The sequence below is a fragment of the Dinoroseobacter sp. S124A genome (assembly GCF_049801015.1).
Taxonomy (GTDB): Bacteria; Pseudomonadota; Alphaproteobacteria; order Rhodobacterales; family Rhodobacteraceae; genus Dinoroseobacter.
The window spans coordinates 328,252-384,336 of sequence record NZ_JBNAGD010000002.1 but is presented as its reverse complement, the minus strand read 5'-3'; the positions used below and the strand labels follow the sequence as shown (position 1 = coordinate 384,336).

Annotated in this window: 53 protein-coding genes and 3 tRNA genes (2 of these 56 cut by a window edge); 23 read left to right on the top strand and 33 right to left on the bottom strand. The window is 64.9% G+C overall.

Annotation, left to right across the window (positions count from 1 at the left end; translation table 11 throughout):
* The 4 genes from gltX to ACP15I_RS06735 all read left to right on the top strand — a co-directional run.
* Positions 1-858, top strand: partial view of a glutamate--tRNA ligase gene (gene gltX, locus ACP15I_RS06750; RefSeq protein ID WP_424974459.1) — the 3' portion only. Its footprint begins 555 nt before the window's first position; only the last 858 of its 1,413 coding nucleotides appear in the window; its start codon lies beyond the left edge, outside the window; the stop codon is at positions 856-858.
* Positions 859-972: 114 nt separating this feature from the next.
* On the top strand, positions 973-2,265 hold the full coding sequence (gene gltA, locus ACP15I_RS06745) for a citrate synthase (protein ID WP_424967526.1): 1,293 nt from the start codon (positions 973-975) through the stop codon (positions 2,263-2,265).
* Between the two features lie 276 nt (positions 2,266-2,541).
* Positions 2,542-2,979, top strand: a complete 438-nt coding sequence (locus tag ACP15I_RS06740) for a universal stress protein (protein WP_424974458.1) — start codon at positions 2,542-2,544, stop codon at positions 2,977-2,979.
* A gap of 11 nt (positions 2,980-2,990) precedes the next feature.
* A complete protein-coding gene (locus tag ACP15I_RS06735) occupies positions 2,991-4,529 on the top strand; it encodes an alanine/glycine:cation symporter family protein (protein WP_424974457.1) in 1,539 nt (512 codons plus the stop codon).
* A 162-nt stretch (positions 4,530-4,691) separates the two neighbouring features.
* Here the strand turns inward: ACP15I_RS06735 and uvrA are convergent, their stop codons facing one another.
* From uvrA to ACP15I_RS06700, 7 genes are all read right to left on the bottom strand, one after another.
* Complete coding sequence (gene uvrA, locus ACP15I_RS06730; RefSeq protein WP_424974456.1) at positions 4,692-7,568, bottom strand: excinuclease ABC subunit UvrA; 2,877 nt, start codon at positions 7,566-7,568, stop codon at positions 4,692-4,694.
* 100 nt (positions 7,569-7,668) lie between these two features.
* Positions 7,669-8,847: an MFS transporter gene (locus tag ACP15I_RS06725; protein ID WP_424974455.1), complete on the bottom strand. Its 1,179-nt coding sequence runs from the start codon at positions 8,845-8,847 to the stop codon at positions 7,669-7,671.
* 118 nt (positions 8,848-8,965) lie between these two features.
* The gene (locus ACP15I_RS06720) at positions 8,966-9,595 is read right to left on the bottom strand and encodes a DUF642 domain-containing protein (protein WP_424967521.1); all 630 of its coding nucleotides are present in this window, start codon (positions 9,593-9,595) and stop codon (positions 8,966-8,968) included.
* Positions 9,596-9,742: 147 nt separating this feature from the next.
* Positions 9,743-11,140, bottom strand: a complete 1,398-nt coding sequence (gene lpdA / locus ACP15I_RS06715; protein ID WP_424974454.1) for a dihydrolipoyl dehydrogenase — start codon at positions 11,138-11,140, stop codon at positions 9,743-9,745.
* 81 nt (positions 11,141-11,221) lie between these two features.
* On the bottom strand, positions 11,222-11,818 hold the full coding sequence (locus ACP15I_RS06710) for a DUF924 family protein (protein ID WP_424974453.1): 597 nt from the start codon (positions 11,816-11,818) through the stop codon (positions 11,222-11,224).
* A gap of 94 nt (positions 11,819-11,912) precedes the next feature.
* Positions 11,913-13,196 (bottom strand): MFS transporter, encoded by a 1,284-nt coding sequence (locus ACP15I_RS06705; protein WP_424967518.1) that lies wholly within the window; start codon positions 13,194-13,196, stop codon positions 11,913-11,915.
* 171 nt (positions 13,197-13,367) lie between these two features.
* A tRNA-Asp gene (locus ACP15I_RS06700) sits at positions 13,368-13,444 on the bottom strand.
* A gap of 242 nt (positions 13,445-13,686) precedes the next feature.
* Here ACP15I_RS06700 and ACP15I_RS06695 point away from each other — a divergent pair.
* Positions 13,687-15,312: a leucine-rich repeat domain-containing protein gene (locus ACP15I_RS06695; RefSeq protein ID WP_424974452.1), complete on the top strand. Its 1,626-nt coding sequence runs from the start codon at positions 13,687-13,689 to the stop codon at positions 15,310-15,312.
* 61 nt (positions 15,313-15,373) lie between these two features.
* Here the strand turns inward: ACP15I_RS06695 and ACP15I_RS06690 are convergent.
* The 9 genes from ACP15I_RS06690 to ACP15I_RS06650 all read right to left on the bottom strand — a co-directional run bounded on the left by ACP15I_RS06690 (position 15,374) and on the right by ACP15I_RS06650 (position 25,594).
* Positions 15,374-15,450 (bottom strand) — tRNA-Asp (locus tag ACP15I_RS06690).
* 261 nt (positions 15,451-15,711) lie between these two features.
* Positions 15,712-19,302 carry a hydantoinase B/oxoprolinase family protein gene (locus ACP15I_RS06685; protein WP_424974451.1) on the bottom strand — a complete coding sequence of 1,197 codons (3,591 nt, stop codon included), beginning with the start codon at positions 19,300-19,302 and terminating at the stop codon, positions 15,712-15,714.
* Between the two features lie 72 nt (positions 19,303-19,374).
* Positions 19,375-20,658 carry a TRAP transporter large permease gene (locus ACP15I_RS06680; RefSeq protein WP_424974450.1) on the bottom strand — a complete coding sequence of 428 codons (1,284 nt, stop codon included), beginning with the start codon at positions 20,656-20,658 and terminating at the stop codon, positions 19,375-19,377.
* Between the two features lie 3 nt (positions 20,659-20,661).
* Positions 20,662-21,225 (bottom strand): TRAP transporter small permease subunit, encoded by a 564-nt coding sequence (locus ACP15I_RS06675; RefSeq protein ID WP_424967514.1) that lies wholly within the window; start codon positions 21,223-21,225, stop codon positions 20,662-20,664.
* A gap of 56 nt (positions 21,226-21,281) precedes the next feature.
* Complete coding sequence (locus ACP15I_RS06670) at positions 21,282-22,319, bottom strand: TRAP transporter substrate-binding protein (RefSeq protein ID WP_424974449.1); 1,038 nt, start codon at positions 22,317-22,319, stop codon at positions 21,282-21,284.
* A 37-nt stretch (positions 22,320-22,356) separates the two neighbouring features.
* Positions 22,357-23,169: a putative hydro-lyase gene (locus tag ACP15I_RS06665; RefSeq protein ID WP_424974448.1), complete on the bottom strand. Its 813-nt coding sequence runs from the start codon at positions 23,167-23,169 to the stop codon at positions 22,357-22,359.
* A gap of 87 nt (positions 23,170-23,256) precedes the next feature.
* A complete protein-coding gene (locus tag ACP15I_RS06660) occupies positions 23,257-24,144 on the bottom strand; it encodes a LysR family transcriptional regulator (protein WP_424974447.1) in 888 nt (295 codons plus the stop codon).
* 83 nt (positions 24,145-24,227) lie between these two features.
* Entirely contained in the window at positions 24,228-25,412 is a 1,185-nt protein-coding gene (locus ACP15I_RS06655) for a CynX/NimT family MFS transporter (RefSeq protein ID WP_424974446.1), read from the bottom strand.
* On the bottom strand, positions 25,412-25,594 hold the full coding sequence (locus tag ACP15I_RS06650; RefSeq protein ID WP_424967509.1) for a hypothetical protein: 183 nt from the start codon (positions 25,592-25,594) through the stop codon (positions 25,412-25,414). Before ACP15I_RS06650 ends, ACP15I_RS06655 begins: the two co-directional genes overlap by 1 nt.
* A 141-nt stretch (positions 25,595-25,735) precedes the next feature.
* On the opposite strand from ACP15I_RS06650, the gene ACP15I_RS06645 reads away from it, so the two are divergent.
* Positions 25,736-26,590 carry a LuxR C-terminal-related transcriptional regulator gene (locus ACP15I_RS06645; protein WP_424974445.1) on the top strand — a complete coding sequence of 285 codons (855 nt, stop codon included), beginning with the start codon at positions 25,736-25,738 and terminating at the stop codon, positions 26,588-26,590.
* Positions 26,591-26,630: 40 nt separating this feature from the next.
* Here the strand turns inward: ACP15I_RS06645 and ACP15I_RS06640 are convergent, their stop codons facing one another.
* From ACP15I_RS06640 to ACP15I_RS06615, 6 genes are all read right to left on the bottom strand, one after another.
* Positions 26,631-27,833, bottom strand: a complete 1,203-nt coding sequence (locus ACP15I_RS06640) for an oxidoreductase (protein ID WP_424974444.1) — start codon at positions 27,831-27,833, stop codon at positions 26,631-26,633.
* A gap of 68 nt (positions 27,834-27,901) precedes the next feature.
* Entirely contained in the window at positions 27,902-28,210 is a 309-nt protein-coding gene (locus tag ACP15I_RS06635) for an ArsR/SmtB family transcription factor (RefSeq protein ID WP_424974443.1), read from the bottom strand.
* Between the two features lie 170 nt (positions 28,211-28,380).
* On the bottom strand, positions 28,381-29,319 hold the full coding sequence (locus ACP15I_RS06630; protein ID WP_424974442.1) for a pirin family protein: 939 nt from the start codon (positions 29,317-29,319) through the stop codon (positions 28,381-28,383).
* A 181-nt stretch (positions 29,320-29,500) separates the two neighbouring features.
* The gene (locus ACP15I_RS06625) at positions 29,501-29,764 is read right to left on the bottom strand and encodes a hypothetical protein (protein WP_424967504.1); all 264 of its coding nucleotides are present in this window, start codon (positions 29,762-29,764) and stop codon (positions 29,501-29,503) included.
* A 132-nt stretch (positions 29,765-29,896) separates the two neighbouring features.
* Positions 29,897-30,625: a helix-turn-helix transcriptional regulator gene (locus ACP15I_RS06620; protein ID WP_424967503.1), complete on the bottom strand. Its 729-nt coding sequence runs from the start codon at positions 30,623-30,625 to the stop codon at positions 29,897-29,899.
* Positions 30,626-30,781: 156 nt separating this feature from the next.
* Positions 30,782-30,857: transfer RNA gene (locus tag ACP15I_RS06615), tRNA-Val, on the bottom strand.
* Between the two features lie 163 nt (positions 30,858-31,020).
* On the opposite strand from ACP15I_RS06615, the gene ACP15I_RS06610 reads away from it, so the two are divergent.
* The 3 genes from ACP15I_RS06610 to arsB are packed head-to-tail and all read left to right on the top strand — an operon-like array spanning position 31,021 to position 34,114.
* Positions 31,021-31,809, top strand: coding sequence for an HAD-IIB family hydrolase (locus ACP15I_RS06610; protein WP_424974441.1), 789 nt, complete (start codon positions 31,021-31,023; stop codon positions 31,807-31,809).
* Between the two features lie 26 nt (positions 31,810-31,835).
* Positions 31,836-33,062, top strand: coding sequence for a glycosyl transferase (locus tag ACP15I_RS06605; protein ID WP_424967501.1), 1,227 nt, complete (start codon positions 31,836-31,838; stop codon positions 33,060-33,062).
* 29 nt (positions 33,063-33,091) lie between these two features.
* Positions 33,092-34,114 (top strand): ACR3 family arsenite efflux transporter, encoded by a 1,023-nt coding sequence (gene arsB, locus ACP15I_RS06600; RefSeq protein WP_424974621.1) that lies wholly within the window; start codon positions 33,092-33,094, stop codon positions 34,112-34,114.
* Between the two features lie 71 nt (positions 34,115-34,185).
* On the opposite strand, the gene ACP15I_RS06595 is transcribed toward arsB, so the two are convergent.
* Both ACP15I_RS06595 and ACP15I_RS06590 read right to left on the bottom strand, forming a co-directional pair.
* Positions 34,186-34,881 carry a VPLPA-CTERM sorting domain-containing protein gene (locus ACP15I_RS06595; RefSeq protein ID WP_424974440.1) on the bottom strand — a complete coding sequence of 232 codons (696 nt, stop codon included), beginning with the start codon at positions 34,879-34,881 and terminating at the stop codon, positions 34,186-34,188.
* 99 nt (positions 34,882-34,980) lie between these two features.
* Positions 34,981-36,726, bottom strand: coding sequence for a sugar phosphorylase (locus ACP15I_RS06590; RefSeq protein ID WP_424974439.1), 1,746 nt, complete (start codon positions 36,724-36,726; stop codon positions 34,981-34,983).
* A gap of 481 nt (positions 36,727-37,207) precedes the next feature.
* Here ACP15I_RS06590 and ACP15I_RS06585 point away from each other — a divergent pair, with 481 nt between their 5' ends.
* Both ACP15I_RS06585 and ACP15I_RS06580 read left to right on the top strand, forming a co-directional pair.
* A complete protein-coding gene (locus ACP15I_RS06585; protein WP_424974438.1) occupies positions 37,208-37,837 on the top strand; it encodes a VPLPA-CTERM sorting domain-containing protein in 630 nt (209 codons plus the stop codon).
* A 415-nt stretch (positions 37,838-38,252) separates the two neighbouring features.
* On the top strand, positions 38,253-38,864 hold the full coding sequence (locus tag ACP15I_RS06580) for a VPLPA-CTERM sorting domain-containing protein (protein ID WP_424974437.1): 612 nt from the start codon (positions 38,253-38,255) through the stop codon (positions 38,862-38,864).
* 202 nt (positions 38,865-39,066) lie between these two features.
* Here the strand turns inward: ACP15I_RS06580 and ACP15I_RS06575 are convergent, their stop codons facing one another.
* The gene (locus ACP15I_RS06575) at positions 39,067-39,507 is read right to left on the bottom strand and encodes a RidA family protein (RefSeq protein WP_424974436.1); all 441 of its coding nucleotides are present in this window, start codon (positions 39,505-39,507) and stop codon (positions 39,067-39,069) included.
* Between the two features lie 230 nt (positions 39,508-39,737).
* Here ACP15I_RS06575 and ACP15I_RS06570 point away from each other — a divergent pair, with 230 nt between their 5' ends.
* The 3 genes from ACP15I_RS06570 to ACP15I_RS06560 all read left to right on the top strand — a co-directional run bounded on the left by ACP15I_RS06570 (position 39,738) and on the right by ACP15I_RS06560 (position 41,313).
* Positions 39,738-40,208 carry a YbaK/EbsC family protein gene (locus tag ACP15I_RS06570; RefSeq protein ID WP_424974435.1) on the top strand — a complete coding sequence of 157 codons (471 nt, stop codon included), beginning with the start codon at positions 39,738-39,740 and terminating at the stop codon, positions 40,206-40,208.
* A gap of 164 nt (positions 40,209-40,372) precedes the next feature.
* Complete coding sequence (locus ACP15I_RS06565; RefSeq protein ID WP_424974434.1) at positions 40,373-40,774, top strand: DUF2852 domain-containing protein; 402 nt, start codon at positions 40,373-40,375, stop codon at positions 40,772-40,774.
* Positions 40,775-40,869: 95 nt separating this feature from the next.
* A complete protein-coding gene (locus ACP15I_RS06560; RefSeq protein ID WP_424967906.1) occupies positions 40,870-41,313 on the top strand; it encodes an RDD family protein in 444 nt (147 codons plus the stop codon).
* A 17-nt stretch (positions 41,314-41,330) separates the two neighbouring features.
* Here ACP15I_RS06560 and ACP15I_RS06555 read toward each other — a convergent pair whose 3' ends face one another.
* The gene (locus ACP15I_RS06555) at positions 41,331-42,221 is read right to left on the bottom strand and encodes an autotransporter outer membrane beta-barrel domain-containing protein (RefSeq protein ID WP_424967905.1); all 891 of its coding nucleotides are present in this window, start codon (positions 42,219-42,221) and stop codon (positions 41,331-41,333) included.
* A gap of 247 nt (positions 42,222-42,468) precedes the next feature.
* Here ACP15I_RS06555 and ACP15I_RS06550 point away from each other — a divergent pair, with 247 nt between their 5' ends.
* Positions 42,469-43,326 carry an arginyltransferase gene (locus ACP15I_RS06550; RefSeq protein WP_424967904.1) on the top strand — a complete coding sequence of 286 codons (858 nt, stop codon included), beginning with the start codon at positions 42,469-42,471 and terminating at the stop codon, positions 43,324-43,326.
* 171 nt (positions 43,327-43,497) lie between these two features.
* Here the strand turns inward: ACP15I_RS06550 and ACP15I_RS06545 are convergent, their stop codons facing one another.
* From ACP15I_RS06545 to purC, 6 genes are all read right to left on the bottom strand, one after another.
* Positions 43,498-44,823 (bottom strand): sigma-54-dependent transcriptional regulator, encoded by a 1,326-nt coding sequence (locus tag ACP15I_RS06545; RefSeq protein WP_424967903.1) that lies wholly within the window; start codon positions 44,821-44,823, stop codon positions 43,498-43,500.
* Positions 44,824-44,846: 23 nt separating this feature from the next.
* Positions 44,847-46,604 carry a sensor histidine kinase gene (locus ACP15I_RS06540; protein WP_424967902.1) on the bottom strand — a complete coding sequence of 586 codons (1,758 nt, stop codon included), beginning with the start codon at positions 46,602-46,604 and terminating at the stop codon, positions 44,847-44,849.
* A gap of 103 nt (positions 46,605-46,707) precedes the next feature.
* A complete protein-coding gene (purQ, locus tag ACP15I_RS06535; protein ID WP_424974433.1) occupies positions 46,708-47,379 on the bottom strand; it encodes a phosphoribosylformylglycinamidine synthase subunit PurQ in 672 nt (223 codons plus the stop codon).
* Positions 47,380-47,392: 13 nt separating this feature from the next.
* Complete coding sequence (locus tag ACP15I_RS06530; protein WP_424974432.1) at positions 47,393-48,430, bottom strand: zinc-dependent alcohol dehydrogenase family protein; 1,038 nt, start codon at positions 48,428-48,430, stop codon at positions 47,393-47,395.
* Complete coding sequence (purS, locus tag ACP15I_RS06525) at positions 48,430-48,660, bottom strand: phosphoribosylformylglycinamidine synthase subunit PurS (protein ID WP_424967899.1); 231 nt, start codon at positions 48,658-48,660, stop codon at positions 48,430-48,432. The genes ACP15I_RS06530 and purS overlap by 1 nt, the downstream gene beginning before the upstream one ends.
* 170 nt (positions 48,661-48,830) lie before the next feature.
* A complete protein-coding gene (purC, locus tag ACP15I_RS06520; protein WP_424967898.1) occupies positions 48,831-49,592 on the bottom strand; it encodes a phosphoribosylaminoimidazolesuccinocarboxamide synthase in 762 nt (253 codons plus the stop codon).
* Positions 49,593-49,772: 180 nt separating this feature from the next.
* On the opposite strand from purC, the gene ACP15I_RS06515 reads away from it, so the two are divergent.
* The 7 genes from ACP15I_RS06515 to ACP15I_RS06485 all read left to right on the top strand — a co-directional run bounded on the left by ACP15I_RS06515 (position 49,773) and on the right by ACP15I_RS06485 (position 55,349).
* The gene (locus ACP15I_RS06515) at positions 49,773-50,087 is read left to right on the top strand and encodes a DUF1476 domain-containing protein (protein ID WP_424967897.1); all 315 of its coding nucleotides are present in this window, start codon (positions 49,773-49,775) and stop codon (positions 50,085-50,087) included.
* Between the two features lie 251 nt (positions 50,088-50,338).
* Entirely contained in the window at positions 50,339-52,168 is a 1,830-nt protein-coding gene (locus tag ACP15I_RS06510; protein ID WP_424974431.1) for a phosphatidylglycerol lysyltransferase domain-containing protein, read from the top strand.
* 115 nt (positions 52,169-52,283) lie between these two features.
* A complete protein-coding gene (gene bmt / locus ACP15I_RS06505; protein WP_424974430.1) occupies positions 52,284-53,306 on the top strand; it encodes a betaine--homocysteine S-methyltransferase in 1,023 nt (340 codons plus the stop codon).
* A 112-nt stretch (positions 53,307-53,418) separates the two neighbouring features.
* Positions 53,419-54,123 carry a corrinoid protein gene (locus tag ACP15I_RS06500; RefSeq protein ID WP_424967894.1) on the top strand — a complete coding sequence of 235 codons (705 nt, stop codon included), beginning with the start codon at positions 53,419-53,421 and terminating at the stop codon, positions 54,121-54,123.
* Positions 54,124-54,185: 62 nt separating this feature from the next.
* Positions 54,186-54,404: a hypothetical protein gene (locus ACP15I_RS06495; RefSeq protein WP_424967893.1), complete on the top strand. Its 219-nt coding sequence runs from the start codon at positions 54,186-54,188 to the stop codon at positions 54,402-54,404.
* Positions 54,385-54,720 carry a YbjQ family protein gene (locus ACP15I_RS06490; RefSeq protein ID WP_424967892.1) on the top strand — a complete coding sequence of 112 codons (336 nt, stop codon included), beginning with the start codon at positions 54,385-54,387 and terminating at the stop codon, positions 54,718-54,720. Before ACP15I_RS06495 ends, ACP15I_RS06490 begins: the two co-directional genes overlap by 20 nt.
* Positions 54,717-55,349 (top strand): DUF1638 domain-containing protein, encoded by a 633-nt coding sequence (locus ACP15I_RS06485; protein ID WP_424967891.1) that lies wholly within the window; start codon positions 54,717-54,719, stop codon positions 55,347-55,349. The genes ACP15I_RS06490 and ACP15I_RS06485 overlap by 4 nt, the downstream gene beginning before the upstream one ends.
* Before the next feature lie 65 nt (positions 55,350-55,414).
* Here ACP15I_RS06485 and ACP15I_RS06480 read toward each other — a convergent pair whose 3' ends face one another.
* Positions 55,415-55,843 carry a SufE family protein gene (locus ACP15I_RS06480; RefSeq protein ID WP_424967890.1) on the bottom strand — a complete coding sequence of 143 codons (429 nt, stop codon included), beginning with the start codon at positions 55,841-55,843 and terminating at the stop codon, positions 55,415-55,417.
* Between the two features lie 152 nt (positions 55,844-55,995).
* On the opposite strand from ACP15I_RS06480, the gene ACP15I_RS06475 reads away from it, so the two are divergent.
* Positions 55,996-56,085: the start of a hypothetical protein gene (locus ACP15I_RS06475; RefSeq protein ID WP_424974429.1), read on the top strand. It continues 345 nt past the right edge of the window; the window shows 90 of its 435 coding nt (coding positions 1-90); it begins with the start codon at positions 55,996-55,998; its stop codon lies off the right edge, out of view.

The window sequence follows — 56,085 nt, the reverse complement described above, 5'->3', positions numbered from 1 at the left end:
GTCTACATGCTCGCCGTGGTGGTGGATGACCATGATATGGGCGTGACCCATGTGATCCGCGGGGATGATCACCTCAACAACGCCGCGCGGCAGATGATGATTTACGAGGCGATGGGCTGGGACGTTCCGGTCTGGGCGCATATCCCGCTGATCCACGGGCCCGATGGCAAGAAGCTGAGCAAGCGCCATGGCGCGCTCGGGGTCGAGGAATACGAGGCCATGGGCTATCCGGCGGCGGCGATGCGGAACTATCTCGCCCGTCTGGGCTGGTCGCACGGGGATGACGAATTCTTCGACGATGCCCAGGCGCAGGCATGGTTCGACTTCGGCGGCATCGGCAAATCCCCGGCCCGTCTGGACCTGAAAAAGCTCGACAACCTATCCGGGCAGCACATCGCCGCAATGGCGGATGACGCGATTGTCGCAGGTGCACAAGGATACCGCAGTGCAACCGGGGCCGACCCCCTGTCCGAGGCGCAATCCGAGGGTTTGTCGCGTGCGATGTATTGCCTCAAGGACCGGGCCAAGAAATTCCCGGATCTTCTTGATAAAGCGCATTTTATTCTGACGTCGCGGCCGATTGTCCCGGATGAAAAGGCCGCGAAAAACCTCGATACGGTATCCCGTGGTATACTGGCTGAATTGACGCCGCAGCTGCAAAATGTTAGCTGGACCCGCGACATGCTGGAGGGCGCCGTGGGAGGCGTGGCAGAGGCTCATGGACTGGGTCTTGGCAAAATTGCCGCCCCCTTGCGAAGCGCGCTGGCCGGGCGATCTGCAACGCCCAGCGTTTTTGACATGATGCTCGTTCTGGGCCGTGAGGAAACCCTTGCGCGCCTGTCGGACGCAGCAGCGTGAGGGGGACCAAGCCGTAAGGTCGTTCTGCTCGCGCACCCGACACGCCGGTCGCAAGACCGACCATGCCACGACCGCGCCGGACCCCGGACACGGACGTTATAAAGAGGGACAGACATGGCTGAACAGAAAACCGCGACCCTGAGCTTTGATGACAAGACCATCGAGCTGCCGATCTACTCGCCGACGGCGGGCCCGGATGTGCTCGATATCCGCAAGCTCTATGCTCAGGGCGACGTGTTCACCTACGACCCGGGCTTCACGTCCACCGCTGCCTGTGACAGCACCATCACCTTCATCGACGGCGCCAAGGGCGAGTTGCTGCACCGGGGCTATCCCATCGACCAGCTGGCCTCCCAGTCCCACTATCTCGAAGTCTGCTACCTGCTGCTTTACGGGGAGCTGCCGACCGCGGCCCAGCTCGAGGATTTCGAAAGCCGTGTAACCAATCACACGATGCTGCACGAGCAGATGATGAACTTCTTCCGCGGCTTCCGCCGGGATGCGCATCCGATGGCGATCATGACCGGCGTGGTCGGCGCCATGTCCGCCTTCTACCATGACAGCACGGATATCTCGGACCCGTGGCAGCGCGAGGTGGCCTCTATCCGCCTGATCGCCAAGATGCCGACGATTGCCGCCTGGGCGTACAAGTATTCGATCGGCCAGCCCTTCGTGTATCCGCGTAACGATCTGGACTACGCGTCGAACTTCCTGCGCATGTGCTTTGCCGTGCCCACCGAGGATTACGTGGTCGACCCGGTGCTCAGCCGCGCCATGGACCGGATCTTTACCCTGCATGCGGATCACGAGCAGAACGCCTCGACCTCGACCGTGCGTCTGGCCTCGTCCTCGGGAGCCAACCCCTTCGCCTGTATCGCGGCCGGCATTGCCTGCCTCTGGGGTCCGGCCCATGGCGGTGCGAACCAGGCCTGCCTCGAGATGCTGCGCGAGATCGGCTCCGTCGACCGGATCCCCGAGTTTATCGCCCGCGCCAAGGACAAGGACGATCCCTTCCGCCTGATGGGCTTCGGCCACCGGGTCTACAAGAATTTCGACCCGCGCGCGAAGGTGATGAAGCAATCCGCCGACGAGGTGCTGGAACTGCTGGGCGTCGAGAACAACCCGGTTCTGCAGGTCGCCAAGGAGCTCGAGGCCGCCGCGCTGGCCGATCCGTATTTCGCCGACAAGAAGCTCTTCCCGAATGTGGACTTCTACTCCGGCATCATCCTCGAGGCGATGGGCTTCCCGACCTCGATGTTCACGCCGATCTTTGCCCTGTCGCGGACCGTGGGCTGGATCGCCCAGTGGAAAGAGATGATCACCGACCCGGCCTTCAAGATCGGCCGCCCGCGTCAGCTCTACAAAGGGGAAACGATGCGCGACTATGTGGATGTGGAAAACCGCTGATCCCTCCACAAATCGACTGTTTTCAGGGCCGTCCTTCGGGGCGGCCCTTGTTTTTTGTGACCTCAGCCCAGCGTCGGCGGCGGAAACGTAAAAAAACGGTTAAAAAATGGGCCACAGAGATCGAATTTGATGCTACGGCTTAGGGAGTCGGGATCAAAAGTCAACTCCAAACCCAAAGACTTGACCCGACGCAATTCCAAGGACGGGATTGCTCGTGGAGACAAGCGCGCTTGTTTTCGGCCCCCAATAACAAAAACGGAGTCACAGGGACTTACCATGACCAGTAAAATCGTCGTCGGATTGGACGGCAGCAGCTCTGGGGAGCGCGCACTCGCGTATGCCCAGAGTCTGGCGAGCCGTTTGGAAAGCTGCGAAATTATCGTCGCCTTCATCATCGAATGGTCACCTTACACCTTCCAAACCGCAGAAGAGAACGCACAGCGCCATAAGCGCCGCGAAGAAGAAATCACGACAGCACAGACCCGGGTCGTGGACCCGGCCGTCTCTACGCTCAGCGATGCGGGCTTTGCCGCACGGGGCATCGTGAAACACGGGGATGTCGCAGATCTTCTGGACAAGATCGCCAAGACCGAGGGCGCCGACCAGATCGTGGTCGCCCGCAGCTCCGAAGGCGGGTTCGTCAACCGGGTGTTCGGCACCTCGACCGTGAACCTTGTCCTGCATGCCTCCGTCCCTGTCACAGTCGTCCCGTGAGGAGCCCCATCATGAAGACACCCATTCTTGCCACTTTGGCCCTCGCGCTCGGCTCGACAGCCGCCCTTGCGCAAGAGGCAAAATCCATTGACCAGGCCGTGAACGAGACCTTCGCCGCCGTCACCGGTCCCTTTGTCAGCTTGATCTTCGCGCCCTTCCCGGGCACCAGTTTCCCCTGGATCGTGATGTGGCTGGTGGTCGCCGCCACCATCTTCACGGTCTATTTCGGCTTCATCCAGCTGCGCGGCTTCGTGCACTCGATCAAGCTGGTCAAAGGCGACTACTCGGACCCCGATGACGCGGGCGAGGTCAGCCACTTCCAGGCCCTGGCCACGGCCCTGTCGGGCACCGTGGGCCTCGGCAACATCGCCGGTGTGGCGGTCGCCGTGGGCATCGGTGGCCCGGGTGCCACCTTCTGGATGATCATGGCGGGCCTTTTGGGCATGGCCTCGAAATTCACCGAATGTACGCTCGGCGTGAAGTACCGGAACGAGTATCCGGATGGCACGGTCTCCGGCGGTCCGATGTACTACATCTCCAAGGGCTTTGCGGAAAAAGGCGTGCCGGGCGGCAAGTTCATGGCCGTGCTGTTCTCGATCTTCTGTATCCTCGGCGCCCTGGGCGGCGGCAACATGTTCCAGGCCAACCAGGCCCATGCGCAGATCTCCGGCATTGTCGGCGATTATCCGGGCTGGATCACCGGCATCATCTTCGCGGGCGTTGTCTTCGCGGTGATCGTGGGCGGGATCAAATCCATCGCCAAGGTGACCGAGAAGGTCGTGCCCTTCATGGGCATCATGTATGTGGCCGTGGCCCTGATCATCCTGCTGGTGAATTTCGACCAGATCGGCTGGGCCTTCGGCCAGATCTTCGAAGGTGCCTTTACCGGGCTCGGCGTGGCCGGCGGCATGGTCGGCGCTCTGATCCAGGGCTTCAAGCGCGCCGCCTTCTCGAACGAGGCGGGCGTGGGCTCCGCGGCGATCGCACACTCGGCGGTGAAAACCAAAGAGCCGATCACCGAGGGCTATGTCTCCCTGCTCGAGCCCTTCATCGACACGGTGGTGATCTGCACCATGACGGCGCTCGTCATCACCATCTCCGGTCAGCTGATGATCAACCCCGAGACCGGCCTCTACATGGTCGAGAACGGCACGATCATGACCGTGGACGGCAATTCCGGTGTCGCCCTGACCTCGGCGGCCTTCGCCACGGGCTTCTCCTGGTTCCCCTATATCCTCGCGATTGCGGTGATCCTCTTTGCCTTCTCGACCATGATCTCCTGGTCCTATTACGGCCTCAAGGCCTGGACCTACCTCTTCGGCGAGGGCGAAACCAAGGAACTGGTCTTCAAGATCATCTTCTGCGTCTTCGTGGTGATCGGTGCGGCCGCCAGCCTCGGCCCGGTGATCGACTTCTCCGACGCGGCGATCTTCGCCATGGCGGTGGTCAATATCGCGGCGCTCTATGTGCTGATGCCGATCGTGAAAGCGGAGCTGGCCTCCTACCTCGCGCGCCTCGCTTCCGGCGAGATCAAAGAGCACAAGGGCTGAGCCCAGAACAGATCAGAGGGTCGGTCTCCGGATCGGCCCCCTTCCCCCCTCATTGTTCCGACAATACTCCGGGGGAGTCGCCATGGGCGACGGGGGCAGAGCCCCCTTTTTCATGAAAATCGCATGCGCCGCAGGCGCGCAATCGGATCCCCGCGCGCCGGGTTACTCCGCCGCGACCCGTTTGGGGTTGAGCATCGGCTTGAGGTAATGACCCGTATGGCTCTCGGCCACCTCGGCCACCTTCTCGGGCGTGCCGGTGGCCACGACCGTCCCGCCGCCATCCCCACCTTCGGGACCGATATCGATGATCCAGTCGGCGGTCTTCACCACATCGAGATTGTGCTCGATCACCACCACGGTATTGCCCTGCTCCACCAGTTCGTGGAGCACTTCGAGCAGCTTGCGCACATCCTCGAAATGCAGACCCGTGGTCGGCTCATCCAGAATATAGAGCGTGCGACCCGTGGACCGCTTGGCCAGCTCCTTGCTGAGCTTGACCCGCTGCGCCTCCCCGCCCGAAAGCGTGGTCGCCTGCTGGCCCACCTTGATATAGCCGAGCCCGACCCGCATCAGGGCATCCATCTTCTCGCGAATGCTCGGCACCGCCTTGAAGAACTCCTGTGCGTCTTCGACCGTCATGTCGAGCACATCGGCGATGGACTTGCCCTTGAACAGCACCTCCAGCGTCTCGCGGTTGTACCGCGCGCCCTTGCAGGTCTCGCATTCCACATAGACATCCGGCAGGAAGTGCATCTCGATCTTGATGACCCCGTCGCCCTGACACGCCTCGCAGCGCCCGCCCTTGACGTTGAACGAGAACCGACCGGGCTTGTAGCCCCGGGTCTTGGCCTCGGGCAGGCCCGCGAACCAGTCGCGGATCGGGGTGAAGGCCCCGGTATAGGTCGCCGGGTTCGAGCGTGGCGTGCGCCCGATGGGCCTCTGGTCGATATCGATGACCTTGTCCAGATGCTCCAACCCCTTGATCGTCTCGCAAGGCGCCGGTGTCTGGCGCGCCCCGTTCAGGCGCATGGAGGCGGTCTTGAACAGGGTCTCGATGGTCAGGGTCGATTTGCCCCCGCCGGACACACCCGTCACACAGACAAACTTGCCCAACGGGAAGTCCACGGTGATGTTCTGCAGGTTGTTCCCCGTGGCCTTGCGGACGGTGACCTTTTTCTTGTTGCCCTTGCGCCGGGTCGCCGGGACGGCGATCTCGCGCCGCCCGGCGAGGTAGTCGCCGGTCACGGAATTGGGGTTCGCCATGATCTCGGCCGGGGTGCCATGGGCCACGACCTGCCCTCCGTGTACCCCTGCCCCGGGACCGATATCGAAGACGTAATCGGCCTCGCGCACGGCTTCCTCGTCATGCTCGACCACGATCACCGTGTTCCCCTGATCGCGCAGGTTCTTGAGCGTCGTCAGCAGCCGGTCATTGTCGCGTTGGTGCAGCCCGATGGAGGGCTCGTCGAGCACGTAGAGCACGCCTGTGAGGCCCGAGCCAATCTGGCTGGCCAGACGGATCCGCTGGCTTTCACCGCCCGACAGCGTGCCCGCATTGCGACTGAGAGTCAGGTATTCGAGCCCGACATTGTTCAGGAACCCAAGCCGCTCGCGGATCTCCTTGAGGATGGCGCGGGCGATCTCGTTCTTCTGATCCGTCAGGCTCTCGGGCACCGTCTGGCACCACTCATAGGCCTCGCGGATCGACATCTGCACCACCTGCCCCACATGGAGCCCGGCGATCTTGACCGCTAGAGCTTCGGGCCGCAGGCGGTAGCCGCCACAATCCCCGCAGGAGCGGTTGTTCTGATAGCGTTCGAATTCCTCGCGGATCCAGCTGGAATCCGTCTCGCGGTAGCGCCGCTCCATGTTGGGGATCACGCCCTCAAACGCGCGCGAGACCTGATAGACGCGCCCGCCCTCATCATAGCGGAACGCGATTTCCTCGTCCCCGGAGCCCCGCAGGAAGACCGACTGCACCTTGGCGGGCAGATCCTTCCACGGGGTTTTCGGGTCAAAGCCGTAATGCTTGGCGATGGAATCGATGGTCTGCAGGAAATAGGGTGACTTTCCCTTGCGCCAGGGCGCCAACGCCCCATCGGCGAGCTTGAGGGTGGCATCGGGCACCACGAGCCGTTCGTCAAAGAACAGCTCGACTCCGAGACCGTCACAGGACGGACAGGCCCCGAAGGGCGCGTTGAACGAGAACAGACGCGGCTCGATCTCGGGGATCGTGAAGCCCGAGACCGGACAGGCGAACTTTTCCGAGAAGGTATAGCGCTCGGGCTCAGGCGTGGCGCCGTCTGCCGCGGCAGACGGCGCGGTCTCGAGGATCGCGATGCCATCCGCCAGATCCAGTGCCGTGCGCAGGCTGTCGGCGAGACGGGTCTCCATCCCTTCGCGCACCACGATGCGGTCGACGACCACATCGATGTCATGGCGGAACTTCTTGTCCAATGTGGGCGGGGTGTCGAGCTCGTGGAATTCCCCGTCCACCTTCACGCGCTGAAACCCCTGCTTGCGCAGCTCGAGAAATTCCTTGCGGTACTCGCCCTTGCGGTCGCGCACGATGGGAGCCAGCAGATAGGCGCGCGTCCCCGCCTCCAGCGTCATGACCCGGTCGACCATATCCTGCACCTGCTGCGCCTCGATGGGCAGCCCGGTCGCGGGGCTATAGGGTGTGCCGACCCGGGCAAAGAGCAGGCGCATGTAGTCGTAGATCTCGGTCACGGTGCCGACGGTCGAACGCGGGTTCTTCGAGGTCGTCTTCTGCTCGATCGAGATCGCCGGGGAGAGCCCCGAGATATGATCCACATCCGGCTTTTCCATCATGTCGAGGAACTGGCGGGCATAGGCGCTCAGGCTCTCCACATAGCGGCGCTGCCCCTCGGCATAGATCGTGTCAAAGGCCAGGCTCGACTTGCCCGAGCCCGACAGGCCGGTGATCACCACCAGCTCATCCCGGGGGATATCCACATCGATGGATTTCAGATTGTGCTCGCGCGCGCCGCGCACCTCGATCTTCTTCAGCTCGGGCATGGGGGCCTCTTGTTAACCGCTCCGTAAGAGATAGGCGGTCGGGACCGAGTCTCCAACCGAAAAAAGCGAACGAAGCAGGAACAGGCAGATGCGCGGGCGATCAGCCCTCTGCGCGCCGTCGCAGAGCGAGCACCCCATGGGCCATTGCCCCGAGACAGAGCACGAAACCGAGCGTGATCAGCATCGCCGAATAGCCCAGCCCGACCGAGATCGCAAAGAGGACCGGCGTGCCCAGCGTGTTGCCGATATTGCCGGTCTGCGCCATGGCCCCGTTGGACAGGATCCGCCCTTCGGCGGTCGGGTTCAGGTCGGGCACCGAGGCGAAACTGGCCCCCTGCACCAGCCCAAGACAGGCCGCAAAGATCAGGCAGAGCACCGCGTGCCCGGGCCAGATGATCAGCGCGACCGCGCAGACCGCCGAGCTGAGAAACCCGATCTGGATCACGGTCACCGACGAGACCCTGCGCAGCAGCCAGACGCCGAGGGTCAGGGAGGCCGTGATGCTCACCAGGGGCATCGCGCCGATCAGGAAGGTGCGCTGCGCCGGGTCGAGATATGGCGGCAGCAAGGTCAGGAGGCTGACAAAGCAGAAGGTGTAGAAAAGCCAACCCGCCGCAGGGGCCCCGAGCCGGGGCGAGCGGTAGATCTGGACATGTTTCGCCCAGAGCGCGCCCAGATCCGGTTTTATCCAGAGCGGACCGGTCGGCGCGGGCTCCTTCGGCAGGGCAGCCCCGATGGCCAGGGCCGCAGCGGCCATGAAGACCCCGTGCGCCGCGAACAGGGCGGGCACCCCGAGCCAGGCTGCAAGGGGCAGACCGAGCCAAGTCAGGATCGCGAAGGCCACTCCGAAGAACGTGCCCCACAGGGTCAAGGTCACGCCCCGGTCCCGGGTCGCACTGAGGCTCGCGATCAGGGTTGGCGCCGCCACGACAATCGCCAGATGGGACAGACCTTCGAGTAGACGGGAGAGTAGGAACAGCCAGAGCGGCGGGGCCAGCCCCTGCAGGAGCGACACCGCCGCCCCCAGCCACAGCCCCCAGACCAGCGCGCGCCGCACGGTCAGCCGCGCGACCACGACCCCTGCGGTCACTCCGAGCAGGATACCGACCCCACCCACAAGTGAGACCACCCAGCCCAGAAGCGTGCCCGCCTCGGGAAAGAGCTGCGGCAGTTGGTCGAAGACCACGCTGACCTTGCCATATTGCGCCGCAGCGCCCAGCCCGGCGCCCCAGAGCAGAAAGACCAGTGGCCAGCGAGTATGTGAGGGGGCCTGTGTCATGCCTGCGCGCTACCGCGCGGTGACAGCCATCGCAAGCCTCAATGCCCCCTGGTTCGGGCGCGCCCAAAGAAAAGGGCGCGAGTGGTTCGCGCCCATTCCGATCCGAATTGCCGTCGGTTTACGACCTGCGCTTGAAACCAAGGGCGACGAGCCCTGTCAAAAGCAGCAGCCCCCCGGCCGGGAGCGGGATCGGTGTCATACCGCCCAGATCCACGATCCGGATATTGTCCAGCGCGGCCCCGGCGGCCCGGCCACCCGACGCGTCGGAAAACGACAGAAGCAGGCTTTCAGCCTCCGCCGTGAATGTCAGGGACTTTTCTTCCCACGTGAAATTGCTCGCTGTATCGCCGGGCACCGGAGTGTATCCGAAGGTCTCCGTGGTCTGACCGACAGAGACCACTGCCGTGGTGCTCGGGAGGCCAGAGAAGAAGTTGCCGCCCATATCGAAGAGCAGTTCGTAATCGCTGCCGATCGTGAACCCGCTCACGGTTTGCTGGATCGTGCCGGGCAGGACGCCATTAAGGTCGAGGCTCTGCTCCCCTTCCGACGGGGCCCAGGTCGGCAGGCGAATGATCTCGACATTCCCCGCTGCGACGGTCCATCCCGGCATTGGATTGGCGGGGACTGAATAGACATTGGTATTCGTCTTGGGGTCCTCAAACCCTCCATTTACGACCGTAATGGCCTGCGCCTGAAGCGCGGTGAGCGGCAAAAGCAGCGCAGCGAAAGCGTATTTGGAAAGGGACACGTGACAACCTCCATAATTCAAAAACTGATTAATTTTTGAACAAGTGTCGGGTTTCGTCAAGTAAAGCAGGCACGGCCCGCCGGGGCGCGCCCGCGTGAAAACAGTGTCCGTCTCCGCGCCCCAGCGATCACGCCGCGGAACCAATCCTCAGAAATGCACGGCGCGCCCATAGGCGTCGAGCACCGATTCGTGCATCATTTCGCTGAGCGTCGGGTGCGGAAAAACCGTCGCCATCAGGTCCGCCTCGGTCGTCTCCAGCTGTCGCCCGACCACGTAGCCCTGGATGAGCTCGGTCACCTCTGCCCCGACCATATGCGCCCCCAACAGCTCGCCGGTCTTGGCATCGAACACGGTCTTGATCATCCCCTCGGGTTCGCCAAGCGCGATGGCCTTGCCGTTGCCGATGAAGGGGAAGCGCCCGACCTTGATGTCGTGCCCGGCCTCGCGGGCCTTGGCCTCGGTCAGGCCGACACTGGCGATCTGCGGATGGCAATAGGTGCATCCGGCGATGCTCTCGGGGCTGACCGGATGGACGTCTGCCTGCCCCGCGATGAGCTCGGCCACCATCACGCCTTCATGGCTGGCCTTGTGGGCCAGCCAGGGCGCGCCCGCCAGATCGCCGATGGCATAGACGCCCTCGACCCCGGTCCGGCAATAGGCATCGGTCACCACATGGCTGCGGTCGATCTGCACGCCGAGCGCCTCGAGCCCCAGATCCTCGGTATTGCCGACGATGCCCACGGCAGAGATCACCGTGTCGAACTGGCTCTGGCTGGTCTTGCCGCCCTGCTCGATATGCGCGGTGACGCTGTCCTTGGCCCGGTCGAGCTTGGCGACCTTGGCCTTCTCGAGGATGGTCATGCCCTGGGCTTTGAACTGCTTCTTCGCAAAGGCGCTGATCTCGGCATCCTCCACGGGCAGGATGCGGTCCATCACCTCGACCACGGTCGTCTCGCAGCCGAGCGTGTTGTAAAAGCTGGCAAATTCGATCCCGATCGCGCCGGATCCGATCACCAACAGCTTCTTGGGCATGCGTGGCGGGGTGAGCGCGTGCTTGTAGGTCCAGACGAGATCGCCATCGGCCTCCAGCCCCGGCAGCTCGCGCGCTCGCGCTCCGGTCGCCAGCACGATGTTCGGGGCGTTCAGGATGCGGGAGCCGCCCTCGCCCGTCACCTCGACCCGGCCCTTCCCGGCCAGCTTGGCCGCGCCCATCACCACGGTGACCTTGTTCTTCTTCATCAGGTGGCTGACACCGGAATTGAGCTGTTTCGCGATGGCCCGGCTGCGCTTGACCACGGCGGCGAGGTCATAGCCGATCCCATCTGCCTTGAGCCCGAACTCCTTGGCGCGGTGCATCAGGTGAAAGACCTCGGAGGAGCGCAGCATGGCCTTGGTCGGGATGCAGCCCCAGTTGAGGCAGATCCCGCCCATATGCTCCCGCTCGACAATCGCCGTGCGCAGGCCAAGCTGGGCCGCGCGGATCGCGGCCACATAGCCGCCCGGTCCGGCGCCGATCACCACTAGGTCGAATGCGTCATCTGCCATTTGGTCCCCCCAAGCGCCGTCCCGCGGGGTCGCGGTGGCTCTGTATCATGGTCTCTGGTTTGGTCTGCGGTTCGGGTTGTGTCATTGGCCGCCGAGTGCCGCGCCCTCGGCCTGAATGGCGCGGACGGTGCTGCCATAGCCCCCGTCGCTCAGGTATTTCGCCTCCCGGGCGGTGGTGTCACGTCCCAGGGCATCATTGCGATAGGGAAAGCGGCCGAATTGCCGGATCACCCGGCGATGGGCCCGGGCATGGAGCAGGTTGGACGCGCCATGTTCCGGCATCCGCTCGGAGATCAGGCGCATGCAACGCTCCTGATCCGGCAGGCTTTCCGCGTGCATCATCGGCAGGTAGAAAAATTGCCGCTCGGGCTCCGGAATGCGCAGATCCCAAGAGCGCTCCACCGCCTTCTTGGCAGCCATGACCGCGATCTGGTCTGTCGCAAAGGCCCGCGCATCCTCACGAAACATGTTGCGCGGAAACTGGTCCGTCAGAAACAGGTAGGCCAGCGTGCCGCGCGGGGTGACACACCAATCCGTCAGACCGCCCGCGAGGGCCGCCTCCCAGGTCGTTTGGAACTTCGTTGCGATCTGCGCGTCCAGTTCCGGGTCGACCTTGTACCACCCCGCCTCGCCCACGGTTGTCAGCCAGAAATCCAATACCGCCTTCGGTGTCTGCATCGATCCCTCCCCCGACCGGACTGCGCCCCCTATTAGTGGGGGGAAACTCCAACGCATTCAATCCACATGCGCGGATCGGGGGTGAGTTTGCGCCCTAGGAGGCCGCGGCAGCCGCCTCCTCGGCGGCCTCCTCCGCTGCCTCTTCGGCCGCTTCGGCAGCGGCCTCCTGAAAGACGGCCACCGAAACCGGGGATGCCGCCGGGACCGCCGCCAGGTAGACCCCGGAATCCTCGACCGAGCCCGCCGGGCGCCGCGTCATGCGCCAGCCCGCATAGACCGCGAGCGCCGCCATGAGGCCAAAGATGAACAGGAAGAAGCCCTCGGGCCCCACCTGCCCCATGAGCCAGCCGGTAAAGAGCGGCCCGGCCACGGCCCCGAGCCCGTTGGCAAAGACCAGTCGCCCAGCCGCCGCGGGCATATCCGCCGCGTCGAGATAATCGTTCGTGTAAGCGATGAGCAGCGCATAGAGCGGGTTCGCCGTGCCTCCGATCACGAAGCTCGCCGCCAGCAGCCCGTAATAGCCGCCGATCCCCAGCACCGCGAGCACCGCCCCCCCGGCCCCGAAGCCCGAGACCAGCAGGATCAGAAGACGCCGATCCGCCCGGTCAGAGATCCAGCCGATCGGGAATTGCAGGATCATCCCGCCGAGATAGACAGCCGCCACGAAGGTCGAGATCTGCCCGATGCTCAACCCGGCCTCGGTGCCATAGACCGAGGCCATGCCGAACAGCGCCGAATAGATCCCGCCCATCATCACCATGCCCACCAGCCCCAGCGGCGAGGCCCGGAACACCTCGACGAAGCTCATGGGCTTGGCGGTCTCGAAGGCCGGCGCCGGCGTCACCGTCAGCAGGATCGGCGCGAAGGAGATCGAGACGAGGATCGAGGGCAGGATGAAGAGCAGGAAGCCCGAGGGATCGCCGATGCTCACGAACCATTGGGCCGCCACGATCCCCGCGGTCAGGATGACCCCGTAGATCGCCATGGCACTGCCCCGGTTCTCGTTGCTCGAGGCGTTGTTCAGCCAGCTCTCGGCGGTCACGTAGACGCCGGCAAAGCAGAACCCGACGAGCACCCGCAGCGCGGTCCAGATCCAAGGATCGGTGAAGACCGGAAACAGGATCAGCGCCGCCGAGATGAACGATCCAAGCGCCGCGAAGACCCGAACATGGCCCACCCGCCGGATCATCGCCGGGGTCATGTAGGACCCGCCCAGAAACCCGGCGAAATAGCCGGTCATGACCACGGACATCTGCAGGGCGGAAAACCCCTCCAGCGCGCCGCGCAGACCAAGCACGGTCGCAATGATCCCGTTGCCCCCCATCAGGAGGAAAATCCCGAACAAGAGCGCCCATGAAGAGCGGAAAACCTGTATCATAACTGAGCCTTAGAGCGTGTTTCTCATCACGTAGCGAATCCCCCGAAGCGACGCATGTCCGTCACCGACTTGGCCATGTCGCAGCCAGTCCTCGGCAAAAACCAGCGCGCAAAAAGATGGCCCAATCCAAGCGGATATCGGGGATCGAGGCAGACAGGGAAAGGGGAAAAGTGGCGCGGTTGACGGGGCTCGAACCCGCGACCCCCGGCGTGACAGGCCGGTACTCTAACCATCTGAGCTACAACCGCGCGTAGCGGCGGATCTAGGGGGTTTGGCGCGGGGCGTCAATGGCAAAAAACACCGATCTGCACCCGTCTTTCCCCGGTCTGCCCCCTGTCGGCATGTCGTCGGACATCTGTCGGGCAAGTGTCGGGCACCTGCGCACGGTCCGTTAAGGTTTGGCGCGCTCTGCACGGCCGGAAGACCCATGGCATCTCCGCGGATTTACGAGCACACTCCCCCCAAGCCGCGCCACGGAGCCACGTGCCACATGAGCGAGACCAACGACGCCGACCGCGCCTTCGCCGCCGCCAAGATCGAGATCGCGCGCGTCATTGCTGCCGAGGAAACAGAACTCGACTTCAACAGAGTCCAGTTCCGCGCTTTAAGGGCCATTCCCAAGCAGATAACCGAGGTCCTCGATCTTCAGACAGTCGATTTGAACAACACGGCGGTCGCGGACATCGCGCCTCTCGCCGACATTTCGAGGCTGCAGAACCTATACCTCACCAATACAAATGTCGCGGACATCGCGCCTCTCACCGGAACCTCCCAGTTACACCGCCTCTATCTCGACAATACACAAATTAAGGACATCACGCCCCTCGCAGGGCTGATAGGGCTGCGGACCCTCGGGCTCCGAAACACGCAGGTTTCGGACATCGCGCCGCTCGCCGGGATCACCGGGCTGCAGAGTGTCGACCTAGGCAAAACACAAGTCGCGGACATCGCTCCGCTGGCCGAGATCGCCGGGCTGCGGAGGGTCCATCTGAACAATACGCACGTTGCGGACATCGCGCCGCTCGCGCGGATAGTAGGGATGAAGAGCCTGTTCATAGACAATACGGAGGTCGCAGACATGCGCTGTATTGCAGACCTGTCGTCTTTGGTCCAAAGCGAACAGGCTTTGTTGACTTATGGCCTTCGCTTTTCAGGCACACCAGCAACTGAGATGGACCCGGAGCTGCGACGTCTTGCGGCCGTGGAAGATGCGCGGGACCGGACGGCGGAGACCTTGGCCTATCTGCGCAGCTTGCCGCCGCTGCCGGAGCCTCTGCCCTGGCGAGCGCCAGAGAAAGCTGCTCCGTCACCGCTGTCCGATCCGCCGGATGTGTCGGGCGTTCCCGAGGTCCGGGTCAGTCCGGAGGGTGTCGATGTCGCGCCGGGCTCGACGACTGAAGAGGACCTGTCGGATCCGATCAAGGCGCAGCTTTATGCGCAGTTGGGCGGCTATGCGGAGGCGTTGTTTCAAAGGGGCAACCGGTATCCAGAGCTCTCGCACCCAGCGCGGGCATTGCGGGAATTGACCTCTGGTCCTTTCGAGACGGCGAATATTCTCGGCATCCACCTGCAGCTCTCCGCGCTGGAGGATATTCGCGCAGAAGATGCCAACCGCCCCAAGGCGGAGCAGATGGATCCCGATTGCCGCTTGGCCATCGGACAGGTGCTGCGCCATGGGCCGGGGATCACCATGGGGCATCCGGAAGTCGTTTTGATGGAGGCCCGCAATGCCGAGTTTGCCGGCAAGCCTTTTCCGGAAACGGAGGCGGAAAGCGAGCGCCGTTTGGCGCGGACGGTTGCCGATGCGCAGGTTCCAGTGACAGAAGCTGCGAAACAGGTAGCTCAGGCTCTAGCGACCTCGCAGACAAAAGGGCGGCTGTCGCAGGCGCGGACAGTGTTTGTAACGGGATTGGTTTTGGGCGCCGGAGCTCTGGTGCAGGGAGGCCTGAACCAAGCGGGCGCGGATGGGTATCAATGGGCGGTTGATTGGATCAGCGCGAACAAAGATGCGATCTGGACCGCCGCGCAGGGCTGGGGCAGTGCGTTCACGTCCTGGGTTCGGGATCTTCTGACGACGGTGTTGGGGCCCAAAGGGCCGGGCGCGACGTTGCTTTAGCGAGGGCAAACAACCCATGGCGGTCGCGCCGCTTTGTCCGGTCATGGGTCGGAGGGGAAAGTGGCGCGGTTGACGGGGCTCGAACCCGCGACCCCCGGCGTGACAGGCCGGTACTCTAACCATCTGAGCTACAACCGCGCGTGGCGCTGTGTTTAGGCAGGCGCGTCGGGGACGTCAAGCGGATCTCGGGCGGATAATTGCAGATCACGCATTTTCCTGCGCCGGGTCTTGCCATGCCGCCTGCGCGCACCTGGCAGGCAGGGCCATGGGCCCTGCCCTTCGGGCTTCGCGGCGGGGTTGGCAGCGCCTCGCTGGCCTGCAGGGCTCCGGGGCATGGGCCTGAGGCGGTCCGATGGCCCGCCCGCGGAACAGGCGCCCCTCCCCGAGGGGCGCCACCGCTCAGCCGGGTGTGCCGAAGCCGCCGCCGCCCGGGGTGCACATGGTAAAGACGTCGCCGGGCTGCAGCACGGCCTGATCATTGCCCGCCAGGGGCTCGCGGGTGCCATCGCCGCGCAGGACCGCGTTGCGCCCCAGCTGCCCCGGTGACCCGCCCCCGGCCCCGTGGGGCGCGGTCTCGCGATGGGAGGAGAGGACGGTGACCGTCGCCTCCTCGAGAAACCGCAGCTGACGGCAGATCCCGTCCCCGCCCCGATGGGCCCCTGCCCCGCCGGAGCCGCGGCGGATCGAGAATTCCTCCAGCCGGACCGGGAAGCGGGTTTCGAGCACCTCCGGATCCGTCATCCGTGTGTTGGTCATGTGGCTGTGCACCGCACTCGTGCCGTCAAAGCCCGCCCCGGCGCCGGTGCCGCCGCAGATCGTCTCGTAATTCTGGAAGCGCGCATTGCCGTAGACGAAATTGTTCATCGTCCCCTGACTGCCTGCCACCACGCCCAGCGCGCCGTAGAGCGCGTCGGCAATGGCTTGGCTGACCTCGGTATTGCCGGAGATCACGGCGGCGGGGGCGCGCGGATTGATCATGGAGCCTTCTGGTACGATGAGCTTCAGCGGCTTGAGGCAGCCCTCGTTCATCGGGATGTCGCTGCCGACCAGTGTGCGGAAGACATAGAGCACCACGGCCGCGCAGATCGCGCGCGGGGCGTTGTAGTTGAGCGGCGATTGCCCGGAGGTGCCGGTGAAGTCGATCACCGCCGTGCGCACCGCCCGGTCCACCGAGATCGCCACCTCGATCCGGGCTCCGCCATCCAGCGGATAGGAGAAGCGGCAGTCATGGAGCACGTCGAGCACGCGCCGCACGCTTTCCTCGGCATTGTCCTGCACATGGCCCATATAGGCTTGCACGGTCTTCAGCCCGAACTGCCCGGTGATCTTGCGCAGCTCGGCCGCACCGGTCTCGTTCGCGGCGATTTGCGCGGCGAGGTCGGCCATGTTCTGATCCACGTTGCGGCAGGGATAGGGGCCCGAGGCCAGCAGGGTACGCACGGCGTCCTCCTGCAGCACGCCCTGATCCACGAGGCGCACATTGTCGATCAGCACGCCCTCTTCGGAGATATGGCGGCTGTCGGGCGGGGCGGAGCCCGGGGTCTTGCCACCGATATCCGCGTGGTGCCCGCGCGAGGCGACCGTATAGAGGATCTCGGCCCCGTCCGCGTCGAAGACCGGGGTGATCACGGTCACGTCCGGCAAATGCGTTCCGCCATTATAGGGGTTGTTCATCATGAACACGTCCCCGGGCCGGATCTGGCCGGCATTCTGGCGCAGGATCGTGCGGACGCTTTCGGACATGGAGCCGAGATGCACGGGCACATGGGGGGCGTTGGCCACGAGATCGCCGTTCTGATCGAAGATCGCACAGGAGAAGTCGAACCGCTCCTTGATGTTCACCGAATAGGCGGTGTTGGCGAGGGTCGCGCCCATCTGCTCGGCGATGGACATGAAGAGGTTGTTGAAGACCTCGAGCATCACCGGATCGACCGAGGTGCCGATCGCCTCGGCCCGCGCCAGCGGCACCTCGCGGGTCAGGACCAGATTGCCCCCGGCAAGACAGGTCGCGGTCCAGCCGGGCTCGACCATGTTGGTGCCCGTGGGCTCGGTGAGGATCGCGGGACCGGTCACGCTTTGCCCGGCCTGCAGGCGCGTGCGGTCCACCAGCGGCACCGACCGCTGCGCCCCGTCCGTATAGAGCGGCACCTGCGTCTCGTTCAGGGGCATGGGGGCGGCTTCGGGCAAGGTCACCTCCTCACCGGTCTTACCCACGGCCTCGGCCACCAGCATCTCGATGATCAGCGCCGAGACGTCCGGGGCAAAGCCGAACCGCTGCTGGTGGGCCGCAACAAAGCCCGCGCGCATCTCCTCCGGCGTGCCGAAGGGCACAGAAAGGCTCTGTTGCGCGTCGGCGGGGCGGATATGGGCCGTAGCGATCACCTCGATCTCGGCCTCGGAGACGCCCTGCGCCGCAACCTCGGCCCGCGCAGCCCGGGCCAGCGCGTCAAGCCGGGTCACCGCCTGGGGATCGCCCAGCGCGCCCTGAAACTGATGTTCGCGAATGGCGGAGATATCCGCCAGCCCCATCCCGAAGGCCGAGAGCACCCCGGCGTACGGATGAATGAAGATCCGCTCCATCCCCAGCGCGTCAGCCACGAGGCAGGCATGCTGCCCCCCGGCCCCGCCAAAGCAGTTCATCGTATAGGTGGTGACGTCATAGCCGCGCTGCACGCTGATTTTCTTGATCGCATTGGCCATGTTCTCAACCGCGATGCGCAGGAAGCCTTCGGCGAGCTCTTCGACGCTCTTGTCGGTGCCGATCTCGGCGGCGAGGGCCACGAATTTCTCGCGGACCACCTCCCGGTCCAGCGGCTGGTCGCCATTCGGGCCAAAGACCGGGGGGAAGTGATCGGGCTGCAGCTTGCCGAGCAGCACGTTGCAATCGGTCACGGTGAGCGGCCCGCCCCGGCGATAGGCGGCGGGTCCGGGATTGGCGCCCGCGCTTTCCGGGCCGACCTGCATCCTTCCGTCCCGGTAGCTGAGGATGGACCCGCCCCCGGCGGCGACTGTATGGATCGACATCATCGGCGCGCGCATCCGCACGCCCGCGACCTCGGTCTCGAACGAGCGTTCATAGGCCCCCGCATAATGGCAGACATCCGTGGACGTCCCGCCCATGTCGAACCCGATGAGCTTGTCATAGCCGCAGGCCGCCGCCGTGCGCACCATGCCGACGACACCCCCGGCAGGCCCGGACAGGATCGCGTCGCGCCCCTGAAAGAGCGCCGCATCGGTCAGGCCGCCATTGGATTGCATGAACATGAGCTGCGCCGCCCCGCCCTTGCCCGCGCCCAGTGCGCCTGCAACCTGATCCACATAGCGGCGCAGGATCGGCGAGAGATAGGCATCGACCACCGCCGTGTCGCCACGCCCGACAAGCTTGATCAGGGGGCTGACCTCGTGACTGAGGGAGACCTGCGGGAAGCCGATCTCGCGGGCGATCTCGCCGATGGCGCGCTCATGGTCCGGATGGCGATAGCTGTGCATGAGCGCCACCGCGACGGAGCGGTAGCCTTCCCCATGGGCGCGCGCCAGCGCGGCGCGGGTGGCGTCCGTATCCAGCGGGGTGATCACCTCCCCCTCGGCGCCAATGCGCTCCTCAACCTCGATCACGTCATCATAGAGCAGCTCGGGCAGCGTGATCTGCAGATCAAAGAGCCGGGGCCGGTTTTGATACCCGATCCGCAAGAGGTCGCGCAGACCCTTGGTGATCAGCAGCAGCGTGCGCTCGCCCTTGCGCTCCAGCAGGGCGTTGGTGGCCACGGTCGTGCCCATCTTCACCGCCTGGATCGCGCCCTCGGGGATCGCGCCCTCGGGGATCGGGGCGTCCCCCTCCAGCCCCATCAGTTCGCGCACCCCTTGGACGGCGGCATCCGCGTAGCGCTCCGGGTTCTCAGAGAGCAGCTTGTGCGTGCGCAGTGTCCCATCCGGGCGGCGCGCCACGATGTCGGTGAAGGTTCCCCCCCGGTCCACCCAAAACTGCCACATGGCAAAGCTCCTTTATGTGCCGGCAGCGCCGGCAGTCATTCCGTGTTGACGTGTGAAAAGGGTTGCCGCGCGTCAGTAGACGAGTGACGGCAACCACAGGGCCAGTTGCGGGAAGAGCAGCAAGAGGGCCAGCATGACGAACATGGTCACCACGAAGGGCAGCGCCCCCCGGATCACATCGATCATCGGCCCGGCCTTGCGGATGCCCTGCACCACATAGAGATTGATCCCGATGGGCGGCGTGATGAGTGCGGTCTCCAGCAGCACCATCAGCAGGATCCCGAACCAGACCGGATCAAAGCCCAGCGCCACCACGATGGGCGTGATCAGCGGCGCCATGGTCAGCAGCATGGACAGTGTTTCCATGAAGCAGCCGATCAGGATCAGCACCGCGACGATCATCAGCATGGTCTGCATGGGCGTCCAGCCGAGGCCGGTGACGAAATCCGTCAGCGCCTGTGTCAGCCCGATGATCGACAGCACGAAGTTGAGAAACACCGCCGCGATGATGATCAGCATGATCATGGCCGTGGTCCGCATGGTCCCTTCGATGGCCTGGCGCATCATGTCGATGCTGAGCTTGCGGTTGAAGGCCGCGAGCACCATGGCCGCCACCACGCCCAGCGCCGCCGCCTCGGTCGGGGTGGCGAGCCCGGCATAGATCGATCCCACGACCACCATGAAGATGCCCAGCGGCGGGATCAGCGACGGGAGCGCCCGGAGCCGCTCGGCCCATGTATGGCGCAGGGTTTCGCCGCCCCATTCGGGCTTGATCAGGCAGGCCACCACAACGGTCGCCATGAACAAAAGCGCCAGCAGGAAGCCCGGCAGGAACCCGGCAAGGTAGAGTTCGGGCACCGAGGTATTGGTCAAGAGGCCATAGAGGATCAGGTTGATCGAGGGCGGGATCAGGATGCCCAGTGTCCCCCCGGCGGCGACGGTGCCGAGAAAGAGGCTCTCGTTATAGCCGCGCTTCTTGATTTGCGGGACAGCGACCGTGCCGATCGTGGCCGCCGTGGCCACCGAGGAACCGGAGGTCGCGGCAAAGAGTGCGGAGCTCCCGATATTGGAATGCATCAGCCCCCCGGGCAGCCAGCCCAGCCATTTGACGATGCCGTCATACATCCGTTCGGTGATGCCGGCGCGGAGCAGGATCTCCCCCATCATAACGAACATCGGGATCGCCACGAGCAGGAAGTCGGTCGAGGTCTGCCAGGCCATGTCCGAGATCGCCCGGTGGAGCGGCATGGGACTGTCGGTCCATTGCAGGATCAGGCCGAGCCAGCCCAGAGAGGCCGCAATGGGGACGGCCAACCCGATCAGGGCCAGCAGGATAAGAAGCGTTTTGAGGAGCATGGATCAGACCGTTTCGTCTTCGATTTGTTCGTCGAGGGATTTCACGCCGATCAGTTCCTGCACCCCGGCCTCGTCGCCCATGATGTGCTGCCGGATGGCGACGATGGCGATCAGCAGGCCGGAGAAGACAAAGAACATCCAGCCAAGCATCCAGGGGATCTGCGGGATCGCGAGGGGCACGCGCATGGGCGTGATCGAGCGGGAGCCGTTCTCGAGCGTGTCGCCCACCATGCTCCAGACCATCACCACCACCACGAGCGCAAAGCCCGTCAGCAGGAGAAGCCCCAGCAGGTTGATCAGCGGATGCAGCACCTTGGGGATCACCCCCAGCAGGGCATCGACGCGGATATGGGCGCGCTCGAACAGGGCAAAGGACAGGGCGAGGGCCGTGGCGACGCCGAAGGCATAGCCCGAAATCTCGTCCGCGCCGCCCAGCGAGACATTGAAGATCTTGCGCAGGAAGACCTCCAGCGTGACCAGGAAGGCCGAGAGCACGATCAGCGTCCCGCCGATCCAGGTCAGCACGAGGCTGAGCCTGCGTGTGCCATTGAGGAGCGTATCAAGCATGGGGGGTCTCCTTCGGATCCGTCCCGGGGCGGTGCGACCCGCCCCGGGCGATGGGCTTACTTGGCGGCGGCGGTCAGGCCGAGGATCGGACCCACGGTCTCGTTCCAGTTGGCGGCACAGTCTTCGCCGCAACGCTCGGCCCAGCGGGCGAGAACCACATCCGTGGCGATCGTGTCGCGCAGGGCGAGATCCTCGGCCGAGGGCTCGACCAGGGTCATGGAACCCGGCTCGCCCACTTCACAGGCCCCGCCGGTGATGCAGGAGATGGCCACGTCATCCTCGGTGGCGGTCTCGGCCCACATGGCCTCGGTCAGGGTGGCGATCTCGGTCTGCAGCAGGGACTGCTGATCCGCCGAGAGGCTGTTCCACTTGTCCATGTTCATCGCCCCGAAGGCGAGGCCCCAACCCACACGCAGGGTATAGGCATGGGTCGCGACCTGGTTCCACTTGGCCGTATAGGCGGACATGGTGCCGGTGATCGCGCAATCCACGACGCCCTTCTCCAGCGCCGGGATCACCTCGGAGAAGGCCACGGTCACGGAGGTCCCGCCGACACCCTCGACGAAATCGCCCAGCGTGGTGGAATAGACGCGGATTTTCTTGCCATCGAGATCGGCGATGCCGTTCACCTCGCCATTGCACCAGAGTGTCTGGCTCGGGAACGGGTAGAGCATCAGCAGCTTGGCGTTGTAGATATCCGCGAAAGCCGCCTCAAGCGTCGGGAAGTAGGCGTCCGACACCTTGCGCTGGGTCTCGATGTCCTGGGTCAGCGAGGACAGGTCCGCGCCCTCGAAGATCGCATTCTCGGCGGCCACATAGCCCGGCAGACCAAAGGCGAAGTCGAAGACGCCGTTCTTGACGAGGCGCATGATCTCGAACCCTTTCAGGCCCAGACCGGATTGCGACTGGATCTTGCCGACGATGTTGCCGTTTGAGGCCTCGTTGAGACGCTGGTTGAAGAAGGGCTCTTCGTGTTTCTGGAAATTCGTCAGGCTGGACCATGTGCCCACGGCGTTCAGCACCACGGGGCTGTCGGCCATGGCGGAGGTCGCCGTCAGGGCGAGCGCGCCCAGCGTTGTTGCAAGTCTTTTCATGGGGTCTGTCTCCTGTTGGATCGGTTTTTTGTTTGGGTCAAAGGGTGAAAATCGGGGTTTCCGCATCATCGGCGATATCGGTGATGAGCATATGCCCGGGCTTGTGGGTGATGCAGATCTCGGGGCGGGCATGCATGATCGCGGCCTGAGGCGTGACCCCGCAGGCCCAGAAGACCGGCGTGGTGCCGGGGGCCTCCGGGGCCGGATCCCCCCAGTCGGGACGTCCCAGATCGGCGATGCCAATCTCGGCCGGATCGCCCATATGCACCGGGCCGCCATGGGCCAGCGGGAAGCGCCGCGAGATCGCCACGACCTCGTCCAGCCGGTCATTCGGGATCCGGCGCATGCTGACCACCATGGGGCCCTGAAACGGGCCTGCCGGGACGGTCGCGATATTGCTGGCATACATGGGCACGGTGGTGTTCTGCGCGATGTGCCACAGATCGAACCCCGCCTCCTGCAGCGCGTGCTCGAAGGTAAAGGAACAGCCCAGGGCGAAGGTCACGAAATCGTCGCGCCAGAGCGCGCCCAGATCATGGACCGTCTCGCTCAGCGTGCCATCGCGATAGACGTAATAGGCGGGCACATCCGTGCGCACATCGATATCCGCCCCCAGCGTAGTGAGCATCGGATTGCCTGTGTCCGACACCCCCACCAGCGGGCAGGGTTTCGGATTGCGCTGGCAGAACCGCATGAAGTCCAGCGCCAGCGCCTCGGGCAGGATCGCGAGGTTCGCCTGCAGCGTCTTGCCCCCCAGCCCCGCCGTATGTCCGCGATAGGCACAGGCCCGGATCTGGGCCCGCATCTGGGCAGTTGTCACCGATTTCAGGGGCTCAAAATCTTGGGGCACGGTCGAATCCTTTTGGTTCCGGCTACGATCCGCGCAGGCCTCCATAAAATCAAATCCAAAGTTTTTGGCTCAATTCATAGATTATTCTTATACCTCTTGGAGCGAGATCTCCCGTGCGATCGTCGCCGCGGATTCGACCAGATGGTTGCGCGGCTCGCTCAGATAGGAGGCGGAAAACTGCAGGGGCGCGGGCACCCAGCCCGGGTCGAACTGCACCAGACGCCCCGCCGCCACCGACCGGTCCGCGAGCGACATGGGCAGTGCCCCGACACAGAGCCCCGCCTCTACCAGCCGAAAGCAGGATGACAGTGAAGAGGACGGAAAGAGCGAGACCTCGGGGCCGAAGCGTTCGAACATCGCGGCACGCAACTCTCTGTAGGGCCGGGTGTTTTTGGCATAGGTGGCGATCGGGATCCGGGACAGGTCCACCGGGGCGGCAGGGTCCGGATCCTCCCCCGGGGCGCGGAACCAGGCCAGCGGCACATCCGGCAGGACCGTGTTGTCCACCGTGTATTCCGAGATCGGGCCGAGCAGGATCGCGAGATCGATCTCGCGTCCCATGAGCTGCTGACGCAGGTTGAGCGAGATATCCACGGAGATCTCGATCTTCAGCCTCGGATAGGTGGCCCGCAGCGCCCCGACGAAATCCGGCAGCCAGCTTTGCGCGATGGTCTCGGAGACACCGAGGCGCAGAAGCTGCTCGACCGCGTGGGCATCCACCACGCGTTCTTCGACCAGATTGCTGAGATGCTGGAACTGCTGGGCGTAATGCACCAGCAGGTCGCCGCGCTGGGTCAGGCGCATGCCCTTGGCGTTGCGCTCGAACAGCGCGGTGCCCAGGGTTTCCTCCAGCGCCTTGATGCGCGAGGTGACCGCGGGCTGGGTGAGGTTCAGCGCGTCGGCGGCCTTGCTGACCGTGCGGTACTGGGCGACCGCGAGGAAGGTCTGGAGATGGTCGAGCTTCAGGCGGCGCATGGGTGGATCCGGAGGGTCTGGCGTGAGCGGGGCTGTGGAGTTGGCCTACCTTGTCCGAAAGCCGGGCACAGTTCCAGCCGCGCCTAGGCTTGGCCCGGGGCGGGGCGGACCCGGGCGGTCTTGTTGAGCTCGAAGCCGAAGCCGAGCGGCACGACCAGCGCAAAGAGCCCCGCGGCCAGCCAGAGCGGGGCCTCGGGCGCGCCGGTCTTGTCCAGCAGGAGGCCCGCCACGGGCGGCGTGACCATCATCAGCGCGTAGTAGATCGTGAAGAACACGCCCATGCCGAAGGCGCGGGTTTCGGGGCGCAGGGCCTGTCCGGCCAGCGCCATGATCACCCCCGCCGGGGCCATGCCCACCAGCCCGAAGAGCAGGCTTGCGGCCAGCCCTCCGCCCGGCCCGCCCGCCGGCGCGCCGAGCAGGAGCACGGCGGCGATCGCCGCGACCATGCAACTGGTCAGCACGAGGCTGCGCCGCCCGAACCGGTCCACGAGCTGGCCACAGGCGGCCCCGGAAAAGATCATCAGCCAGCTGGCGAGGCTGATCACCCCGGCGGCGGCCAGATCGGACTGTCCGTGATGGCTCAGCATTTGCGGACCAAAAGAGAGGTAGACCACATAGGCCGCGTTGAAGGCCGCCCAGGCCCCTGCCGCGCAGAGGATCAGCCGCCATTCCATCGGCGACAGGCTCGGCGCCGCGCCGCCCTGCGCCGCCGGGAGCCCGGCGGGCGGGCGGTAGAGCCAGAGCACCGCAAGTCCGGCCAGCAGGGTGTAGCTTGAGGCCGCGAGGAACGGGACGCGCCAGCCCCACTGCGCCGCCAGCCAGGCGTGCCCGAGCTGCCCCATGGCAATGCCCAGCGGCCAGGACATCACCAGAATGCTCATGGCCGTGGCGATCTCGCGCCCATCGAACCAGTCGGCCACCATCTTGGTGAAATAAAGCGTAGTAAAGAGGAACCCGACCCCGCCCAGCACCCGGCCGAGACCGAGGCTCCATGGTCCTGCGGCCAGCGCGCAGAGCCCCCCGCCCAGTGCGAGCACGCCGAGCCCCGCGGCCACCATGATCCGGTCCGACACAAACCGCCCCCAATAGCCCGCCGGCAGGGCCAGCACGAGGCCCGGCGCCATGAAGAGACCGATCAAAACGCCGATCCCGGCCCAGTCGAAGCCGAAAGCGACCGAGAGATCATCCCCCACCGATGCCATGGTCTGAAATTGCAGGCCGAGCCCGATCCGGGCCAGAAAAAGAAGCGCGAGGATCCGCCAGCGCATCACAGGGATGCGCGCATCCCCGCGCCTCCGCACCCGGTGGCCTGCCGCGTGGCACCGTCGCTCGGCACCGCGCCCAGAAGGGTCGGACCGGGCGTGACGGCGCCCCCGCGCAGGCCGCGCGCCCATTGCCGCTCGCTCTTTCGCACCGTGTGTCCGGTGCTGTCATGTGGGGCGAGGGTCATACTGGGCGCGTCTCCGTGGTGGTGGAGGCTCAGGCTAGGCGACCCGGCGGACCGGAACCATCGGGCAGATGCTGTAAATGCGTGGCACTTTTGCTGTATTTCCCTACTGCATTTGTAGGATAAACTGGCCCAACAGCATTCGTGACATTCACCCGCGCCCCGGCGGCGCGCGACACAAGGCAGGACCGCGTGCAGTCTCATCCCCCTCTCAGCCCCCGGGAACGACAGATCGCCGAGGCCTATGCCGGGGGCGCGACTTATCAGCAGATCGCCGAGAGCCTGTGTCTGGCCCCCTCCACGGTCCGGACCCATCTGGCGGCGATCTATCGCAAGCTCGAAGTGTCGTCCAAGCTCGAGCTGATGGCGCGGCTCGACGGGCCAGCGCCCGAACCCAGAACCCAACCGGAGCTGAGCTCGGCCTTGTCGGAGCTGGCCCTGAGCCTCGAAGAGGCGCTGGCCCGGGAGAAAGCGCTCAGCGAGGTGTTGCGCATCATCTCCGACGCCCAGGGCGATCTGGATCAGGTGGTGCCCCGGATCCTGAATTACGCGCTGGACCTGTGCGATGCGGAGTTCGGGATCCTGTTCGAGTACCATGGCGACCGGCGCTTCGGCGCGCGGTTCTCCAAGGGCATTCCCGAGCCGTTCAAGGCCTGGATGGAGGCGCGCGGGGTCTTTGCCGCCGGGCCCGAGACCGGGCTGGGGCGCATGGTGTACCAGCGCGATGTGGTCAACATCATCGACGTCAAAAGCGAGCCGCTCTACCAGAGCGATGACCCCCTGCGCTTTGCCACGGCTGATCTGGGGGGCGCGCGCAGTTTCGTGGCGATCCCGATGCTGGCGGCGGACCGGCTGGTCGGCGCGTTCACCATTTATCGCCAGACCGTGCGCCCGTTTTCCCAACACAGCCTGCAACTGGCGCGGATCTTTGCGGATCAGAGCGTGATCGCGCTGGAAAACGCGCGGCTGGTCAGCGCGGCCCGGGCCCGCGACGGGTAATCCCGAGGCCGCCTGCGGGGGGGGGCTCATGCCGCGCGTTTCAGGCCGGGGGGCCGAACCGCGCCTGCCACAGGGGCACGCGCGCCGCATCCCGTGCCGCCACCGCCGCGAGTGCTGCGGGCAGGTCGACGTCAAAGCTGTCTTCGCGGTCCGTCGCCAGCGCGGCCAGCCGCCCGGTATACCATGCGGTGATCCCGCCCGGCGGCCGTGTGGCGAAGCGGGGAAAGACCGGATCCCCGCCCTCGGGGCTCAGCCATTTGTTGGGCAGCGCCGGGTCGAGCACCATGGCCCGGGCAAGCCCCACCGCCGCTGCCCCGCCAGCGCGCAGCGCGAGCGCCTCGGTGCGGGTCTTGACCCCGCCGGTCACCACCAGCGGGATCCGCGTGATCGCTTGCGCCTTTGCCGCGAACTCCGCGAAATAGGGGCCGTTCTGCGCCGTGCCATCGGAGCTTGCGGGCGCGCCGGGCACATAGCTGCCGCCGCTGATATCGATCAGGTCTATGGAGGTTGCCGAGAGCAGCCGGATCGTCTCCAGCGCGTCGGCCTCGGTCACCCCGCCCCTGAGCTGATCCGTGGCGTTGATCCGCAGGCCGAGGGCGAATTGGGGCCCGACGGCCCGGCGGGTGGCCGCGATGATCTCGCCGATCAGGCGGAACCGGGCCGCGACCGAGCCGCCATAGCCGTCCCGGCGGTGATTGAAGAAGGGCGACAGGAACTGGCTCAGCAGAAACCCGTGCCCCGCATGGATCTGAGCCCCGCGGAAGCCGAGCGCTTTGGCCCGCGCCGCCGCGGTCGCATAGGCCCCGGGCAGGGCTGCGATCTCATCCTCTGTCAGCGCCGCGACCTCGCGGCCCTCAAGTGTCAGCGGCGATGGCCCTTTCGCCCGGGCCAGCGCGCCATGGGCTAGGGCCCCGGCATGGCCGAGCTGTGGCCAGATCTGCGCGCCCTGCGCCGCGCCGACCTGCGCCAGCGCCCGCCAGAGCGTCTCGGCCCCGCCCGGGGTCAGTACGAGATTGCCGGGGCTTTCCGGGGCATGGGGGCCGATCTGCACCTCGCCGATCAGGGACAGGGCCGCACCACCCTCGGCCCAGCGTTCATAGAGCCTGATCTGATCGGGCGTCGGATCGCCCGCCCCGTTTCCGAGACTGTCGGACATGGGCGATTTGATCAGACGGTTCTTGAGCCGCCGCCCGCCGGGCAGGTCCAGCGGGGTGGCCAGTTTCTCGGCGGGGGTATGGGACATGGTGGCATCCTTTCATCGCGATATTTCGATATATCGGTGTAAATTTTGAAAATGACGGAGGGGGGAATCTAGGGGTTGCGCAACTCGCCGTCGAAGGCCGACAGGAAGGCCGCGATGACCGCCTCGTCCCGGCGATAGAAGGTCCACTGCCCGTGGCGCTCGGATGTGACGAAACCCGCCTTTCTGAGCGCGGCCATATAGGTCGAGATCGTGGACTGGGAGAGCTGCGCCTTGTCCTGAATATAGGCCACGCAGACGCCTTCAAGCTCTGCATGTTCCGGCAGCGCGGGCGGGAAGTTGTCGCGATCCTTGAGCCATTCGAGGATCTTCCGACGGGTCGGGTTGTTCAGGGCGGCAAGGGCGGCATCAATGTCCATATATCGAGATATCTCGATTTACCTCGAACTTGTCAAGGGCCGACCGCCTCGTGAGATGACTTGGCGCGCTACATGCAGATCCGCCACTATCTGACTGCCTTGATGGTGCTTTTTGAACTTTGCCGCACACCCGAAACAACCGGGTGCGCGGTTTTCGGTCCGGCCCGCGCCTAGCGATCCGGGGCCGGGATGAACTCCTGATCGTCCCCCGGGGGCAGTTGGAAGCGGCCATGCTGCCAGTCGCCAGCGCGCCAAGCCTCCTTGGCTTCATCGATCCGCTCCTGCGAGGAGGCGACGAAATTCCACCAGATGTAGCGCGAACCCTCCAGCGTCTCACCCCCCAGCAGCATGAGACGGGCGCCCTGCCCGCCTGCGGTCACGGAAATCCGGTCGCCGGGACGAAAGACCATCATCTGGCCTGCTTCATAGCTGTCTCCGGCCACGGTGATGGCCCCTTCGACCACATAGATCCCGCGATCCTCGTGATCATCCGGCAGGGGCAGCTTGGCCCCGGGTTGCAGCACCGCATCGGCATAGAACATCTCGGAGGCGGTCTTCACCGGCGCGCGCTCGCCATAGGCGTGGCCGAGGATCAGGCGGACCTCCTTGCCCTCCCCTTCCATGAAGGGCAGCGCGTCCACCGGGGCGTGCTCGAATTCTGGCGTGCGGTCCTCGTGATCCTTGGGCAGCGCCACCCAGGTCTGGATGCCGAAAAACGGCATGGGCTCGGTCTGGGTCGCGTCGTCGGTGCGTTCGGAATGGGTGATGCCATGGCCGGCGACCATCCAGTTCACCGCACCCGGCTCGATCCAGGCGTCGGTGCCAAGGCTGTCGCGATGGTGCATCCGTCCGCGATAGAGATAGCTGATTGTCGCGAGACCGATATGAGGATGGGGCCGCACGTCGAGCCCCTTGGTCGGCAGGAACTCCGCCGGGCCCATCTGATCGAAGAAGATGAAGGGGCCCACCATCTGCCGCTTGGGCGCAGGCAAGGCGCGGCGGACCTCCAGCGCGCCGAGATCCCGGGCGCGGGGGATGATCAGGGTGTCGATGGCATCCACCTCGTCTCCGAGGGGGCAATGGGGGTCAAGCGCGGGGTTCCAGCTCATGGCGGTCTCCTGTGTTGCGGGTCACGAGGAGCGTAGCGCGTGCGGCTGCGCAATGCAGCCCGCGCAGACAAGCAGATTCTGCGCAAGAATGCACAGAACCGGAGATGGGGATGGGGATCGAGGGGACGGGGATCGGGATCCGGGCGCTGGCCCTGGCACATGCCGGGTCGCCGCCGCCCGGTCAGAGCTCCTGGCGAAGCTCCTGGCTTTCGCGGCGGTTGCGCTCGGAGAGGCTCGCCGCGCGCAGCTCGGACGCCGCCGAGAGCATGCGCAGGCTGGTGCTGGGCGGCAGGCTGGTCTCGACACTCGCATGGGCGAGCTCTGTCAGGGACGCAGCCAGATCAAAGGACAGCTCGGCCCGTTCGCTTTCGCTCAGCAGGGCGAGCGCATCCAGAGAGGCATCAATATGAAACCGTACAAAGTGACTTGTCGTAGGTGGTTGCATCGGTTGAACTCCTTTCAATGGCACCACAGGACGTTTCTTGAAAGGCGCGGTGGTGCCACAGAGTGCAGGCCGTGGCTGTCACGGGGTTACGTGACAAATGCGGGCTGGATCAGGCGGAACGTGAGGGCTGGATCAGGCGGAACGTGAGGGCTGGATCAGGCCCGCCCCGATCCCGTGGATCGCGGCGGTGGTGCGGTCGGCCACTTCGAGCTTGCCGTAGATCCGGCGCACCAGTGTATCGACCGTATGGGGCGAGACCCCGAGGATGTCGGCGATGACCGAATTGCTCTTGCCGCGGGCGATCCAGGTCAGCACCTCTGCCTCGCGCGGGGTCAGCGCGGCGGGCGCGCCATCGGGCACCAATGTGCAGTAGCGCAGATGGGCGACCTGCGCGGCGGCCTGCAACTCGCGAATATCGGCAGCGCTGAGATCCGGGTTGGGCTTGGCGAACCCCACGCCCACATAGCCGTTGCGCATATTCGGCCCGAACACCTGCAGCGCGAGCCCGTCGCCCAGCCCTTCGGCCATCAGTCGCTTGAGAAACTCGGTCTCCGGCTGCTTGAGCGGGGTGAGCTTGCCGATATCGCTCCAGCGAAAAGGCTGGGTGGCATGGGCGGCATAGGCCGGGATCGGGTCCACTTCGTAGAGCTTTTCATCCACATAGGTGCAGACCCATTCATTGGGAAAGCCCCGGGTGAATACCGCCGTGTCGGGCTGCTGGGCGGTGCCGAACCCGCGATTGTGGTGATAGCTCACCTTGTCGATGCCAAAGGACTGGGAAAAGGGCAGAACGGCATCCCAGATCCGTTCCGGGATCTCTGCCTCGGCCACGCCCTTCATATAGGTTTCCAGTCGGGTCATGATGCCGGCTTCCCTAAGGGCAATCTGTCATCCCCACGCTAGCCCGGCACAACCAGTGCGGGCAAGGGGGAAGGCACCTCTCGGGATGGAAAGCGGCAGAAAGACCATCACGCCAGCGCATGAAACCGCGCAGGATTCATTTGAAAATCAGAGGGATGGTGGGTGATGAGAGACTCGAACTCCCGACATCTTCGGTGTAAACGAAGCGCTCTACCAACTGAGCTAATCACCCATGGGCCGCGTCCTAGCGCAGTTCCCGACCCGATGGCAAGAGGCCGTGTGGACGGCGCCCGATCCTGCGGTCCCCACAAGGGGCCGCGCCCCTTTCGCCACATCCCGGGCGCGCGGCATCGGGGCCGGTTGGCAGCGCGGCGCGCAGCCGATAACCAAGCCCCATGACCACGCCCGTCCCCTTGCTTGTCTTCACCGATCTCGACGGCACCCTTCTGGACCATGACAGCTACAGCTATGCACCGGCGCAGCCCGCGCTGGATGCGCTGGCCGAGATCGGTGCACCGCTGGTGCTGGCCAGTTCCAAGACCGCCGCCGAGATCGCGCCTCTACGCGCCGCCCTCGGGCGCAACAACTGCCCGGCCATTGTCGAGAATGGCGCGGGGCTGCTGGCGCCCCATGCGGCCCCTGATCCCGATGCCGGGACCTATGCGCGCCTCAGAGGCGCGCTCAACGCGCTGCCCGCGGATCTGCGCGCGCAATTCCGGGGCTTCGGAGATATGACTGACGGCGAGGTTGCGCGGGTCACCGGCCTCCGCATGTCGGAGGCCGCCATGGCACGGCGGCGCGCCTTTTCGGAACCCGGGCTCTGGGACGGGGACGCGGCCAGCGAGGCCGCCTTCGTCGCGGCCCTCGCGGATCAGGGGTTGCAGGCCCGGCGCGGCGGTCGGTTCCTCACCCTGTCCTTCGGCGGCACCAAGGCGGACCGCATGGCCGAGATCATCGCGACCTACCGTCCGGGCCTGACGCTCGCGCTCGGGGATGCGCCGAATGACGTGGAAATGCTGGAGACAGCGGATATCGGCATCGTGGTGGCCAATCCCCATAGCCGCCCCCTGCCCCCCCTGCGCGGAGAGGCGGGCCCCGATGGGCCCATCCGCCGCACGAAAAAACCTGGCCCTTCCGGTTGGAACATGGCGGTGTGCGCCGTAGTCTCTTCCCTGGGCGCGTAAACGACAAAGATAAAAGGGCTAGAGGCGTGGCAGACTTTCACCAGAACGGAAACATCGCAACGCTGCACAATCTGCGCACGCGGTCGGTTGATGAAATCACCTATGAGCTCTCGGTTTATGCCCAGACGCGCAAGATCAGCCTGATCCTGCCCTCGCTCTATTCCGAGCTTGAGGGCCCCGCCCTGCCCCATATCCTCAACGAGCTGGCGGAGGTGCCCTATCTGCACCGGATCATCATCGGGCTCGATCGCGCCGATGAGGCCCAGTACCGGCATGCGCGCGAGTTTTTCAGCCGCCTGCCCCAGGAACATATCGTCATCTGGAATGACAGCCCGCGGATGCTGGAACTGGGCGCGCGGCTGGAGGCCATGGGCCTTTATCCGCAGGAGGCGGGCAAGGGCAAGAATGTCTGGTCCTGCCTCGGCTACCTCATGGCCTGTCAGGACAGTGCGGTCATGGCGATCCATGATTGCGATATCCTGACCTATGACCGCGATATGCTGGCCCGTCTGGTCTATCCGGTGGTCAACCCGAACTTCCCCTATCAGGTGGCCAAGGGCTATTACCCGCGGATCGGCGAGGACAAGATGAACGGGCGGGTCACGCGCCTGCTGGTCTCGCCCCTGCTGATCGCGCTGAAACGGGTGATCGGGGATCGCGATTACCTCGATTACCTGCGCAGCTTCCGCTACCCGCTCTCGGGGGAGTTCGCCATGCGCACGGGCATCCTGCCGGACCTGCGGATCCCGTCGGATTGGGGGCTCGAGATCGGTGTGCTCTCGGAGGCCTGGCGCAACCTTGCCCCCAAGGCGGTCTGTCAGGTCGAGATCTCGGATGCCTATGACCACAAGCATCAGGATCTGAGCGAAGAGGACGCCTCCACCGGGCTCAGCCGCATGTCGACGGATATCTGCAAGTCGATCTTCCGCAAGCTGGCCGCCGATGGCACGGTGTTCACGACCCATGTCTTCCGTACCCTGAAGGCCACCTATTACCGTTCGGCCCTCGACCTGCTGGAAGCCTATTACTCGGACGCCAAGATGAACGGGCTGACCATCGACCGCCACCGGGAGGAGCAGTCGATCGAGCTCTTTGCCGAAAACATCATGCGGGCGGGTCAGGCGTTTCTGGACAACCCCTCCGAGACGCCCTTCATCCCGACCTGGAACCGGGTCCATGCCGCCGACCCGGCCTTCCTGCAGGATTTCCGCAAGGCCGCGGCCGCGGATGTGGCGGAATTCGGCGAGACATGAGCGAGACCGCCGCGGCTGCGCCCAACCCCATGGGCCGGTTCGAGCGGTTCCTGTCGGTCTGGGTCGCGCTGGCCATCGGGGCGGGACTGCTGCTGGGCAGCGTGATGCCCGGTGTCTTCGCCACGCTTGCCGCGCTGGAAGTGGCCTCGGTCAACCTGCCCGTGGCGGTGCTGATCTGGGCCATGGTGTTTCCCATGATGCTGGGCGTGGATTTCGGCGCGCTGGGCGGCGTGGCGACGCGGCCCAAGGGGCTGGTGATCACGCTGGTGGTGAACTGGCTAATCAAGCCCTTCTCCATGGCGGCCCTTGGTGTGCTGTTTTTCAAGGTGATCTTCGCGCCCTTCATCCCACCCGAGGATGCACAGGCCTATCTGGCGGGCGTCATCCTGCTGGGCGCTGCGCCCTGCACGGCGATGGTCTTTGTCTGGTCGACCATGACCCGGGGCGATCCGACCTATACGCTGGTGCAGGTGAGCGTGAATGACGTGGTGCTGGTCTTTGCCTTCGCCCCCATCGTCGCACTTTTGCTGGGGATGACGGATATCGTCGTGCCGTGGGAGACGCTGCTGCTGTCGGTCGCGCTCTATGTGGTGATCCCGCTTGCCGCGGGCGTGTTGGTGCGCAAGCGGATGCTGGATCAGGGCGGAGCGCCCGCGCTGGAGGCCCTGCAGGCCCGGATCAAACCGGCCTCGGTCGCGGGGCTACTTTTGACGGTTGTGCTGCTCTTCGGATTTCAGGGACGCGTGATCCTCGAGACGCCGCTGGTCATCGCGATGATTGCCGCGCCGCTCCTGATCCAGAGCTACGGGGTCTTCTTTATCGCTTATTATGCGGCCAAGGCCTGGCGGGTGCCCCACAAGGTCGCCGCCCCCTGCGCCCTGATTGGGACCTCGAACTTCTTCGAGCTGGCCGTGGCCGTGGCGATCAGCGTCTTCGGCCTGGGCTCCGGCGCCGCGCTCGCCACGGTGGTCGGCGTGCTGGTGGAGGTGCCTGTGATGCTGTCCCTGGTGGCCTTCGCCAACCGCACGCGCGGCTGGTTTCCCAAGCGCTAGCGCGCGCCACTTGCAAAGGAAAACGCCGCCCCCTTGCGAGGACGGCGTTGCGCGTTTTTATGGCGGGTTGGTCAGCGGCGGGACTTGCGACGCAGCGCGCCCATCCCCCCCAGCGCCCCAAGCAGCAGCCAGCCAGCCGCCGGAAGCGGGATCGGCGGGATTTGCGGGTCGATCACAACGCTGCCATCCAGTCCCTGCACAAAGGTCAAATCAAAGCCCGGCGCGGTGCCGCCATTGTCGAGCCCCACGAGCTTGACCGCGTTCACCTTGATGTCGGGGCCCAGCCCTGCGAAATCCGAGAAATCGAAATTGTTCGTCCGGTTGCCCTGCGCCACGGCGAGGAAGGTGAATGTGCTGCCGAAATCCTCGGAGACGAAGACATTCGCATCCTCGCCGCCATTGCCGATCTCGTCGATGAAGAGGTCGTTGCCGGTGCCGTCGATGATGAAACCTTGCGAGAACCCGACCACGATCTCGGTGCCTGTCGGCAGGGAGACATAGGTGTTCTCGTTGCCATCCCCGATCACGGTTCCGGTGTCCACATTGCCGATATTCAGGTCCACCTGTTCGTACTCGGCACCGCCATCGCGCCCGTTCGGGATGCCGTCGAACACGCCGTTGAACGGTCCGCCCGGATTGGCGACGACGGGTTCATTGTAGGAAATGACGATATCGGCTGTAATCGTCGCGGCGTGGGATGCGGCAGCAGTGACACCGAGCACGGCAAGCGCCGCCAGACCAATCTTGGGAACATTCAAAAATCGCATGAGCACTCCAATAACATAGCGATACACATGCCTGAGCGTAGCCGCGTTAATGAATATTGCCAACTTATTAAGCAGTAAATACGGGGATCGGGCCGAATTCTAGCCGCGATTGGTGATCCAACGGCACTGATAAGGCGCAAGGGGGATCTCTGTTCCGTCTGAGCGGATCCGTTCGCCGCTGAGCAGATCGGTCCAATCCGCCCCTTCGATCAGGTTGATGGCCCCGGGCGAGATGAAGACGGTCTCGTCGCTGACATTATGCAGGGCAAAGACCGACTGGTCGCGGTCGAGGCTCTGGCGCCAGACGCCAAAGATCCGCGGGTCGAGTTGCAGGGTGAATTGCGTGGCATTGGGGTGGAACGCACTCTGCCCCGAGCGCAGGCGCAACCGGTCCGAGAGCGCCCCCAGTACCTGGGCATGGACACTATCGGGGTTCGACAGCTCGTCCTTGAGGCGCGGGTATTCCCAATTGTGCCGGTTGATCGCGCGGTTCATGCCCCGGCGCTCCACCTGCTCATGATCGTTCGGCGTGGCCAGCATCGAATGGATGTAGAAGGCCGGGATCCCCTCCAGCGACATGACGATGGTCTGGGAGCAGAGGAACCGGGCGATGTGATAGTCGTCGCGCCCCTTGAAGGTGCCGCCCATGGCCTCGAAGAAGGTAATGTTCAGCTCATAGGGGCTCTCGCCGCCACCGGGCAGCGCGCGCATGGAGACGAGCCCGCCCAGATCGCGCACCGTGTCGATGACCTTGGCCTTCTCCTCTTCCGGAAGCACGCCTTCGGCCGGGCGCATCCCGATCCCGTCATGGGAGGCGGTGAAATTGAGATAGGCACAGCCCAACTGCGCCGGGGGCATGCCCACCTGCCAGCGATTGAGATACTCCGCGCTGCCCGACATCATTGCATGGAGCACCAGAGGCGGCAGGGTGAAGTTATAGACCGCATGGGCCTCGTTGCGGTTGCCGAAATAGCTCAGGTTCTCGGCATTGGGCACATTGGTCTCGGTGAGCAGGATCACCGGCTCCTGCGCGAAGTCACACAAGAGCCGCATCAACCGCACGATGGCGTGGGTCTCGGGCAGGTGGATCGACTTGGTGCCGATCACCTTCCAGATGAAGGCCACCGCATCGAGCCGGATGATCCGCACACCATTGTTGATATGCAGCCGCATGATCCGCAGAAACTCCAGCAGGACCTCGGGATTGCGGAAGTCCAGATCGATCTGGTCATGGCTGAAGGTACACCACACATGGCGCGGCCCGGCGGAGGTCTCGACCTCCTGCAAGAGCGGGGTCGTGCGCGGGCGGACCACCTCCGAGACGTCAGCCTCGGGCGAGGCCTCGAAGAAGAACCGGTCATAGGGGGCGTGCCCCTGCCGGTAAGCATTGAACCACGCGCCCTGGCTCGAGACATGGTTGAGCACCAGATCCGACATCAGCAGGAACTCATCCGCGATCCGGTTGATATCCGGCCAATCCCCCAGCGACGGGTTCACCGCCCGGTAATCGGTGACCGCGAAGCCATCATCGGAGGTAAACGGAAAAAACGGCAGGATATGCACGCCGTTGACCACCCCCTTGAGGTATTCCAGCAGGAAATCATTGAGCAGATCCAGCGGCTTGTGCGTTCCATCCACCAGCGAGTTGCCATAGGTGATCAGCACCGCATCGTTCTCGGACCACAGGTTGTTGCCGGGCGTGCGCGCCCGCTTGCGGCGCGGTGTCTCGTCCGGGAAAAACGCCTCGAGCACCTGCGTGCTCAGGATATCAGCGCTCAGATCCGGATAGATCTGGGACAACAGCTCTGCAAGGCGCAGGCGCAGGGTCTGGGTCGGCTTGGACATGGGGTGCGGCTGGGTCTTGGAAATGCGGGCAAACTTCCCTCGGCATACGGGCACAAAAGGGCTTTGGGAAGCAGACAATACGCCCATTTCATGAATTTCCCGGCCCGGTTGTATGACCGGCGCGCAACTGCCCGGATTGCAGGCAAGACCGGTTCTGCCCCCGCCTCTATAGCACCGCGCGCCGCTCGCCCCCCGAGAGACAGCGTTTGCTCGACCCAATCGCGCGGTCGACTGTGGAGCCCGCGTGCAACTGGCGAAATGAGGAACATTGCTTCGCTTTTGGAAACGCAGTTCTCGATCTTTCGCATGCATCGCGCTGTCTTGTGGGCGCGCTGTTGACAGAAGACACCGATGTCACGAAGGTCGACATCCGCGCACCGCAAATCCGCCAGCGCGAGATGGGTTGCCAAAACACAATGCGCCGAGCCGCCCCAATCATGCGGCGTCTGCCCGTCAGGCCTTTTAATTGAAAGTATATCGCATGTTGAAATCCTTGTTGGCCGCGCTGGTGCTCGGTCTTGGTGCAGCCCCTGCCATGGCCGCGACCCTCACGATCACCGCTTCGGGCGTTGTGGACAGTGCCGCACCAGGGGTCGGCGCCGAGATGGGCGACAATTTCACCCTGACCGCCACGGTGGCGGAGCCTGCATTCTTCGAGTTTGACGTCCCTCCGTTTTTTTCGGACACTGAATACAGGCTTGAGACGTTGACCGCCCAAATCGGCTCCGCGACCCTGTCCCTGATCGCGCCGACCAATGCCGCGTCTCTGCGAATCTCAGTCATTGACTCCTCTTCGACGGTGAGCCTGTTCCTGAACCCCGGTACATTCACCAGCTCCGCGAACGCCTTCTTCAGCAATTTTGGGGCCCGTTGGACGTTCGACGAAGCGGTCGGCAGCAGTTTCGCGGATCTCGTCGCGCTGGACTTCGCCTCGGCGACCCAGAGTGCTTTCACTGCGGCGGATTCCCGTACGTCAATCACCGGCGTGGCTGGCACCATCACGGCGGAGTCTTTCACGCTGCCTGCGCCCATTCCCCTGCCCGCCGCGGGATGGCTCTTGCTGGCGGGCTTGGGCGGTCTGGGGCTCGCCCGGCGTCGTCGGCACGCCTGAGCGCGGGGCAAGCGCCAAGGGAACGGGCTTGGGACCGATCGCGTCTGAGCAGGGTCGCTGCCGCGCATCACCTAATCTCTGCAGCCCCGCGAGGATCAGGCGGGTCGCGTTATGCCCGTTCTGCGCGGTTTGCCACCCTGCTGTGAAAGCAGCGCCGAGGGGCCCCTTGCCTACGGCCAAGACGCAGCGGGATCAGATTGAGCCCTCAGACATGCAGGCTTACCCGGCGTGTGCCCAATTCCGGCCCTCGGAGATCTCCTTGCAGCGACCGGGTGGGCCTGCGGCTTGACAGACAGACCCGCCCCGTCAACGCTGCACCGGCGGGGCGAGGTTTCGCAATTACCAGCCGCGCGCGCGCATTCACGCCAAACGTTATTTCATCCCCGGAATTCCCCCCGCTGAAAGGCCCCCTTCCATGATCAAATCTCTCGCATTTGCGCTTCTGCTCATCCTTGGGGCGACCCAGTCCATCGCCGCCACCCTCACGGTTCATGGCACGATCACGTCCTCCGACCTCGGAGGCGGCATTCGTATCGGAGACAGTTTTCTGATCACAGCCGAACTGTCGGAGCCGCCTGTTTTCCAGAGCCCGACAATGACCTCTTACGCGCTCGACACGCTGACAGCGGCGGTCGGGTTTGAGACGATTTCCCTGATTACCCCAAGCAAGAGCGCATTCCTCGATGTCACGACGAAGACCAACGGCGATACCGATATCTTGCTGTTCATCGGTGCTGACGAGACCAGCATCAGCTCCGGTGAGGATATCGGCAACGTGGTCGTCGAGTGGACGTTTGACGGCCTCGTCGGATCCAGTTTCGCCGACCTCGCCGCGCTCGATTTTTCGTCGGCAAATGCGAGCCTCTTCGAGGTTTACGGGGACACTATCGTGGATGTGCTCTTGGAGGGTGAGATCGAGAAAACCGACTTTGACGTGCCCGCCGAGATCCCCCTTCCCGCCGCCGGATGGCTCTTGCTGGCGGGCCTGGGCGGTCTGGGGCTCGCCCGGCGGAGGTCGCGCGTCTGAACTGCACAGACCCGGCGCGAGGTCAGCGGCAGGCGCAGACCGCGGGGGCCGCGATGTGCTTGTCAGCGGGACGTCGGAACGCCGGGCGACATCGCCCCTTGTGCCCTCTGGGTGAGAGCACCGCTGACGCAGGCCTCAGACCGCGGGACACAAGACAGCGCCCCGCGCCTAAGGCGGTCGCGTGTCGGGGGGCTGCTACCGGTCAGCTTGGCCCGTGCATCTCTTCCGCGTCCTCCGGGGGGACAAAGCGGTCCAGAGGGATTTCAGCGATCCCCGTGATTTCGATCAGCAGTCTGGGGTCATAGAGCGCAGCCACCTCCAGCGTGGTCGTCACCGGGTACGGCGCTGCGAAGAAGCCCGCCCGGATCTCGCCGCAGCCCATGAAGGCCTGAATGTCGGTCGTGAATTGTTGCAGCGAGACGATATCGCTCATCCGGCCGCCCATGGAGGCGAGGATCTCCGAGGTATTGGTCAGAACCTGCGTCACCTGCGCGGCCATATCGCCCTCGCCGACGATCTCGTTCTCGGCGGACAGGGCCACCTGCCCCTTGAGGTACACCGTCCGCCCCGCGCCCGCGATCACGGATTGAGAGAATGCGCCGAACGGGCGCCAGACGGTTGGAGGGTTGTAGCTCTCGGCCATGGGCGTCCTTCCCGGTTGGGGCGCTCCCGCGCCGCTGGGGCCAGTCGATCCCTCCTGCGGCGCGGGGTCAAGGGTCGGCAAACCGGTCCCGGCAAACCCATGCGCAGTGGTTCGCCCAATGCTTGCCTAGACCCGCCCCCCCTTGCGCGCCGGGGATGGTCCGCCGCAGGACAGGCTTGCGATTGCCCGATCCCTGCGGCATCCCGGTCCCAAGACATGGGGAAGATCAGATGAGCAAAAGTTTGAAACGGGTTGTGGCGGCGTTGCAGGCCGCCGGGATGGAGGGCGCTGTGCTCGAGATGGGCACCGAGACCCGCACCGCGCAGCAGGCAGCGGAGGCGGCGGGCTGCGTGCTGGACCAGATCGCCAAGTCGATCATCTTTCGCGACGAGACCGCCGGGGATGCGGTGCTGTTTCTCACGGCGGGCGGCAATCAGGTGGATGCCGCCAAGGCCAGCGCAGTGGCCGGCGCGCCGCTGGGCAAGGCCGATGCCGGGTTGATCCGGGCCCAGACCGGCTTTGCCATTGGCGGGGTCTCGCCCGTGGGTCATCTCACCCCGATCCGCGCCTGGTGCGACCCGCGCCTGATGGACTTCGATCTGGTCTATGGCGCGGCGGGCACCCCGCGCCATATCTTCCCGATTGCCCCTGCCGATCTGCTGCGGCTGTCCGGTGCAGAGCTGGCGGATTTTACCGCCTAGCGGAGTGCAATCCGCTATTTCCTTGAGAAAACGGGCGGAAACCACGCCGCGCCGCGAAAAGTAAACTTTTTTAACATTGACCCTTGTCACGGCCCTGTGAGGCTCCCATCTGATGTGATGTGAAACGAATTCACATAGACACACACAACATGGAGCACACACAAATGAGTACCGTTGCAACCTGGCCCTCTCAAGCTGAGACGTGGCTTGACAGTAAAGGGAAGCCCGCCTGGATCGCAGCAATGGTCCTCGGCTTCATCTTCTTCTGGCCCATCGGCCTCGCGCTTCTCTTCTACATGATCTGGGGAAAGAAAATGTTTAAATCGTCCTGCAAACACCGGTCCCGTCACATGAGCCACGGCTTCAAATCCTCGGGCAACACCGCCTTTGACGCCTACAAGGCCGAGACGCTGCAGCGCCTGAAGGATGAGCAGGATGCCTTCGAGGCCTTCCTCGAGCGTCTGCGCTCTGCCAAGGACAAATCCGAGTTCGACCAGTTCATGGACGAGCGCGCCCGGAACGCTAAGACGCGCTCTGACGTGTCCGAGACCCCGACAGAGGCCTGAGCCCTGTCCGCGACGCATAAAGGCCCTGCCCGGCTTGTCCGGGCGGGGTCGCATCCCGATATACCCAAGACCGCCCAGAAAAGGACCCGACCCCGATGACCACCGCCCTGCCCGATCCCTATGCAGATGCCGAGATGTATGCGGATGTGCCCACCAAGCGCCTGATCGCCTGGGGGGTGGATTTTCTGGTCATCGCCGGGATCACGGTGGTCTTGGTGCCGATCACCTTGTTCACCGCGCTCTTTTACCTGCCCTTCCTGTGGCTGATGGCGAGCTTTCTCTATCGCTGGGTCACCCTGAGCGGGAATGGCGCGACCTGGGGGATGCGGTTTGCCAGCATCGAGATCCGCGAGGGCAATGGCCAGCGGCTCGACATGATGAGCGCTTTTTTCCACACGCTGGGTTATCACGTGTCGATCGCGATCTTCCCGCTGCAGCTTGTCTCGATCGCGCTGATGCTGATGAGCGAGCGCAAGCAGGGTCTGACCGACCACATTCTTGGCACCGTTGCCCTGAACCGCAGCGCTCGGATGGGCTAGGGCACGGGCGGCCGGGCTCAGAACGATATGCTGAGCCCGAAGCCGTAGCCGCGATACTTCTCGCCGAAATAGTAGCGCGCCATCAGGCGCGCGCGCTGCGTGAAGATCAGCTTGGTCTTCGAGACATCAAGCTCCAGCCCGGCGCCGATCCCCGCGAGCCAGTCGATGCCCGGAAACTCGTTCGGCCCGCCCTCGTAGATCCCAAGCGACCCGTCCACGACCCAGCGCACCGGCTGGTCAAAGGCGCGCCACCCGTCGATGGGCTGGCGGTACCGGGTCCAGAAGCTGGCAACGGACACGTCCGAAGACGCGTCCACGTCGGATGAGCTGGCAAGCGTCCTGAGCTCCATATGCGACAGGCGGGCGCTGAATTCGAACTCGTAATCCTCGCGCAGCAGCTCATAGACCCCGCTGAGCGACGCACCATAGCCCCCGGCGGTCAGGGAGCCGTCGATCAGGAAATCGAGATCCTTGTCGACCTGGTTGCCGATGAACTTCGCGCCCAGCTCCAGGTCACTGACCACGGTGCCTAGGGTGAGATGGACCATGGGGCGGATGACAAAGCGTTCGTTGACGTCGAACTCCCAGCCGACACCACCGGTCAGGGCTGCGGCGTTCCAGCGGGCGAAGGTCTCGGAGCTGTCCGCGCCATTGGACAGCACGAAGCGCGGGTCGTAGCGCTGGAACCCCGCGAAGCCCTCGAGATAAAGCGGAAACTCCTCAGACACCCGGAACCCGCCCCCGGTCTGAATGCTCAGCAGGTCCGTGGCCCCTCCGGTCCCGTCTAGCGAGATGGTCGAGGCGGCGTCATTGGGCACCGCGATCAGGCCGAAGATCGCCAGAGCTTCGGCGGCCTGCTCTTCGACCGCGCGGCCCAGCACGCCGACAATTGGCAGATCCTGCGCCATGACAGGTCCGCCCAGTGTCAGGAGGCCCGCGCATACTCCCGGAACGAATCGCAACAACGGGGTCGGAATTTCGGGATTATTCACAGTCTTAGCCCCCCGGGCGCGGTCTTTTCGTCTCAGCCAAGGGGACGATCCGCTTATACGACTAAGGGGTCAAGCATCTGTGGCCCCGGCGCGGCCAAAAGTATCTTGGCGGGACGGGCGGAGCTTGCTACCGTTTTGTCAGACGTCACTCACATCGGTACCCATGCGCCATACGCTTCCCCTAGCGCCGCAGTTCTATGTCACAGCGCCGCAGCCATGCCCCTATATCGAGGGCCGCATGGAGCGTAAGCTGTTTACGGCCCTGCAAGGCGACTATGCCGAGACGCTGAATGATGCGCTGTCCAAGCAGGGCTTCCGGCGCTCGCAGAATGTGCTCTACCGACCGAGCTGTGCGGAATGCACCGCGTGCCTGTCGGCGCGGATCGATGTGTCGGCTTTTGCGCCGTCGCGCAGCCAGCGCAAGACCATCGCCCGCAACCGCAGCCTGCAGCGTGAGGCCACCTCGCCCTGGGCGACGGAGGATCAATACGCGCTTTTCCGGAAGTATCTCGATGCGCGCCATGCTGAGGGCGGGATGGCAGATATGGATATCTTCGAATTCGCCGCGATGATCGAGGAAACGCCCGTACGCTCGCGCGTGGTGGAGTATCGCCACACGGATGGCGAGGATGACCTGCGCAGCCGGGCACAACGGCGGCTGGCCGGGGTGTGCCTGACGGATGTGCTCGATGACGGGCTGTCCATGGTGTACTCATTCTACGATCCGGTGCTGAGCCGGAACTCCATGGGGACCTTCATGGTCATGGACCATGTGGAGATCGCGCGCGAAGCCGGGCTGCCATATGTCTATCTGGGCTACTGGGTGCCGGGCAGTCCCAAAATGGGCTACAAGGCCGGGTTCTCGGGGCTGGAGATCTACAAGAACGGCGATTGGCAACCGATTGGGGATCCGGAAAGTCACAGCCAGGATACGCACCCGCTGAACGTGGATCCGATTGCCGAGCAGGTGGCGAAAATCAACCTGCCCGATACGCTGCCCACGGATCGCCGGGGCGGCTAAGCAGGTTTACTCTTGTCATTACGGAGGTTCGGTGGCCGATCGCGCATGCGCGATCGGCGGACCCGCATCGACCCACCGTCAGACCGGTCTCGAACCGGGTGGTTCTGGCGCGTCCGCGCCGACCGCATGCGGTCGGCGCCCGGGCCTATCCCCTAACGCCGGCACCATCCCCTAAAGGTAGTTCGCCCGCGCGAGCCCGTATTTCGCCATCTTTTCATTGAGCGTCCGGCGCGGCAGGCAGAGCTCGTCCATGACCGCCGCCACGGACCCCTTGTGCCGCCGCATGGTGTTGTCGATCAGCATCCGCTCGAATGCTTCGACATACTCCTTGAGCGGCTTGCCCTCGGTGGTGATCGCCGGCCCCATCTCGGCATTATCCGCCATCAGCAGCGAGGCGATCGAGCCCGAGCCACGCCGGTTCTGCAGCACCGCCCGCTCGGCCACATGGATGAGCTGGCGCACATTGCCCGGCCACGGGGCTTGCAAGAGCTGAGCGGCCTCCTGGGCGGCGATCTGCGGCGCGTCACAGCCATATTCCTCGCAATAGAGATCCGCGTAATGCGAGAACAGCGTCAGGATATCCTCGCCCCGCTGACGCAGGGGCGGCAGGGTGATCCGCATCGCCGCCAGCCGGTAGAACAGGTCCGGCCGCAAGGTATCCTCGACCGTCTTGCCGTCCTCGGCGAGGTTGCAGATCGCGATGATCCGCGTCTCGATCCCGGCGGCGCTGTCATTGAGTTGCCCCAGCAGACGCGTCTGAACCTCGGGCGAGAGCGCCTCGATATCCTCGAGGCACAGGGTCCCGCCGCGCGCCTGCTCCACCAGCGGGAGGGGCATCCCCTCCTCCACCGGACCAAAGAGTTTGCGGGCCAGATCCTCATCCGCAGCGCAGCTCTGGATCAGAAACGGCTTGCCCGCCCGCGGCCCCACCGCGTGCAGCGCATGGGCCACCAGTGTCTTGCCCGTCCCGGTCTCGCCATCGATGAGCACATGGCCGTCGGCCTGGCCGAGATCGAGAATGTCCTCGCGCAGCCGCTCCATCGCCGGCGACGCCCCGATCAGCTTGCGCATCAACACCGTGCCATCGCCCAGCTCGCGGCGCAGAGCGCGGTTCTCCAGCGTCAGACGCCTTGCATCCGTGGCACGCTTTGCGAGCTCGGTCATGCGATCCGGGTTGAACGGCTTTTCGAGAAAATCGAACGCCCCCAAACGCATGGCCTCGACCGCCATGGGCACATCCCCGTGCCCGGTGATCATGATCACCGGCAAGGCGCTATCGACGCTCATCAACCGCTTGAGAAAGGCCATTCCGTCCATGCCCGGCATCTTGATGTCCGAGACCACAATCCCGGGATAGCCGGTCTCGATCCCCTTGAGCGCGTCTGCGGCGCTGGGGAAGGTTTCCGTGTCGTAGCCGGACAGGGCCAACCACTGGCTGATGGACTGGCGCATATCCTGTTCGTCATCGACGATGGCGATCTTCATGGCCTTTGGCATGGGACTCTCCTTGGTTGCGGCGCCTATTCTGCCGCTTGGCTGCCCGCCGTCCAGAGGGGCAGACGCATCTCGAACACGGCCCCGTTACCGGTCCTGTTCCGGGCCATCAACCGTCCGCCGTGATCGGACACGATCCCCGACGAGATCGCGAGGCCGAGACCGACCCCGTCGCCGGGCTGCTTGGTGGTGTAGAAGGGCTCGAAGAGTTGGTCGAAATCCGTGATCCCCGGCCCGTTGTCGCGCACCGAAAGCCGCGCGGTCTCGCCCGCGCTCAGATCGAGCTCGATCACCGGTGCGCTCTCGCCCGAGGTGGCATCCATCGCGTTGCGCAGAAGATTGACGATCACCTGTTCCAGCCGGATCCGGTCCCCCATCACGAGAATGGGCTGTTTCGGCATGGTTCTTTCAATCTTTACAAGACCTTGCTTGAGCTGCGGCTCCATGATGGCCAGCGCCGAGGACAGGGCCTCGCGCAGATCCACGGGCTGGAACGCGTCCTCCCCCTTGCGGGCGAAGGACTTGAGCTGCCGGGTGATCTTGCCCATCCGGTCGATCAGGTCATCAATCCGCGCGAATGAGCTCAGGGACTCGTCCATCCGCTTGCGTTGCAGCAGCAGACGCGCGCCCGCCAGATAGGTCTTCATCGCCGCCAGCGGCTGGTTCAGCTCATGGCTGACAGCGGCCGACATCTCCCCCAGGGCGGCCAATTTCTGGCTCTGGGCGAGGGTCTGTTCGGCCTGTTCGAGCGTCTTTTCAACCCGTTCCCGTTCGGCGATTTCCTGCTGCAGCCGGTCATTCAACTGGCGGAGTTCTGCCGACTCCCTCTGGAAGAAAACCGAGGTCGACACGGCCCTCCGACTGAGGAGGTAAAACACCACCGCGATGAGAATCGCGAAGGTCATGATCTCGAGCGCGAGGACCGAGTTCACCCGCTCGCGCACCGAGGAATAGGTCACGAAAGAGGTCAGTCGCCAGCCCCGGAACGGCACCAGCATGTCGAGTTTCAGAACCGCCTCGCCGCTCAGATAGGTCTCGGGAAAGCGTCCGGTCCACTCGCCGGTCTTCTGGATCGCCCGGGCAATTGCCGAGGGGGCCGATTGCACGCCGAGCGCCTCATCCACGGAGAGGCCCCGCCAGCGCGGCTCGGTCGCGACGATGACCTGACCCTGACTGTCGGTGACCAGAATGGCGTCCGAGCCTCCGGACCAGCGTTCCTCGAGCTTGCGCAGATCGACCTCGACCACCATCACGCCGAGCACCCTCTGGTCGAATTCGATCAGCCGGGAATAGGCGAAGTCAAAGCGTCCGCTTTCTGTCGGGGTGATCGTGAAGACCGTCCCGCTGGAGCGCAGAGCCTCCACAAAATAGGGCGCATTGCGGTGCTGGGTGCCCAGCTGCGTACGGTCTGTCGCCGCCACCGTACGCCCGGATTCGTTGAGCAATTCGAGCGAGGCCGCGCCGATCTCTTCGCGCAGGCTGATCAGCCGCTGGGAGGTCGCCAGATGGTCATCCCGCGTCAGCGCGCTGATGATCACCGGGTCGCGCGACAACAAAAGCGGCACGACAGAGTTTCGCTGCACCTCGGAGACGATGGCGTTGGAATAGAGCGACAGGCGCAGCTCGGCCCGATCCCGGGTGGTCTCGGTGAACCGATCCGTCAGCCAGATATTCGTGATCCAGACCACGGCCACAGCCACCGCTGCCAGCAGCAGGGCCACAACCCGCGCCGCACTGGAGGCGCGGCTGAGGGAGCTGGAGGGATCGTCCGGCGTAACCGTCATACCCTAGGGATACGCGGGTTCCGGACATGCCACAAGCGGGCTGCAGGCGCCGGTGGCAAGGGCTCGCCGCCCTGCCCGATCAGCGGTGGATGGGGGCGCCCCGTCAGGCCGGGCTCAGCGCGTCCAGAAGCCCGGAGAAGAGCCGTGCGCCATCGGTGCCGCCATGGAGCGGCTCGAAGGCGCGCTCCGGGTGAGGCATCATGCCGAGCACGCGGCGATTGGCCGAGAGGATCCCGGCGATATCGCGGTCCGAGCCATTGGGATTGTCGGTGTAGCGGAACGCCACGCGACCATCGCCTTCGAGCCGGTCGAGCGTCTCGGCATCGGCGCGGTAATTGCCGTCATGGTGCGCGATGGGCACCGTGATCTCTTCGCCATCTGCATAGGCGTTGGTATAAGGGGCCTGGCTGCTCTCGACCCGCAGGCCCACGGGCTTGCAGATGTATTTCAGCGACGCATTCCGCATCAGCACACCGGGCAGCAGACCCGTCTCACACAGCACCTGAAACCCGTTGCAGATCCCCAGCACCGGACCGCCCTTTTCGGCAAAGCCCTTCACCGACTGCGCGATCGGCGATTGCGCTGCAATCGCACCGCAGCGCAGGTAGTCGCCAAAGGAAAACCCGCCCGGCACACCGATGATGTCCACCCCGGCGGGCAGCGCGGTGTCCTTGTGCCAGACCATGACCGGTTCGACGCCGGTGGTCTTGCGGAACGCCTCGGCCAGATCGCGGTCGCAATTGGATCCGGGAAAGACGATGATGGCTGCTTTCATGGGGATCGGTCCTTCAGCTCAGGAAATCGGTGATGACGGCCACACCCGGCGGGGTCGGCCCGTTGAAGGCGCGCAGCTCTTCCGAGGTGCCCGACAGCCCGATTTCGCGGGCGATCAGCGGGGACATGTCCACGCGCCCGGTTTCGATCAGGCTCAGCAGGCTCGGGTAGCGCCAGGAGGGCATACCCCGAGTGCCATAGACCGCGAGATTGCCCTGATAGATCGCCGACATGTTCACATCCATGCGCGCAGTGTGGCCCGTGGGCAGACCGACCTGCACGTGGCGGCCCAGCGGGCGCAGGCATTCGAGCGAGGCGTTCACCGTGTCCTGAATCCCCAGCGCCTCGATCGAGACATGGGCCCCGCCGCCGGTGATCTCCTTGATCCGGGCGGCCACATCGTCGTCGCGGGCGTTCAGCGTCACTTCGGCCCCGTGCTGCGCGGCATGGGTCAGTTTTTCGTCCACCACATCCACGGCAATCACCCGAGCGCCAAGCGCGTTGGCGAGGATCACCGATGACAGGCCAATGCCGCCCGTGCCATGCACCGCGACCCATTCCGACCCCTGCAGCGCCGCGCGCCCGGTCAGCGCGTGCCAGGCGGTCGTCACCCGGCATCCGAGCCCCGCCGCCACCGTGGGCGAGAGCGTCTCGGGCAGCAGCGAAAGGTTATGGTCGAAGGGCACCGCGACGTATTCCGCAAAGGCGCCCGGCTCCACAAAGCCCGGCAGGCGCTGGTTCGGACAGGTGTTCTGCGCACCCGACTGGCAGGACGGGCATGTCCCGCAGGCCAGGATGAAGGGCGCCACGACCTTGTCGCCCACCTTGTGGGTTGCCCGCGGCCCAGCCTCGATCACTTCGCCGCAATACTCATGACCGCCGATCTGGCCCGGCAGCACCCGGGGATGCTCGCCCACCCAGCCATGCCAGTCCGAGCGGCACACACCGCAGGCCAACACCTTGAGCACGACACCGTCCTCCGGGCAGGTCGGATCGGCCACGTCCTCGAGCACGAGATCTTCGTTATAGGCCCGCAGAACCGCCGCCCGCATCAGGCCATCTCCACCCGGTAGCTTTCGATCACCGTGTTGGCGAGCAGCTTCTCGCACATTTCGGTCACTTGCGCTTCGGTGGTGCCCTCGGCGAGATCGAGCTCGATCACCTTGCCCTGACGGACGCCCTCGACCCCGTCGAACCCCAGGGATCCCAGCGCGTGGCGCACGGCCTCACCCTGAGGGTCAAGCACGCCGGTTTTCAGCATCACATGGACGGTGGCTTTCACGGGCTGGCTCCTTCTTGAATGACACCGCCCGGTTAGCGCATTGGCCCGTTGGGCTCAACCCTTCTGGGGGCATGGCCATCCGGCCCCTGCCCCGCCCGCGCAGGAAAAAGCCCGCTGCGGGACAGCGGGCCATCGGGTCGGATCATGGCGCCAGGGGCGCCGCGACGCGATCAGTTGATCAGGGTCGGCTTGGTCATGGGCGTGGCGTTCTTGGGCAGCACCCCGAGCCGCTGGGCCACTTCCGTATAGGCATCGGCCAGATTGCCCAGATCGCGGCGGAAGACGTCCTTGTCGAGCTTCTGGCCCGTCTCGATATCCCACAACCGGCAGCTGTCCGGGCTGATCTCGTCGGCCACGATCAGACGCTGGTAATCGCCCTCGAAGACGCGGCCGACCTCGATCTTGAAATCCACCAGCTTGATCCCGACGCTCAGCATGCAGCCGGACATGAAATCATTCACCCGCAGGGCGAGCGCCACCATGTCATCGAGGTCTTGCTGGGTCGCCCATTGGAACGCGATGATATGCTCTTCGCTGACGATCGGGTCGCCCAGATCGTCGTCCTTGTAATAGAATTCCACGATGGGACGCGGCAGCGGCGTGCCTTCGGCGATCCCCAGACGCTTGGAGATCGAGCCTGCGGCGACATTGCGCACCACAACTTCGAGCGGAATAATTTCCACGGACCGCACAAGTTGTTCGCGCATGTTCAGCCGCTTGAGGAAGTGAGTCGGCACCCCGATCCCGTTCAGACCGGTCATGAAAAACTCGCTCAGACGGTTGTTCAGCACACCTTTGCCGTCGATGGTCGCCTTCTTTTCCGCATTGAAGGCGGTCGCATCGTCTTTGAAGTATTGAACAATCGTGCCCGGCTCCGGACCTTCATAGAGAATCTTGGCCTTGCCTTCGTAGATCTTCTTGCGGCGTGCCATGAACTGTCTCCGGGATAGAAATCGGGGCCCGGTCGTCCAAGCGCTGCGACAGGGTGCGCCCGCTATAGGGCAAGGCTCCCCATGCTGCAAGGCACTGCAATCTCGCGCAAGGGTCTTGCAGCCGCATCTGCAGACCGCCATATCTTTTAAGGCAATGTTTTCAGCGCCAGAGGACCTGAGATGACCACATTCGACGACCGCGAGAACGCATTCGAGGCAAAATACGCCCATGATGCGGAGATGCAGTTCAAAGCCGATGCCCGGCGCAACAAGCTGCTCGGCCTCTGGGCGGCGGAGCTTCTGGGCAAGACCGGCGAGGACGCCACCGCCTATGCCCGCGAAGTGATCAAGTCGGATTTCGAGGAAGCCGGCCATGAGGACGTGTTCCGCAAGGTATCCGGCGATCTCGGCAGCAAGGCCGATGAGGCCACCATCCGCGCCAAGATGGCGGAATTGCTGGTCGAAGCACAGAACCAGGTGATGAACGAAGCCTGATGCGGTCCCGGGGCGACATCGCCCCTGACCCTTGAACCGGGATCTGACGAACGGCCCGCCGCCGCGCGGGTCGGGCCGGTGCAGATCGCGCAGAGCTTAACCGGATCCTAAACCCTCTCCTGCTAGCCCTTCGGGTCTGGAGGCGAGGGAAAAACATGTCCAGACAACCTGTATCGGGGGTGCGGCGGTGGGTGCCGGGCCCAACGCTCAGACACGGCCTGCCTGTCCTTCTGGGCGGGATATGCCTCTACATGGTGTGGGTGCGCTGTGCAGCCGTATCGCTCGCCGATCTGCGCATCGCGATTGCGGATTTGCCGGGCATGGCCTGGGCCACAGCCCTGCTGGCCACGCTGGGCAGTTTCTGGGCCGTGGGGCGCTATGACGTGGTGTTGCACCGGCATCTGCGCACCGGTCAGGACCCGCAGGAAGCCGCCCATGCCGGGCGCGCGGCCGTCGCCATCGGGCAGACCATCGGATTTGGCCTGATCACCGGGGCGCTTGTGCGGTGGAAATGGTTCGAGCCGCGCTTGTCCCTGCTGCGCGCGGGGCAGTTGACGCTGACCGTGACGGTGCTGTTTCTGGCCTGTTGGGGGATCGTCACCCTCTGCGCGCTGGCCATCTCCCCCGTTTTGCCCGGTGCGCCCGGCCTCTGGGGCACTGCTGCCGCATTGGCGCTGATCTCGCTGCTGGGGGTCAGCCTGTTTCAGCCCGGGATCCGCCGGCTTCCCCTGCGCTGGCCATCGATCCGGGCCATGCTGCGGCTGCTGAGCCTGACGGCGGTGGATACGTTGCTCGCGGCGGTCGCACTCTGGGTGCTTCTGCCCGAGGGGGCGGGGATCGGCTTTGTGGCCCTCCTGCCGGTCTATCTGCTGGCGCTCGGCGCGGCACTTCTGTCCGGCACACCCGGCGGGGTCGGACCCTTCGAGGTGACGCTGCTTGCGCTGCTGCCCGCCTCGGCGGAGGTCGATCTGCTCGCCGCCTGCATCGCGTTTCGCCTCGTGTACTACGCCCTTCCCGCCAGTCTCGCCGGGGTGGCGCTGATCTGGCGCCATGCCACGCCGCTGGCCCCCGAGCGGTTCCAGTTCGGCCCCTGCCCCGGACAGCATGCAGCCGCGCAGATCCCCCATGCGGAGGTCCAACTGCACTCGCAGATTGACAAGACCCTGCTCTGGGTCCCCGAGGCCCAAACGGGCTGGATGGTGGCACCGACGCCGCAAGCGCTCGTCGCACTGTTCGATCCGCTCTGCGCCCGGGCCCGTCCCGAGGACGCCCTTGACGCGCTGGAGGCTGAGGCCCACCGCGATGGCACGGTGCCGGTCCTCTATAAATGCGACGGTCGGCTGGCCAGCGCGGCCCGGGCCCGGGGATACACCGTGCGTGCCTTGGCGGAGGACGCGGTGATCGACCCGGCGCGGTTCGACCTGAACGCGCGCGCATGTCGGCAATTGCGGCGCAAACTGCGCAAGGTCGCGCAGTCGGATCTCGTCTTCGCCGAATTGCAAGGCGCGCCCCCCTATGGGGAAATGGCTGCGCTTTCAGCGGATTGGGCCGCGCGCAATGGCGGTGAACGGGGCTTTTCCATGAGCCGCTTCGAGGACGCGCCGCTCTCGGCGCAGCGGATCTTCATCGCGCGCCGGGCGGGCACCCTTCTGGCCTTTGTCACCTTCAACACGACGCGCAGGGGCTGGGCGCTCGATCTGGTGCGCTCGGCCGCCGAGGTACCGGACGGAACCACCCATCGTCTCGTGCTGGCCGCCATCGAGACGGCGCGCGCGGAAGGCTGCGAGCGGTTCTCGCTGGCCGCGGTCCCGCTCAATGCCCCCCCCAAGGCCCCGACGGAGCTGCTGGCGCGGTGGGCTAGCGGCCTTCTCAAACGCGCCAATGCGCCCGGTCTGCGCCAGTTCAAATCCGCCTTCGCCCCCCGCTGGGAGACCCGCTATGTAGCCGCCCCCAGTGTCGCGGGACTGACACTGGCGATGTTCGATGTGGTTCGGCGGATCCAACCCGGTGCGGCGGTCCGCTGCGCCCGGGATGCCGCCGCTCCCGATGTCCCGGCCCCGGTGGGACTTGCGCGGAATTGAACACCATTATGAGAATTATGAAATTGCTTCATAACAAGGGACATGCGAGACACCGGCGTCCCGGGGGCGCCCCCGGTTGCCATCCTCCTCGTTCTGCCTGAAAGGCCCTGTGCCCATGACCACCGATCCGCTGTCCCGATTGATTGCCGAGCGCGGGGTGCTCCTGACCGATGGCGCGACGGGCACGACCCTGTTCAACATGGGCCTGTCCTCTGGCGACGCGCCCGAGCTGTGGAATGTGGACGCGCCCGACAAGATCACCGCGCTCTATCAGGGGGCCGTGGATTCAGGCAGCGATCTGTTTCTCACCAACAGCTTTGGCGGCAATGCCGCGCGGCTGAAACTCCATGACGCCCAGGGCCGGGTGGCCGAGCTGAACCGGCGGGCCGCCGAGATCGCGCGCGCCGTGGCCGACAAGGCGGATCGAGAGGTGCTGGTCGCAGGCTCCATGGGCCCCACCGGCGAGATCATGGCGCCCATGGGCCCGCTCACCCATGAGCTTGCGGTCGAGATGTTCCATGAGCAGGCCGAGGGGCTGAAGGCCGGTGGCGCGGATATCCTCTGGGTTGAGACGATCTCGGCCCCCGAGGAATACAAGGCCGCCTCCGAAGCCGCCCTTCTGGCGGGCATGCCCTGGTGCGGCACCATGAGCTTCGACACGGCGGGCCGGACCATGATGGGCACGACCTCGGCGGCGATGGCCAAGATGGTCGAGACCCTGGATCACCCGCCCGTGGCCTACGGCGCCAATTGCGGCGTGGGGGCGTCGGATCTGCTGCGCACGGTGCTGGGGTTCAGCGCCGCGGGCAGCGAACGCCCCCTGATCGCCAAGGGCAATGCGGGCATTCCGAAATATGTCGATGGCCATATCCACTATGACGGCACGCCGGAGCTAATGGGCGAATACGCCAAGCTCGCGCGCGCCTCGGGGGCGACGGTCATCGGCGGCTGCTGTGGCACGACCTTCGAGCATCTGCGCCATATGCGTGCCGCGCTCGACGAGAGCGGCCCCAACCTGCCGCGCCCCTCGCTCGACGAGATCGCAGAGACCCTGGGCGGTTTCTCCTCGGCGGTGGACGGCACCGAGGAAGGCGCCCCCAAACGCCCCGAGCGGGCCCGCCGCCGGCGTCGCGCCTGATCACCTTGCCTTGATTGCGTCGTTGCGTGCGCGCGCGATGTCGCAATTCAAATAGCCTGCCCCGCCGGATCGGGACAGGATTTCTCATCACTTTCTGGCCACCGAGGATCCCATGGCAGACGAAGACGACGACATCATCCTCTCCGAGCTCAACGACGAAGACCTCGTGCTCCAGATGTTTGACGACCTCTATGATGGCCTCAAGGAGGAGATCGAAGAGGGCGTGAACATCCTGCTGGAGCGGGGTTGGGAACCTTACCGCGTGCTGACCGAGGCGCTCGTGGCGGGTATGACCATCGTGGGCAACGATTTCCGCGATGGGATCCTTTTCGTGCCCGAGGTTCTTCTGGCGGCCAATGCCATGAAGGGCGGGATGTCCATCCTCAAACCGCTTCTGGCCGAGACCGGCGCGCCGCGCATGGGCAAGATGGTGATCGGCACGGTGAAGGGCGATATCCACGATATCGGCAAGAACCTCGTGTCGATGATGATGGAAGGGGCCGGTTTCGAAGTGGTCGATCTGGGCATCAACAACCCAGTCGAGAACTATCTCGAGGCGGCCGAGCGCGAGGAGGCCGATATCGTCGGCATGTCCGCCCTGCTCACAACCACCATGCCCTATATGAAGGTCGTGATCGACGCGATGGTCGAGAAGGGCATCCGCGACGAGTATATCGTGCTGGTCGGCGGCGCGCCCCTGAACGAAGAGTTCGGCAAGGCGATCGGCGCGGATGCCTATTGCCGGGATGCCGCCGTCGCCGTGGAAACCGCCAAGGAGTTCATCGCGCGCAAGCATAACCAGCTTGCGGCGAGCTGAGCCCTTCTTTCCGGGCCGCGCCATCGCCATATCAAAGGGGACAGAACGGACAGGAGGTCCCAATGCCCCTTGATAAATTCGTGCTCCTCATCGTGGTGGTCATGGCCGCAGCAGGGGCCACGATCTTTGTGGCCAGTCTCGGGCTTGCGACGGTCGCAGCCCCCGGGCTCGGTCTCGCCAGCCTTATCCCCATCGGCCTGATCGCATTCGTGATCTGGCGGGTGATCGCCCAGCGGCTCGGCAATGCGGAGGATGACAAATATGATCACCTCGAAAAGTGAGATCCTCGTGGTCACCACCGATGGCCTGCCCGGACGCGAGATCGAGGCCGCCCTGGGTCTCGTGCGCGGCTCCACCGTGCGGGCCAAACATATCGGGTCGGACATCGTGGCGGGCCTGCGCAATCTCGTGGGCGGCGAGGTCAAGGAATATGCGAGCCTTCTGGCGGGTGCTCGCGAGCAGGCCTATGACCGGATGATCGAACAGGCCTATGAGCTGGGCGCCGATGCCATCGTCGCCACCCGGATGGAAACCTCGACCATCCAGCAGGCCGCCTCCGAGGTGGTGTTCTACGGCACGGCGGTGCGCCTGAAATGATCCCCGATGACGCGACCCTGACCGAACACGGGATCGCGCCTGCGGGCCCGGGTCAGGTGTTGCTCATCGCCTGTGGCGCGCTGGCCCATGAGATCCTCGCGCTCAAGCGCGCCAATGGCTGGGATCACATGACGCTGAGCTGCCTGCCCGCCAAGCTTCACCTCCATCCCGAGCGGATCCCCGACGCGGTGGAGGATGCGGTCACCGCAGCCCGGGGCGCCTATGACCGGATCTTCGTGGTCTATGCCGATTGCGGCACGGGCGGGCTTTTGCAGGCGCGCTGCGCGCAGCTCGGGGTCGAGATGGTCGCGGGCCCCCATTGCTACAGCTTCTTTGAGGGCAATGACCGCTTCGCCGCTCTGACGGATCAGGACTTCACCGCCTTCTTCCTCACCGATTTCCTCGTGCGCCAGTTCGATGCGTTTGTCTGGCGTCCCATGGGGCTCGACCGCCACCCGGAACTGCGCGACATGTATTTCGGGAACTACACCAAGCTGGTCTATCAGGCCCAGACCGAGGACCCGGCCCTGACCGCCAAGGCCCGCGCCTGCGCAGCGCGGCTCGACCTGCCCTTCGAGCGGCGCTTCACCGGCTATGGCGATCTCGCGCCCGCACTGGCCCGTGCCTGAGCGCAACCGCACTTAAGTCCGGAAATATCCCCGCCGGAGGCCCAGACTCCCGCCGATCCGCAGGATCAGGCGGCTTGCGCCTCGGCGGCCAGCTTGCGGATCCGCTCGACCATGGCGCGCACCCCGTTGGAGCGCTGCGCCGAAAGGTGATCATGCAGGCCCAGCCGGGCCAGCTCGGCCGGCGCGTCCACCGCCAGCACCTCGCCCACGGGCAACCCGGAATACAGCGCATGGAGCACCGCGATCAGACCCCGCACGATCATCGCGTCGCTCTCGCCCTGAAAGTCGAACACGGCGCCGGACCCGGCCCCCTCGATCTGCGGCAGGAGCCAGACCTGGCTGGCGCAGCCATCCACCTTGGTCGCCGGCACCCGAAACGCCTCATCCAGCGGCGGCATCGCCTTGCCCATGTCGATCACGTGGCGATAGCGATCTTCCCAATCTTCGAGAAACTCGAAGGTTTCGGCGATGTCTTCAAAAGCTTCGGTGGCCATGGAATCCTCGTCAGTCGCGTGTGGTCTTCACCTAGGAGCCCGCGCTCAGCCCGTCCAGCGAAAATGCCCCGGTTCCGGCAGGGGGACAGGGTTTTCAACGCGCTGTCGATCCGATAGGCAGAGAGGATCGGATCAAGGGAAGGACACTCCACGTGCGGTCGATTGTTTTGTTGGGGGGCATGGCGCTTGCGCTGTCCGGGTGTGCCGAGCTGTTTTCCAACGAGCCCGAGATCGAGCGACTG

Excerpts from the sequence above, each read along its gene's own strand:
- ACP15I_RS06610 (WP_424974441.1), top strand. The coding sequence starts at position 31,021 with ATGACCACGCCCGTCCCCTTGCTTGTCTTCACCGATCTCGACGGCACC.
- ACP15I_RS06575 (WP_424974436.1), bottom strand. The coding sequence starts at position 39,507 with ATGGCCGAGAGCTACAACCCTCCAACCGTCTGGCGCCCGTTCGGCGCA.
- arsB (WP_424974621.1), top strand. The coding sequence starts at position 33,092 with ATGGGCCGGTTCGAGCGGTTCCTGTCGGTCTGGGTCGCGCTGGCCATC.
- ACP15I_RS06550 (WP_424967904.1), top strand. The coding sequence starts at position 42,469 with ATGCGCCATACGCTTCCCCTAGCGCCGCAGTTCTATGTCACAGCGCCG.
- purQ (WP_424974433.1), bottom strand. The coding sequence starts at position 47,379 with ATGAAAGCAGCCATCATCGTCTTTCCCGGATCCAATTGCGACCGCGAT.
- ACP15I_RS06560 (WP_424967906.1), top strand. The coding sequence starts at position 40,870 with ATGACCACCGCCCTGCCCGATCCCTATGCAGATGCCGAGATGTATGCG.
- ACP15I_RS06620 (WP_424967503.1), bottom strand. The coding sequence starts at position 30,625 with ATGACCCGACTGGAAACCTATATGAAGGGCGTGGCCGAGGCAGAGATC.
- ACP15I_RS06660 (WP_424974447.1), bottom strand. The coding sequence starts at position 24,144 with ATGCGCCGCCTGAAGCTCGACCATCTCCAGACCTTCCTCGCGGTCGCC.
- ACP15I_RS06635 (WP_424974443.1), bottom strand. The coding sequence starts at position 28,210 with ATGGACATTGATGCCGCCCTTGCCGCCCTGAACAACCCGACCCGTCGG.
- ACP15I_RS06510 (WP_424974431.1), top strand. The coding sequence starts at position 50,339 with ATGGTGTGGGTGCGCTGTGCAGCCGTATCGCTCGCCGATCTGCGCATC.
- bmt (WP_424974430.1), top strand. The coding sequence starts at position 52,284 with ATGACCACCGATCCGCTGTCCCGATTGATTGCCGAGCGCGGGGTGCTC.
- ACP15I_RS06735 (WP_424974457.1), top strand. The coding sequence starts at position 2,991 with ATGAAGACACCCATTCTTGCCACTTTGGCCCTCGCGCTCGGCTCGACA.
- uvrA (WP_424974456.1), bottom strand. The coding sequence starts at position 7,568 with ATGCCCGAGCTGAAGAAGATCGAGGTGCGCGGCGCGCGCGAGCACAAT.
- ACP15I_RS06485 (WP_424967891.1), top strand. The coding sequence starts at position 54,717 with ATGATCCCCGATGACGCGACCCTGACCGAACACGGGATCGCGCCTGCG.
- ACP15I_RS06500 (WP_424967894.1), top strand. The coding sequence starts at position 53,419 with ATGGCAGACGAAGACGACGACATCATCCTCTCCGAGCTCAACGACGAA.
- ACP15I_RS06565 (WP_424974434.1), top strand. The coding sequence starts at position 40,373 with ATGAGTACCGTTGCAACCTGGCCCTCTCAAGCTGAGACGTGGCTTGAC.
- ACP15I_RS06685 (WP_424974451.1), bottom strand. The coding sequence starts at position 19,302 with ATGTGGCAGTTTTGGGTGGACCGGGGGGGAACCTTCACCGACATCGTG.
- ACP15I_RS06540 (WP_424967902.1), bottom strand. The coding sequence starts at position 46,604 with ATGACGGTTACGCCGGACGATCCCTCCAGCTCCCTCAGCCGCGCCTCC.
- ACP15I_RS06480 (WP_424967890.1), bottom strand. The coding sequence starts at position 55,843 with ATGGCCACCGAAGCTTTTGAAGACATCGCCGAAACCTTCGAGTTTCTC.
- lpdA (WP_424974454.1), bottom strand. The coding sequence starts at position 11,140 with ATGGCAGATGACGCATTCGACCTAGTGGTGATCGGCGCCGGACCGGGC.
- ACP15I_RS06555 (WP_424967905.1), bottom strand. The coding sequence starts at position 42,221 with ATGGCGCAGGATCTGCCAATTGTCGGCGTGCTGGGCCGCGCGGTCGAA.
- ACP15I_RS06585 (WP_424974438.1), top strand. The coding sequence starts at position 37,208 with ATGTTGAAATCCTTGTTGGCCGCGCTGGTGCTCGGTCTTGGTGCAGCC.
- purC (WP_424967898.1), bottom strand. The coding sequence starts at position 49,592 with ATGGCACGCCGCAAGAAGATCTACGAAGGCAAGGCCAAGATTCTCTAT.
- ACP15I_RS06590 (WP_424974439.1), bottom strand. The coding sequence starts at position 36,726 with ATGTCCAAGCCGACCCAGACCCTGCGCCTGCGCCTTGCAGAGCTGTTG.
- ACP15I_RS06625 (WP_424967504.1), bottom strand. The coding sequence starts at position 29,764 with ATGCAACCACCTACGACAAGTCACTTTGTACGGTTTCATATTGATGCC.
- ACP15I_RS06580 (WP_424974437.1), top strand. The coding sequence starts at position 38,253 with ATGATCAAATCTCTCGCATTTGCGCTTCTGCTCATCCTTGGGGCGACC.
- ACP15I_RS06670 (WP_424974449.1), bottom strand. The coding sequence starts at position 22,319 with ATGAAAAGACTTGCAACAACGCTGGGCGCGCTCGCCCTGACGGCGACC.
- ACP15I_RS06740 (WP_424974458.1), top strand. The coding sequence starts at position 2,542 with ATGACCAGTAAAATCGTCGTCGGATTGGACGGCAGCAGCTCTGGGGAG.
- ACP15I_RS06655 (WP_424974446.1), bottom strand. The coding sequence starts at position 25,412 with ATGCGCTGGCGGATCCTCGCGCTTCTTTTTCTGGCCCGGATCGGGCTC.
- ACP15I_RS06490 (WP_424967892.1), top strand. The coding sequence starts at position 54,385 with ATGATCACCTCGAAAAGTGAGATCCTCGTGGTCACCACCGATGGCCTG.
- ACP15I_RS06595 (WP_424974440.1), bottom strand. The coding sequence starts at position 34,881 with ATGCGATTTTTGAATGTTCCCAAGATTGGTCTGGCGGCGCTTGCCGTG.
- ACP15I_RS06495 (WP_424967893.1), top strand. The coding sequence starts at position 54,186 with ATGCCCCTTGATAAATTCGTGCTCCTCATCGTGGTGGTCATGGCCGCA.
- ACP15I_RS06725 (WP_424974455.1), bottom strand. The coding sequence starts at position 8,847 with ATGACACAGGCCCCCTCACATACTCGCTGGCCACTGGTCTTTCTGCTC.
- ACP15I_RS06630 (WP_424974442.1), bottom strand. The coding sequence starts at position 29,319 with ATGAGCTGGAACCCCGCGCTTGACCCCCATTGCCCCCTCGGAGACGAG.
- ACP15I_RS06530 (WP_424974432.1), bottom strand. The coding sequence starts at position 48,430 with ATGCGGGCGGCGGTTCTGCGGGCCTATAACGAAGATCTCGTGCTCGAG.
- ACP15I_RS06680 (WP_424974450.1), bottom strand. The coding sequence starts at position 20,658 with ATGCTCCTCAAAACGCTTCTTATCCTGCTGGCCCTGATCGGGTTGGCC.
- ACP15I_RS06650 (WP_424967509.1), bottom strand. The coding sequence starts at position 25,594 with ATGACCCTCGCCCCACATGACAGCACCGGACACACGGTGCGAAAGAGC.
- ACP15I_RS06570 (WP_424974435.1), top strand. The coding sequence starts at position 39,738 with ATGAGCAAAAGTTTGAAACGGGTTGTGGCGGCGTTGCAGGCCGCCGGG.
- ACP15I_RS06545 (WP_424967903.1), bottom strand. The coding sequence starts at position 44,823 with ATGCCAAAGGCCATGAAGATCGCCATCGTCGATGACGAACAGGATATG.
- gltA (WP_424967526.1), top strand. The coding sequence starts at position 973 with ATGGCTGAACAGAAAACCGCGACCCTGAGCTTTGATGACAAGACCATC.
- ACP15I_RS06515 (WP_424967897.1), top strand. The coding sequence starts at position 49,773 with ATGACCACATTCGACGACCGCGAGAACGCATTCGAGGCAAAATACGCC.
- ACP15I_RS06705 (WP_424967518.1), bottom strand. The coding sequence starts at position 13,196 with ATGATACAGGTTTTCCGCTCTTCATGGGCGCTCTTGTTCGGGATTTTC.
- ACP15I_RS06695 (WP_424974452.1), top strand. The coding sequence starts at position 13,687 with ATGAGCGAGACCAACGACGCCGACCGCGCCTTCGCCGCCGCCAAGATC.
- ACP15I_RS06640 (WP_424974444.1), bottom strand. The coding sequence starts at position 27,833 with ATGTCCCATACCCCCGCCGAGAAACTGGCCACCCCGCTGGACCTGCCC.
- ACP15I_RS06710 (WP_424974453.1), bottom strand. The coding sequence starts at position 11,818 with ATGCAGACACCGAAGGCGGTATTGGATTTCTGGCTGACAACCGTGGGC.
- ACP15I_RS06675 (WP_424967514.1), bottom strand. The coding sequence starts at position 21,225 with ATGCTTGATACGCTCCTCAATGGCACACGCAGGCTCAGCCTCGTGCTG.